The 57,671-nt window shown below is 53.5% G+C and carries 47 protein-coding genes and 1 riboswitch (2 of these 48 running past the window's edge); of the genes, 43 read left to right on the top strand and 4 right to left on the bottom strand.

The genetic code is table 11. The annotated features are described in order from the left end of the window. The 13 genes from cbiQ to NSS83_RS28950 all read left to right on the top strand — a co-directional run. On the top strand, window positions 1-341 hold the 3' portion of the coding sequence (cbiQ, locus tag NSS83_RS28890; RefSeq protein WP_341187783.1) for a cobalt ECF transporter T component CbiQ. It extends 448 nt beyond the left edge of the window; 341 of the gene's 789 nt are visible here — the last part of the coding sequence; the start codon falls outside the window, past its left edge; it ends in the stop codon at window positions 339-341. Window positions 342-353: 12 nt separating this feature from the next. Next, window positions 354-1,205 (top strand): ABC transporter ATP-binding protein, encoded by an 852-nt coding sequence (locus tag NSS83_RS28895; protein ID WP_341187784.1) that lies wholly within the window; start codon window positions 354-356, stop codon window positions 1,203-1,205. Between the two features lie 38 nt (window positions 1,206-1,243). Continuing rightward, entirely contained in the window at window positions 1,244-4,048 is a 2,805-nt protein-coding gene (cobJ, locus tag NSS83_RS28900; protein WP_341187785.1) for a precorrin-3B C(17)-methyltransferase, read from the top strand. Next, window positions 4,045-4,839, top strand: a complete 795-nt coding sequence (gene cobK / locus NSS83_RS28905) for a precorrin-6A reductase (RefSeq protein ID WP_341187786.1) — start codon at window positions 4,045-4,047, stop codon at window positions 4,837-4,839. Before cobJ ends, cobK begins: the two co-directional genes overlap by 4 nt. A 2-nt stretch (window positions 4,840-4,841) precedes the next feature. Next, window positions 4,842-5,507: a precorrin-8X methylmutase gene (locus tag NSS83_RS28910; protein WP_341346991.1), complete on the top strand. Its 666-nt coding sequence runs from the start codon at window positions 4,842-4,844 to the stop codon at window positions 5,505-5,507. Window positions 5,508-6,443: 936 nt separating this feature from the next. Then, a complete protein-coding gene (locus tag NSS83_RS28915) occupies window positions 6,444-7,517 on the top strand; it encodes a cobalt-precorrin-5B (C(1))-methyltransferase (RefSeq protein ID WP_341188118.1) in 1,074 nt (357 codons plus the stop codon). Beyond that, window positions 7,510-8,736, top strand: coding sequence for a precorrin-6y C5,15-methyltransferase (decarboxylating) subunit CbiE (cbiE, locus tag NSS83_RS28920; protein ID WP_341187787.1), 1,227 nt, complete (start codon window positions 7,510-7,512; stop codon window positions 8,734-8,736). The genes NSS83_RS28915 and cbiE overlap by 8 nt, the downstream gene beginning before the upstream one ends. A 30-nt stretch (window positions 8,737-8,766) precedes the next feature. Further along, a complete protein-coding gene (cobI, locus tag NSS83_RS28925) occupies window positions 8,767-9,642 on the top strand; it encodes a precorrin-2 C(20)-methyltransferase (RefSeq protein WP_341346992.1) in 876 nt (291 codons plus the stop codon). Further along, window positions 9,639-10,442: a precorrin-4 C(11)-methyltransferase gene (gene cobM, locus NSS83_RS28930; protein WP_341346993.1), complete on the top strand. Its 804-nt coding sequence runs from the start codon at window positions 9,639-9,641 to the stop codon at window positions 10,440-10,442. The genes cobI and cobM overlap by 4 nt, the downstream gene beginning before the upstream one ends. Beyond that, a complete protein-coding gene (locus NSS83_RS28935; protein ID WP_341346994.1) occupies window positions 10,435-11,574 on the top strand; it encodes a cobalamin biosynthesis protein in 1,140 nt (379 codons plus the stop codon). Before cobM ends, NSS83_RS28935 begins: the two co-directional genes overlap by 8 nt. A gap of 70 nt (window positions 11,575-11,644) precedes the next feature. Beyond that, the gene (locus tag NSS83_RS28940; RefSeq protein ID WP_341188119.1) at window positions 11,645-13,177 is read left to right on the top strand and encodes a cobyrinate a,c-diamide synthase; all 1,533 of its coding nucleotides are present in this window, start codon (window positions 11,645-11,647) and stop codon (window positions 13,175-13,177) included. 460 nt (window positions 13,178-13,637) lie between these two features. Further along, window positions 13,638-14,519: an ROK family protein gene (locus NSS83_RS28945; RefSeq protein WP_341187791.1), complete on the top strand. Its 882-nt coding sequence runs from the start codon at window positions 13,638-13,640 to the stop codon at window positions 14,517-14,519. A gap of 167 nt (window positions 14,520-14,686) precedes the next feature. Continuing rightward, window positions 14,687-15,709, top strand: coding sequence for an HRDC domain-containing protein (locus NSS83_RS28950; protein WP_341346995.1), 1,023 nt, complete (start codon window positions 14,687-14,689; stop codon window positions 15,707-15,709). 165 nt (window positions 15,710-15,874) lie between these two features. On the opposite strand, the gene corA is transcribed toward NSS83_RS28950, so the two are convergent. After that, the gene (gene corA / locus NSS83_RS28955; RefSeq protein ID WP_076158913.1) at window positions 15,875-16,810 is read right to left on the bottom strand and encodes a magnesium/cobalt transporter CorA; all 936 of its coding nucleotides are present in this window, start codon (window positions 16,808-16,810) and stop codon (window positions 15,875-15,877) included. 427 nt (window positions 16,811-17,237) lie between these two features. After that, a riboswitch (SAM riboswitch) is annotated at window positions 17,238-17,369 on the top strand. Between the two features lie 116 nt (window positions 17,370-17,485). On the opposite strand from corA, the gene metA reads away from it, so the two are divergent. From metA to mqnC, 3 genes are all read left to right on the top strand, one after another. Next, window positions 17,486-18,403 (top strand): homoserine O-succinyltransferase, encoded by a 918-nt coding sequence (metA, locus tag NSS83_RS28960; protein WP_341187793.1) that lies wholly within the window; start codon window positions 17,486-17,488, stop codon window positions 18,401-18,403. A gap of 48 nt (window positions 18,404-18,451) precedes the next feature. Further along, window positions 18,452-19,618 carry an aminotransferase class I/II-fold pyridoxal phosphate-dependent enzyme gene (locus tag NSS83_RS28965; RefSeq protein WP_341187794.1) on the top strand — a complete coding sequence of 389 codons (1,167 nt, stop codon included), beginning with the start codon at window positions 18,452-18,454 and terminating at the stop codon, window positions 19,616-19,618. A 230-nt stretch (window positions 19,619-19,848) separates the two neighbouring features. After that, window positions 19,849-20,985, top strand: a complete 1,137-nt coding sequence (mqnC, locus tag NSS83_RS28970; RefSeq protein ID WP_341187795.1) for a cyclic dehypoxanthinyl futalosine synthase — start codon at window positions 19,849-19,851, stop codon at window positions 20,983-20,985. A 96-nt stretch (window positions 20,986-21,081) separates the two neighbouring features. Here mqnC and NSS83_RS28975 read toward each other — a convergent pair whose 3' ends face one another. Next, window positions 21,082-21,783, bottom strand: coding sequence for an HAD-IA family hydrolase (locus NSS83_RS28975; protein WP_341187796.1), 702 nt, complete (start codon window positions 21,781-21,783; stop codon window positions 21,082-21,084). Window positions 21,784-22,102: 319 nt separating this feature from the next. On the opposite strand from NSS83_RS28975, the gene NSS83_RS28980 reads away from it, so the two are divergent. The 22 genes from NSS83_RS28980 to NSS83_RS29085 all read left to right on the top strand — a co-directional run bounded on the left by NSS83_RS28980 (window position 22,103) and on the right by NSS83_RS29085 (window position 51,440). Beyond that, window positions 22,103-26,509, top strand: a complete 4,407-nt coding sequence (locus tag NSS83_RS28980; protein WP_341346996.1) for a bifunctional 2',3'-cyclic-nucleotide 2'-phosphodiesterase/3'-nucleotidase — start codon at window positions 22,103-22,105, stop codon at window positions 26,507-26,509. 537 nt (window positions 26,510-27,046) lie between these two features. Then, entirely contained in the window at window positions 27,047-28,984 is a 1,938-nt protein-coding gene (gene thrS, locus NSS83_RS28985) for a threonine--tRNA ligase (RefSeq protein ID WP_341187798.1), read from the top strand. 114 nt (window positions 28,985-29,098) lie between these two features. Continuing rightward, a complete protein-coding gene (locus NSS83_RS28990) occupies window positions 29,099-29,857 on the top strand; it encodes a 3D domain-containing protein (RefSeq protein ID WP_339254982.1) in 759 nt (252 codons plus the stop codon). A 134-nt stretch (window positions 29,858-29,991) separates the two neighbouring features. Continuing rightward, the gene (locus tag NSS83_RS28995) at window positions 29,992-30,138 is read left to right on the top strand and encodes a hypothetical protein (RefSeq protein WP_156949683.1); all 147 of its coding nucleotides are present in this window, start codon (window positions 29,992-29,994) and stop codon (window positions 30,136-30,138) included. A gap of 318 nt (window positions 30,139-30,456) precedes the next feature. Next, on the top strand, window positions 30,457-31,536 hold the full coding sequence (gene liaF / locus NSS83_RS29000; protein WP_341187799.1) for a cell wall-active antibiotics response protein LiaF: 1,080 nt from the start codon (window positions 30,457-30,459) through the stop codon (window positions 31,534-31,536). Next, on the top strand, window positions 31,537-32,601 hold the full coding sequence (locus NSS83_RS29005; protein ID WP_341187800.1) for a sensor histidine kinase: 1,065 nt from the start codon (window positions 31,537-31,539) through the stop codon (window positions 32,599-32,601). It begins immediately after the preceding gene. A gap of 64 nt (window positions 32,602-32,665) precedes the next feature. Continuing rightward, a complete protein-coding gene (locus tag NSS83_RS29010) occupies window positions 32,666-33,319 on the top strand; it encodes a response regulator transcription factor (RefSeq protein WP_036722382.1) in 654 nt (217 codons plus the stop codon). A gap of 306 nt (window positions 33,320-33,625) precedes the next feature. Further along, complete coding sequence (locus tag NSS83_RS29015; protein ID WP_341348778.1) at window positions 33,626-34,621, top strand: ROK family protein; 996 nt, start codon at window positions 33,626-33,628, stop codon at window positions 34,619-34,621. Window positions 34,622-34,775: 154 nt separating this feature from the next. Then, window positions 34,776-35,987 (top strand): MFS transporter, encoded by a 1,212-nt coding sequence (locus NSS83_RS29020; protein WP_341346997.1) that lies wholly within the window; start codon window positions 34,776-34,778, stop codon window positions 35,985-35,987. 264 nt (window positions 35,988-36,251) lie between these two features. Further along, a complete protein-coding gene (locus NSS83_RS29025; protein ID WP_341346998.1) occupies window positions 36,252-37,916 on the top strand; it encodes a trypsin-like peptidase domain-containing protein in 1,665 nt (554 codons plus the stop codon). A gap of 130 nt (window positions 37,917-38,046) precedes the next feature. After that, window positions 38,047-38,733, top strand: coding sequence for a response regulator transcription factor (locus tag NSS83_RS29030; RefSeq protein ID WP_036697771.1), 687 nt, complete (start codon window positions 38,047-38,049; stop codon window positions 38,731-38,733). Between the two features lies 1 nt (window position 38,734). Next, a complete protein-coding gene (locus NSS83_RS29035) occupies window positions 38,735-40,183 on the top strand; it encodes a HAMP domain-containing sensor histidine kinase (protein WP_341346999.1) in 1,449 nt (482 codons plus the stop codon). A 57-nt stretch (window positions 40,184-40,240) separates the two neighbouring features. After that, complete coding sequence (locus NSS83_RS29040; RefSeq protein WP_341187804.1) at window positions 40,241-41,197, top strand: 4-hydroxy-3-methylbut-2-enyl diphosphate reductase; 957 nt, start codon at window positions 40,241-40,243, stop codon at window positions 41,195-41,197. A 294-nt stretch (window positions 41,198-41,491) separates the two neighbouring features. After that, entirely contained in the window at window positions 41,492-42,538 is a 1,047-nt protein-coding gene (gene aroF, locus NSS83_RS29045) for a 3-deoxy-7-phosphoheptulonate synthase (RefSeq protein WP_036697765.1), read from the top strand. Between the two features lie 14 nt (window positions 42,539-42,552). Beyond that, the gene (locus NSS83_RS29050) at window positions 42,553-42,831 is read left to right on the top strand and encodes a hypothetical protein (RefSeq protein ID WP_341187805.1); all 279 of its coding nucleotides are present in this window, start codon (window positions 42,553-42,555) and stop codon (window positions 42,829-42,831) included. Then, complete coding sequence (glnA, locus tag NSS83_RS29055; protein ID WP_036697759.1) at window positions 42,821-44,245, top strand: type I glutamate--ammonia ligase; 1,425 nt, start codon at window positions 42,821-42,823, stop codon at window positions 44,243-44,245. The genes NSS83_RS29050 and glnA overlap by 11 nt, the downstream gene beginning before the upstream one ends. Before the next feature lie 141 nt (window positions 44,246-44,386). Then, complete coding sequence (locus NSS83_RS29060) at window positions 44,387-44,581, top strand: hypothetical protein (RefSeq protein WP_341187806.1); 195 nt, start codon at window positions 44,387-44,389, stop codon at window positions 44,579-44,581. 757 nt (window positions 44,582-45,338) lie between these two features. Beyond that, entirely contained in the window at window positions 45,339-48,086 is a 2,748-nt protein-coding gene (locus NSS83_RS29065; protein WP_341347000.1) for a cellobiose phosphorylase, read from the top strand. A gap of 144 nt (window positions 48,087-48,230) precedes the next feature. Continuing rightward, a complete protein-coding gene (locus NSS83_RS29070; RefSeq protein ID WP_341187808.1) occupies window positions 48,231-49,115 on the top strand; it encodes a hypothetical protein in 885 nt (294 codons plus the stop codon). 106 nt (window positions 49,116-49,221) lie between these two features. After that, window positions 49,222-50,313, top strand: a complete 1,092-nt coding sequence (gene serC, locus NSS83_RS29075; protein WP_341188121.1) for a 3-phosphoserine/phosphohydroxythreonine transaminase — start codon at window positions 49,222-49,224, stop codon at window positions 50,311-50,313. Between the two features lie 249 nt (window positions 50,314-50,562). Continuing rightward, complete coding sequence (trmL, locus tag NSS83_RS29080) at window positions 50,563-51,027, top strand: tRNA (uridine(34)/cytosine(34)/5-carboxymethylaminomethyluridine(34)-2'-O)-methyltransferase TrmL (RefSeq protein ID WP_036697752.1); 465 nt, start codon at window positions 50,563-50,565, stop codon at window positions 51,025-51,027. 158 nt (window positions 51,028-51,185) lie between these two features. Then, window positions 51,186-51,440 (top strand): AbrB/MazE/SpoVT family DNA-binding domain-containing protein, encoded by a 255-nt coding sequence (locus tag NSS83_RS29085; protein WP_036697751.1) that lies wholly within the window; start codon window positions 51,186-51,188, stop codon window positions 51,438-51,440. 385 nt (window positions 51,441-51,825) lie between these two features. Here the strand turns inward: NSS83_RS29085 and NSS83_RS29090 are convergent, their stop codons facing one another. Both NSS83_RS29090 and NSS83_RS29095 read right to left on the bottom strand, forming a co-directional pair. Beyond that, window positions 51,826-52,893, bottom strand: a complete 1,068-nt coding sequence (locus NSS83_RS29090) for a phosphodiester glycosidase family protein (protein ID WP_341347001.1) — start codon at window positions 52,891-52,893, stop codon at window positions 51,826-51,828. Then, window positions 52,890-53,297, bottom strand: a complete 408-nt coding sequence (locus NSS83_RS29095) for a hypothetical protein (RefSeq protein WP_341019923.1) — start codon at window positions 53,295-53,297, stop codon at window positions 52,890-52,892. Before NSS83_RS29095 ends, NSS83_RS29090 begins: the two co-directional genes overlap by 4 nt. Before the next feature lie 370 nt (window positions 53,298-53,667). Between NSS83_RS29095 and NSS83_RS29100 the strand changes: the two genes are divergently transcribed. The 5 genes from NSS83_RS29100 to NSS83_RS29120 all read left to right on the top strand — a co-directional run. Next, window positions 53,668-54,324: a response regulator transcription factor gene (locus NSS83_RS29100; protein WP_341187810.1), complete on the top strand. Its 657-nt coding sequence runs from the start codon at window positions 53,668-53,670 to the stop codon at window positions 54,322-54,324. A gap of 67 nt (window positions 54,325-54,391) precedes the next feature. Continuing rightward, a complete protein-coding gene (locus NSS83_RS29105) occupies window positions 54,392-55,609 on the top strand; it encodes a PLP-dependent aminotransferase family protein (RefSeq protein WP_340942530.1) in 1,218 nt (405 codons plus the stop codon). A 202-nt stretch (window positions 55,610-55,811) separates the two neighbouring features. After that, entirely contained in the window at window positions 55,812-56,513 is a 702-nt protein-coding gene (locus tag NSS83_RS29110) for an ABC transporter ATP-binding protein (RefSeq protein ID WP_341347002.1), read from the top strand. Between the two features lie 31 nt (window positions 56,514-56,544). After that, the gene (locus tag NSS83_RS29115; protein ID WP_341347003.1) at window positions 56,545-57,318 is read left to right on the top strand and encodes a hypothetical protein; all 774 of its coding nucleotides are present in this window, start codon (window positions 56,545-56,547) and stop codon (window positions 57,316-57,318) included. Window positions 57,319-57,543: 225 nt separating this feature from the next. Further along, a protein-coding gene (locus NSS83_RS29120; protein ID WP_341347004.1) for a 6-phospho-beta-glucosidase crosses the window boundary here: on the top strand, window positions 57,544-57,671 show its beginning. Its footprint extends 1,330 nt past the window's final position; only the first 128 of its 1,458 coding nucleotides appear in the window; its start codon is at window positions 57,544-57,546; the stop codon falls past the right edge of the window.

A 57,671-nucleotide genomic window follows, 5' to 3' on the forward strand; every position in this document is an offset into this window, starting at 1 on the left:
TGCCGCAGATTGTCCTGGAGCTGATGCTGATTATGTACCGCTTCCTGTTCCTGCTGAGTGATGCAGCGCATGGTCTGCTGCTGGCCCGCAGACTGCGCGGAGGCCGCCGTGGCTACAAGGCTAGACTGCGGGAGACTGCGGCCATGGCAGGAGCGTTGTTCGGCAACACGATGCACCGTTATTACGGATTATCGCAGGGGCTGCTGGCGCGCGGATTCACAGACGAGATTATTCTCCCGCCATATACAGCGCGTCCTGTGCCGCGGCGCTATTCAATCCAGGCTTATGCCGGTATTGCGCTGCTGCTGCTGGCTGAAGCGTACTTTATCTCTAATACATGAAAGGAGCCGGCCATGGATCAGGAATCTAGCTTGGCTTGTGACGGAGTGGCGTTCCATTACCCGGATACGAAGGAGCCTGCGCTGCATGAACTGACGTTCTCCATTCCAGCAGGCAGCAAGACGGCGGTGCTTGGGCATAACGGTTCAGGCAAATCGACGCTCTTCCTGCATGCCGTCGGCATTCTGCGCCCGCAGCAGGGTACGGTTGTGCAAGGAGGGAAGGCATTATCCTACTCCAAAAAAGAGCTGGCCGCTCTGCGGCGGAGAGTGGGCCTGGTCTTCCAGGACCCCGAGCAGCAGCTGATCCTCAGCACACCGCTGGAGGATGTGTCATTCGGGCTGCGCGGCAGCGGCATGGCTGAACCGGCTATTGCTGCGCGCTGCCGGGAAGTCATGGAACTGCTGAATCTGACCGATCTGGGCGATAAACCGATTCACCAGCTTAGCCTGGGCCAGAAGAAACGCACGGCACTCGCCGGTGTGCTGGCTATGGAGCCGGAGCTGATTCTGCTGGATGAGCCGACCTCGTATCTGGACCCGTTATCGGAAACACAGATGCTGAAGGGACTTGAAGCCATACATGATAAAGGGACAACCATAGTTATGGCTACGCATGATATGGACCTGGCCTACCGCTGGGCGGACTGGATTATTGTACTGGAGCATGGAAGATGCCGGGCGTCGGGGACGCCGGAGGAGATTTTTGCGGGACGGGAGGAGCTATTGTCCATCGGGCTGGGATTGCCGCTGCTGGCTGATTTATGGTTCAGCCTGCCAGCCAGCCTGACCGCAGGGCAGAGCGCTCCCCGCACCGCCGGCGAATTCAAAGTGAAGCTGCATAAGCTGCTTGCGCTTAAAATATAAAAATCTATAGGTTTCACATGATGAACGGGGGAAGAGGAATGAATAAACAAGGGAAACTGCTGATTATCGGCTTCGGCCCCGGAGCGCTGGAGCATATTACCGGCCGTGCACTGGCTGCGCTGGATGAGAGCGAGGCAGTCATCGGCTATACCACTTATGTAGATCTGATCCGGCCGCTGCTGCGGCACCAGGAGATTGTTGGTACGGGAATGACCGAGGAGGTCAGCCGGGCCCAGGAGGCCGTCCGCAGAGCAGAGGCGGGTCAGACCATTGCAGTAATCTCCAGCGGGGATGCCGGTGTCTATGGAATGGCAGGGCTGGTCTACGAGGTGTTGATCGAACGCGGCTGGAGCCGCTCCGAGGGAGTGCAGGTTGAGGTGGTTCCGGGAATATCGGCGATCCAGTCCTGCTCCTCACTGCTGGGGGCGCCGGTTATGCATGATTCCTGCACGATCAGCCTAAGTGACCATCTTACGCCCTGGGAGAGCATTGCTGCGCGTGTGGAGGCGGCGGGGGCAGCGGATTTCGTCATTGCGTTCTATAATCCGCGCAGCGGCAGACGGACGCGCCAGATTGAAGAAGCACGCAATATTCTGCTGCGTTACCGTGATCCGGCTACGCCGGTAGGCATTGTCAAGAGCGCCTACCGTGACCGCCAGCAGACAATCGTAACCACACTGCAGGATATGCTGGAGCATGAGATTGGCATGCTCTCAACCGTGGTGGTCGGCAACTCTGCTACCGTTGTCTATGAGGACCTGATGATTACGCCGCGCGGATATGAACGCAAGTACAGTCTTGGGGCACAGACGCAGACGCTGAAGCCGCACGAGCGGCTGCGTACAGCCGCAGAGCCGTGGTCGCTGGCTGCGGCGGAGTCCGGGCGGGCGGAAGAGGCGGCTGCGCAGAGCCTGGCTGCTGCTCCGCAGGTGGAGCGGCTGCGGAGCTTGTCCGATCGTCTGCCGGCATCCACCGGTTCTTCCTTCGAGCTGGAGATTGCTCCCGCAGCCGGCAGCCGCAGCTTCAGCGGTGAGCAGATGAAGCTGCTGGCTGAGCTTGCAGGCAGCGATGGGCAATTGATCTATACGAAGGACGGGTATTTCCTGCTGCGCGGCAGCCGGAGTGAAGAAGCAGAGGCAGGAGCAAGGCTGCTGGAGGCCGGACTGAATGTAAGTACGCCTGGAGATTACGTGAAGGTGAAGACCTGCGGATTCTGCGAGCTGCGCAGAAGCGGAGCGTTAAGTGCTGCTGTCCGGCTACACACCCTGCTGCATGGAATGGCTGTGCCCAGAGAGCTGCACATCAGCGTAGCCGGTTGCGGGATGGCTTGCAGCTCCGCTGTGCTGGATGACATCGGGCTGGTAATGTCGCGCGGCAGCTATGAGCTGTATCTCGGCGGCAAGAAGTCCGGGCGGGGCGCCCATGCAGGGATTTTGGTGCGTGAAGGGATGGACGAGGAGCAAGCGGTAGCCGCTGTAGCTGCGGCAGTTGAGGAATATAGGATAAATGGCCGGGAGCAGGAGCGGTATCATGCGTTCCGGGAACGGATGGACAGCGCAATCGGGAGTGTAGCCCATACATCCGGCAACAATAACAACATCGAAGGAGTGCAGACGATGAGAACGGTATTGCTGGTGGGACACGGGAGCCGGGTTCAAGCGGGAAATGAGGAGCTGCTGGAATTTACCCGCCTGCTCGCGGCCCGTAAGCCGGAGCTGAAGGTCGAGACTTGTTTCATCGAGCTGGCCTCACCTTCCATCGCTGGCGGCATTGCGAGATGTATCGAGGGCGGTGCGGCGGAGATATACGTTGTACCGATTATTTTGTTCGCGGCGGGGCATTCCAAGCTTGATATTCCAATGGCCATTGATGAGGCCAAGCAGAGATATCCCGGGGTGAAGTTCATCTACGGACGCCCGCTGGGGGTGCAGGACCGTGCCGTGGATATTCTGCTGGAGCGGATTCAGGAAGCAGAACGACTTCCATTGTCGCAGGAGAAGGCGGCTGGCGGAATGGACCTGGAGCTGCGCGGGAACGGTGTATCCAAGATAGAGGATAAGGACACCATCGTGCTGTTGATGGGGCGCGGGGGCAGTGACCCGGATGCTAACAGCGATTTGTATAAAATAAGCCGGATGCTCTGGGAGAAAACAGGCTACCGCAGCGTGGAAAGCTGCTTCATTGCCATCGCCAAGCCGTCGCTTCCGGATGGGCTTGAACGCTGCCTGGCGCTGGGTGCGCGGAGAATTATCGTTCTCCCGTACCTGCTGTTTACCGGAGTGCTAATGCAGCAGTTCGCTGAGAGAGTGGCGCAGTTTGCAGCTGAGCACCCCGGGCTTGAAGTGGAGATCGGCGGCACACTGGGCGCACATCCGCTGCTGGTGGATATGCTGACAGAGCGGATCGGGGAGACGCTGGAAGGCCGTGCCTTCAGCAACTGCGATAACTGCAAATACCGCGATGCAGCCTCTTTGCATCACCACCATCACCATCATGGTGAGGAGGGGCATGGGGAGCATGGACATGCGCATGGGCACCATGAGCATCACGAGCATGGGCATCATGGGCATGAACATCAAGTGTATGCAAATCACAGGCATGAGGAGCACGCGCATGTCCATCACTGTCACGGGGAACATGGGCATTGCGGGCATGGTAATCATGAGCATGCACATCACGAGCATGATGAACATGGGCACACGCATGAGCATAACTGTCATGAGCAGCATGAGCATGCACATTACGAGCGTGCGCATCATGGTCAGCATGGGCGGCATGGGCAGCATGATGTAACGGAGGCGGCAGCTCCGGCAGACGACCTGGCGCTTCGCCAGCCGCGATGATCTTCATGTTATGCGGCACCAGCGACGCACGGGAGCTGGCACAGAGCCTTACGCGCCAAGGCCTGCCGCTGCAGGCCAGCGTAGTGACGCCCAGCGGGGCAGAACGCCTTGCGGCCGCAGGCATCCGCACCCGTGTCGGCAGACTGGACCGTGCGGCGATGATCTCGTTGCTGCAAGCGGGCGGATACCGGGCCGTGGTGGACGGCAGCCATCCTTTTGCGCTGGAGGCTCATGCCAATGCGATGGAAGCTGCTGCTGCGCTGGGATTGCCTTACTTCCGCTATGAGCGGCAGAGTCTTATCTATAACAGCCATCCCCGGCTGTTGCTTGTGCATTCGTATGAGGAGGCTGCGCGCAAGGCTAAGGAGCTGAAGGGCTCAGTGATGCTGACTACCGGCGGCAAAACGTTGGAGATTTTCGCGGAGGAGCTGCTGGGAGATCCAGAGATCCGGCTGACCGTAAGGCTGCTGCCTTGTCTGGAGAATCTGGAGAAGTGCCAAGCCCTTGGGATTGAGCAGCGGAATATTATTGCGCTTCAGGGCCCTTTTAGCAGAGAGATGAATGAGGCCTTGTACCGGCAGTATGGCACCCGGGTGATGATTACCAAGGAGAGCGGAGCTGAGGGCTCGGTGGATGAAAAGCTGCATGCTGCGCTGGATATGGGGTTATATGTGATTCTGATTATGCGGCCGGGGCTGTCGTTTGGGGATGGCGGAACGGTGTTTGTTTCTTTTGATGAGATTACGGCTGCTGTGAAGCAGGCGCTGCTAATGACCAGGAAAGAGGGATGAATGTGGATTTCGGGACAGAATTCAAGCCGGTGACCGTACAGCCGCAGGAGATAGAGGGTCTAAGCTTTCAGATGATTACGGAGGAGCTGGGGGAGCATTCCTTCAGTAGCCTGGAGTATCCGATTGTGCAGCGGATTATTCATGCTTCGGCTGATTTTGAGCTGGGACGCAGTCTGGTGTTCCATCCCGGGGCGATTGAGGCGGGAATTAACGCCATTCTGGGGGGCAAGCCGATTGTGGCGGATGTGCGGATGGTGGAGGCGGGCATTGCCAAGGAACGGATTCAGCGGTACGGCGGCGAGGTCCGGGTACATATTTCAGATCCTGATGTGGTGGACGAGGCGAAGGCGCTGGGAAACACAAGGGCGATCATCGCAACGCGCAAGGCCTGCGCCCAGGCACCTGGGGGAATCTATGTCATTGGTAACGCGCCGACTGCCCTGCTTGAGCTAATCCGTCTGATAAAAGCAGGCGAAGCTCAGCCCGGTCTTGTTATCGGCATGCCCGTTGGCTTTGTCTCGGCGGCGGAATCCAAGGATGAGCTGCGCAAGCTGGATATTCCCTACATCACCAATATCGGCCGCAAAGGCGGCAGTACGATCGTGGTCGCCGCAGTGAATGCATTAAGTCTGCTGGCTGTCCGCCGGGCGGCGGGCGAGCCGGGTTAGCGAATCAGATAGCTCAAGCGTAGGACTGGTGCGTTGTCATACTCTGATAAGGTGTAAGTGTTCTATCTCAAATTATTTACTTCCTTAGTTCTAACAGTATGTTAGTTGAAATTTGTGGCTGGCGTTCTCGCCGATGACCGGGATAATGTGCTTAATTTAGGGATGGCGGTAGCGTGTGGACTCACTAATTGTATTCTGTGCAACAGAATTCGTGATTTTATAGTAGAAATCCGGTTCTGTTGTAGTTCATACACTTGATTTCTGAAAAAACGCTCCATAACACCTCCCTCATCAAATTCTAATGTACAAAATGCAGCAGACTCGCTTTTTTAGCGGATCTGGGGTTTAACTAATGTACAAAGTGCAATGAAGCCAGAGGAAATAGAAATATTTGTATAAAAATCTCCTGATTTGCTTAAAAGCAGCAGTATAATTAGGTTATATAGAGAGTAAGACAGGTTACCTGCCCAGGGCGAACGCTCAGAGGATAGGCTTCAGCAATGTGCAGATTGTTCAGATTGTGAGGATGTATTCTTAGACCATCAGCAAAGAGGGATTGCCATGACCAAGGAAATACCCGAACACACCGTCAGGCAGAACCGGAGCCAAGAAAGCGGGGAGGCAGGGGCGGGGCAGGAAGAGCAGGTAGAGCAAGCGCATGTACTCAGATTCGATCAGGCTGCTGAGCGGTTGGAGCCAGCAGGCGACCCCAAATCCGCAGCGGCAGCCGAGCGGCTGGAGCAAGTGGACGCTCCCGAATCCACAGAGGCAGCTGAGCGGCCGGAGCCAGCAAGCGGCCCCGGGATCGGGCAGATGGCTGTGCAGATGCAGCAGGCTACTGAACCCGGATTCGCTCAGGCACCTGAAGCGTTTGCACAAGCGCCCGGCCCCGGATCGCCCGATCCCGAATCCGCACAGGCAGCGCCTGTTCCCCCACTGCGCAGGGGCTACACGACAGGGGCCTGTGCCGCAGCGGCAGCCGCAGGTGCGGCAACCCTGCTCATTACAGGGGAGAGTCTGCCTGCGGTAGAGATCGATCTGCCGGCCGGGTTCCGTCATACCTTTGAGCTGACCGGCTGGCAGCGTACAGGATCACACTCGGCAAGCTGTGCCACGGTTAAGGATGCCGGAGACGACCCGGATGCGACACATCAGGCGCGGATCGAGGCGGCGGTGAGCTGGCGGGATCAGCCGGGTGTGGAGATTGACGGGGGCCGCGGTGTCGGCCGGGTAACAAAGCCGGGGCTGCCGGTTGGCGTGGGAGAGGCGGCGATTAATCCGGTGCCCCGGAGGATGATTCAGGAGGCGGTAACCGCCGTGCTGGACGAGCATGGTGCAGCGCGGGGGGTGAGGGTAGTCATCAGCGTGCCGGAAGGCGAGAACATTGCCAAGAAGACGCTGAATCCCCGGCTGGGTATTCTGGGCGGCATTTCGATCCTGGGCACGCGGGGCGTGGTGACTCCATTCTCCACTGAGGCCTATAAGGCGAGTGTGGTTCAGGCCATCTCGGTGGCGGCTGCGGCGGGGAACCGGCAGATTGTGCTCACCACAGGCGGCAGCAGCGAGAAATACGCCATCGCGATGTTCGCGGAGCTTCCGGAGGAAGCTTTTATCCAGATGGGGGAATATGTAGGCTTCTCGCTGGAGCATGCCAAGGCTTACGGGATTCGGAAGGTTACCTTCGTCGGAATGGCCGGCAAATTCTCCAAGGTGGCTCAAGGGGCCATGCTGATTCACTCCAAGAACGCGCCCGTCGATTTCGGGTTTCTGGCCTCCGTAGCAGGCCGTGCAGGAGCGTCCCCGGAGCAGGTGCAGGAGATTGCTGCCGCCAACACAGCCTCGCAGGTCGTGGATATGATGACTGAGGCGGGGAATCACATTTTTTTCGAGCAGCTGTGCAGGCATGCCTGTGAACAGAGTCTGGCGCATATGAACGGAGGCATGATTGTAGAAATGGTGCTTATTACAATGAAGGGCCGGGTGCTGGGAAGGGCGGAGATTCATGGATAACCTGATTTACGTGATCGGGATCGGTGAGGATGGCGCCGGCGGCCTGACACCGGATAGCTTAAGTATTGTGAACAACAGCGAGGTGCTGCTGGGCGGCGAGCGGCAATTGAATTTTTTCGGCAGGTATAGAGGGGATAAAATCGTGCTGCAAGGCGGGCTCAAGCCTTTTACAGACAAGCTGGAGGAGGTGTGGCGTAAGCGGCGGACGGTGGTGCTGGCCTCGGGGGACCCGTTCTTTTTTGGGATTGCCGGGTATCTCGTCCGCAGGTTCGGGCCGGAGCATGTGGAGGTGATCCCCCATTATAGCAGCGTGCAGCTTGCGTTTGCGCGGCTCGGGGACAGCTGGCAGGATGCGGAGCTGATCAGTCTGCACGGGCGTCCCATTCAGGGACTGGCCCAGCGGATCGACGGCAAGCACAAAATCGCCCTGCTGACAGACGAGAACAACACTCCTGCGGTTATTGCCTCTTATTTGCAGGAGTTCAGGATGACGGAATATGAGGCGTTTATCTGTGAGCGGCTTGGCGGAGCAGAGGAGGTCTGCCGGTTCTGGACGCTGGAGGAGATGGTGAGCAGGGAGTTCGCGCCGCTTAACGTCGTGATTCTGCGCCATAAGCAAGAGATTTCTGCTCCTGTGAGGCGCGGATTCGCTTATCCGGACGAGGCGTTCCGGCAGCGTAAGCCGGAGAAGGGCCTGATTACGAAGCGTGAGGTTCGCGCTCTGGTGCTGTCGGAGCTGAACCTGTCCGAGGATGCAGTCGTGTGGGATATCGGCTCCGGCTCGGGTGCGGTGGCTGCGGAATGCGCGCGGATCGCCAGGCTCGGGAAGGTCTACGCGCTGGAAAAAAGTGCCGAGAACCTGCCGAACATGGCAGCGAACCGTCTGAAGTTCCGGGCGGATTTCGAAATCATTCAAGAGAAGGCCCCGCAGGGCCTAGCTGCTCTGCCTGACCCGGATGCCGTCTTCATCGGCGGCAGCGGCGGGGAATTAGCGAACATTATTGCGCACAGCGCCGCCAGACTTCGCCCGGAGGGCCGGATTGTGGTTGGGGCAATTACGGTGGAGACACTGCATGGCAGCATGGAGGCGCTTAAGGCCGCAGGGCTGGCCTGCGAGGTCACGATGCTTCAGGCGTCCCGCGGCAAGCCGATTCTCGGCATGACCCGGTTCGACGGAATGAATCCCGTCTATGTGGTCAGCGGCCGGAGGCTTCATTAATCATCAGACAAAACGAAGGAGGAACCCGCAATGAAGACCGATGTAACTTCGCCGCGTGAGCAGGCTGCGGATGGATACGAAATATCGTCAGGAGAAGCGGCCGGGACGCTGTGGACAGAAGCAGCGATGCAGGCGGCCAGTGCATTGTTTGACCCGCTGGATAGTGAAGAGCTGGCGCTGGAGGAAAGACTGACTCCCCGGGCGATCGGGACGTTATACGGCGTAGGTGTCGGCCCCGGTGACCCTGAGCTGATCACGCTTAAGGCTTGCCGCCTGCTGCGGGAATGTCCGGTGATTGCCTACCCGGCTACCAAGAAAGGGGGCAAATCCTATGCCTATGAAATCATAGAGCTGCATGTAGACCCGCAGGACAAAATCATGCTCGGACTGGTCTTTCCGATGACGAAGGACCCGGAGCTGCTGGCTGGCGGCTGGACCCGCACGGTAGAGCTGTGCTGGGCAGAGCTGAGACAGGGGCGGGATGTGGCTTTTGTGACCGAAGGCGATCCTAATCTCTTCAGTACTTTCATACATCTGTCCCGGCTGATGCAGGAGCTGCATCCCGGTGTGCCGGTCGTCTCAGTTCCGGGAATTTCCTCCGTGCTGGGCGCAGCGGCGGCGCTGGAGCAGCCTCTGGCAGACGGCAATCAGCGGGTGGGGATCATCCCGGCAACGGACGACAGGGAGGCGCTTCGGGAAGCGCTGCTGCATCATGATACGGTGGTGTTCCTGAAGGTGGCTAAGGTGCTGGATCTGGTGCTGGATGTGCTGGAGGAGCTGGGCTTGTCCGGCCGTGCCTCGGTGGTGACCAAGGTAACCTCCCCCTATGAGACCGTCTGGCGCGATGCGCGGGACCTGCGGGGCAAGGAAGTGGAGTACCTCAGTCTGATGGTGGTGAGCAAATGACGGAGCAGAGGTTAGAGTCGAAGGTATATATCGTCGGAGCCGGACCGGGCGACCCGGAGCTGATTACGGTAAAAGGCAGCCGGATTCTGCGCTCGGCAGATCTGGTGCTGTATGCAGATTCGCTGGTCAGCGAGGAGCTGATCCGCAGCGCCAAGCCCGGTGCGCAGGTGCTTCAGAGCTCGGGCATGGATCTGGAGCAGCAGGTGGAGCTGATGACGCTTGCCGTGCAGTCCGGTAAAAGCGTAGCCCGCGTCCACACCGGCGACCCCGCCATGTACGGCGCAATTCTGGAGCAGATGTCGCTGCTGAAGCTCTGCGGCGTCACTTGCGAGATTGTGCCGGGCGTCAGCTCGGTTTTTGCCGCTGCGGCGGCGGTTGGCGCAGAGCTGACCGTGCCGGAGCTGACGCAGACGGTCATCCTGACCCGTGCGGAAGGGCGCACGCCTGTCCCGGAACGCGAGCAGCTGCGCAAGCTGGCGGAGCATCACTGCACGGTGGCGCTGTTTCTAAGTGCATCACTGGCCGGCCATGTGAGCAGTGAATTCCTGGCCGCAGGCTGGAGCCCAGAGACCCCGGTGGCGGTCGTGAAGCGGGCTACTTGGCCGGATCAGCAGATTCTGCGGACAACGGTTGAGAAGCTGGAGGCGGACCTGCAGGCTGCCGGCATTACGATGCATGCCATGATCCTGGCCGGCTGGGCGCTGGACCCCGGGCTGACGGACCGCGATCAGCACCGCTCCAAGCTGTACGACAAGACTTTTACCCACGGCTGCCGGGAAGGAATTGGCTCCGGTGAGTAAGCGGTACGCGGCTGTTGCCATTACGCGCAGCGGGATAGAGTTGGCAGTGAAGCTTGGTGCGCAGCTTGGCGGGACTGAGGTCTTTGTCTATGCCAAGTATAACGGCGGGCTGGAGACGCGGAGCGGAGAGATCACTGTTTTTGACGGACCAGTCAGAGGGTTGCTTCCTAAGCTCTTCGGGAGCTATGAGGCGGTCATTCTGTTCTTCTCGCTGGGGGCGGCTGTCCGGCTGAGCGCTCCGCTGCTGCGGGATAAAAGAACCGATCCTGCCGTCATCGTCATCGATGAGCGCGGGGAGCATGTCATCAGCATGCTCTCCGGCCATCTCGGCGGAGCGAACAGGCTGACACTGGAGATTGCAGGGCTGCTGGGCAGTCATCCGGTGATCACCACAGCTTCGGATGTACAGGGCACCTTCGCTGTTGACCTGCTGGGCCGGGAATACGGCTGGCACGCTGACAGCTTCACCCCCATGAAGGGGGTTAGTGCTGCGCTCGTTAACGGGGAGCCGGTGGCTTTCGTACAGGAGAGCGGGGAACATGACTGGCTGCCGCCGGGTGCTGAGGTGCCGGAGCATGTCTCTATGTTCGCAAGCAGGGCTGAGCTTCGGCATAGCGGACGCAGCTTCAGTGCCGCGATTGTGGTAAGTGACCGGTTGGCAGAGGAACCGGGGGAGGACGCACCGGCAGATACTGCTCTGGCCGAATACACTGTAGTGTATCGTCCGCGCAGTTTGGTGCTCGGACTCGGCTGCAACCGCGGGACGTCTGCGGAAGAGCTGGAGGCCGTGGTCCTGCACACTCTGAATGAGCTTCATTTGTCGCTCCAAAGTGTGCGGAATGTGGCGACGGCCGGGATCAAGGGGGATGAAGCCGGGCTGCTGGCCTTGTGCGCCAAATACAGCTGGGAGCTGGTTCTGTACACCCCGGAGCAGCTAAATACAGTTGAACTGGAGCATCCGTCTGAGGTAGTATTCAGGGCAACGGGGGCTTACGGTGTCTGTGAACCTGCTGCGCTGCTGTCTTCAGGTGCGCATTCGCTCCTGCTGCCTAAGCACAAGAGCGGCAATGTGACCATCGCCGTAGCCCGAATCGTCTATCCCGGAGAGAAGGAGGGAAGCAGCAGTGAATGAGCCGAGGAAAGCAGCAGGATATGAGCAAGAGCCTGGATCAGCCCCCTGGGAGCCGCAGGCGCGACCCCGCCTGGTCATCGCAGGCACAGGCAGCGGCTCGGGCAAAACAACGGTCACGCTGGGGCTGATGCGCGCTTTTGCCCGGCGGGGCCTCAACGTCCAGGGCTTCAAATGCGGCCCTGACTACATCGATCCCGCCTATCACACTGCGGTCACAGGCCGTCCCTCACGAAATCTGGACTCCTGGATGACTTCAAGCGATTATCTGCGGGAGTATTTTCTGCATGCTTCGGCAGAGGCCGACTTGTCCGTCATTGAGGGTGTCATGGGGCTGTATGACGGCAAGGAGGATACGGCACTGACCGGATCAACGGCGGAAATCGCCATCCTGACCGCCAGCCCTGTACTCCTGGTGGTCGATGTCCGCAGCATGGGCCGCAGTGCGGCGGCGATTGTGCTGGGCTTCCGGCAACTGGAGCCGCAGGTGCGGATTGCCGCCGTTCTGGTGAACCGCTGCGGCAGCGAGGGTCACTACCGGTTAGTTAAGGCGGCCATTGAAGCAGCCTGCGGGATTCCCGTGATCGGCTGGCTCCCCCGCGACAGCGGGCTGGACATCCCGGAGCGGCATCTGGGCCTGCTGCCCGCTGTGGAACGCGGGGAGCTTGCGCCCTTGTTCGACCGTGCCGCCGACATGCTGGAGCAAGGCACGGATCTGGAGCGGCTGCTGGAGCTTGCTGCGGCTGCTCCTGCTGCTCCGGCTCTGAGGGCGCACCCTGTGGCGGCGGAGCAAGAAGCTTTGCCTGCCTGCGTGCAGACGCCGGACCAGCAAGTCCGCCCACTTACATATGAGGCTGACCAGTGTAAATCTGCTGTGCAGATCATACATAAGACACAGGCAGGCCCGGCGGAGCCAAGTCCGGTCATTGCCGTAGCCCGGGACGCGGCGTTCAACTTCTACTACGCCGATAATTTGGAGCTGCTCGCACGTGAAGGTGCTAAGCTGGTGTACTTCAGCCCGCTTAGCGGTGAAGGTATTCCGCCGGAAGCCGACGGCATCTATATCGGCGGCGGCTTCCCGGAAGAATTCGCGGCGGGGATTGCCGCGAACCAGCTGTTCCTCGGCGGACTGAGGTCTGCCGCAGCCGCCGGAATGCCGCTGTATGCGGAGTGCGGCGGCTACATGGTGCTAGCCCGTAGTCTGACTGACCGCAACGGCACGGTGCATGAGATGGCCGGAATCGTTCCGGCCCACACCGTGATGCAGGAACGCCGGGCAGCGCTCGGCTATCGTGAAGTTACGGCACTTCACGATTGTCTGCTGTTGAAGCAGGGCGAACGCCTGCGCGGCCATGAATTCCATTACTCCGTCATGAGCTATCCTGACAGGGAAGCCCGGACCTATGCCTATGAGAGTAAGGGCAGAGGGGGGAGCCAGCCGGAAGGCTACATCAGCGGCAGCATTATGGCTGCTTATGCGCATATTCACTTGGCCTCCCATCTCCCGGCAGCAGCCAGGCTTGTGGCAGCATGCCGGACCTATCGTGGCCGCAAACAAGCTGTGCAGCAGTATGATTCCGATTCCTGCAACCAACAGGTGGAATAACGTATCTTAATTTATGGATTTACATGGGATGTCCGGCAACAAGCGGAGAAACAGCATCTGTTCATATCACCTTTGGCTATTGTAGCTAAAATGGACGAAATGAAGTGTTGTTTTTCCAACTACTGTTCCAGCATAGGCCATTCGTTCATTAGCAAGTGTAGAAAATCCAACTATACCCCGTTCCCGTTCAATCCACCCAAAGACTCATCAGCAAATCACTTCTGGCTACTATATGTCAACCGCTTGTCATACGTTTAAGAGCCACGTATAATAGGACAAGAGAACGCTTTAATCACCGCGCCGGGCCGGTTAACCAGGCATTTTTGTATTAGAAGAGTCTATCGCATTCAGATGAAACTATCATATTGGCTGAAGCCGGCTTTAAGAGAATCTATCGTGGTAAACAAAGTTTATAGAAGCAACAGCATATGGATGCATCAGGAGAAGGGGGAACGCTGCAGTGAAATTGTTGGGAGCGATTGAAGCAGGGGGAACGAAGTTTGTATGCGGTATCGGGAATGAGGACGGGACGATTATCGACCGGGTGAGCTTTCCGACTGCCACTCCTCAGGAGACTATGAGCCAGGTAATGGATTATTTCAGCGGAAAAGCTGTGGAGGCTATCGGCATCGGTTCATTCGGACCGATTGATCCCGTTATCGGCAGCCCCACCTATGGATATATTACAACCACACCGAAGCCGCACTGGGGCGGCTATAATCTGGTGGGAGCCGTGGAGGAGCAATTCCAGGTTCCGATCGGCTTCGATACAGATGTGAACGGCGCAGCGCTGGGCGAATACACCTGGGGGGCAGCGCAAGGTCTGGATAGCTGCCTCTATATCACGGTGGGCACCGGAATCGGTGCCGGTGCCGTGGTAGGCGGGAAGCTCGTTCACGGGCTGTCCCATCCTGAGATGGGCCATATTCTGGTCCGTCGTCATCCTGAGGACCACTACGAAGGCTTCTGCCCTTATCACGGCGATTGCCTAGAGGGTCTGGCAGCAGGTCCGGCCATCGGCAACCGCTGGGGGAAGCCGGCGGGCGAATTGCCTGCGGATCATCCGGCCTGGGCGATGGAGGCCCACTATCTGGCTCATGCTCTTATGAACTATGTGCTGATTCTCTCGCCGCAGAAGATCGTAATGGGCGGCGGTGTGATGAAGCAGAGCCAGCTCTTCCCGCTGATTCATGCCAAGCTGCAGGAGCTGCTCGGCGGATATGTGCAGCATCCGGCGCTCAATGAAGAGATCGGCAGCTATATTGTGCCTCCGCAGCTTGGAGATAACGCCGGTCTGTCGGGCGCACTGGGTCTGGCCAAGCTGGCTTTGGACCGCAAATAGGATCTCCTGACAAAAAGGCATTGACTGTTACGTAATATATGGTATTCTAGGTTTTAACAGTATAGCATTTAAGAGGAAGCACCTCTTTCACGAATTTCGTGGGAGAGGTGCTTTTTTGCGTTCAAATATGTCATGCGTACTGTAAGACGACGAAAGTAGGGATTCATATGCAGATCGTATTTATGAACCGTTTGTGCAGAAGATCAGGAGTGGACGGGGAGGTTTTTGCCCAGCTGTGGATTGGAGAGGAAGAGGGGCAGTGGCGTCTGGGCTGGCGTGACTTCTCCGGCGAGCAGGAGACGGGCGATAGCCTGTGGTATGAAGGCGGATCATGGAATGAGATGCTGTGCGTATACCGGCACGAGCTTGCCGTGAAGATGGGGGAGGGCTACCGCCCGCTGATTGACGGGGTATTCCATGAGGAGGATAATCTCAGCAGCCGCAGCCAGGAGCAGCTTAGGCTACAGTATTACAGTGAGCAGTACGGGAATGAAGACATCTTCGAGGAGCTCTGCACCTGGCGTAGGGGCAAGGCCTCCAGCGAACGGAAGGCGCCTTATATCCTGGCCAGCAACCGTCTGCTGCGCATGATCAGCGCATTTCTTCCCCACACGGAGGAAGAGCTGCGGCAGCTTCCAGGTGTAGGTGAAGGCAAAGCCTCACAGCATGGCGCAGACTGGCTCAGTATCACTGCGGCGGCCGAGCGTGAGCATGATTTTCCGCTAAGCTGGGTGAATCATGCCATAGACGAAGAGAGCTTCGTATCCTGGCATTATAAGCAGAAGGAGCTTAAGTACAAGAAGGAGCTGGAGCGGCTGAGATTGCGGCGTGTTCTGTTGCAGGGGATCGAAGAGGGGCAAGGGATGGAGCAGCTCAGAGTGCTTAGCGGAGTGTCCCGCCGTGAAGTGCTTGAAGTGGTAGAGGAACTGGAGAAGGACGGATACTCGGCCGAGAAGCTTATTGCCCTGGAGCTGAGCGGAGTGAGCCCCGAAGAACAGAACAATATTTGGACAGCCTATGAACTGATCGGCGACAACTTCCTGAAGCCTGTCCTTTACAAAGCTTACGGCGAACCTTTCGTTCCTGCCGACGGACTCGATCTGTATTACGAACGCCTGCGGCTGATCCGCATCCGTTTCCGGCGGGAGCATCCGGCCGCGTTAGGGGTATCACTCCTCAATAATGATTGAGACTGACGGCCTGCATCGGCCCCAATCTGCAGTCCTGATGACCCGCATTCCTGGGCAGCGCAGACGCATTACATACGGGGGACATACCAAAAAGACGAAGGCTCGCCGGGTCCCGGAATAACCGGGTATACGGTGCCTTCGTCCTTCGTATTCGTCCGCTCTGCTTCATAGCCACTCCTTCTTACGGAAGATAATGAGCATTCCGCAGCCTAGCGTCACCATGACGGCAATAACGCCATAGTAGCCGTACTCGGTGTGGATCTCCGGGATATTGTCAAAGTTCATGCCGTAGATCCCGGTAATCACGGTCAGCGGCATGAATATGGTGGTAATTGCCGTAAACACACGCATGATTTCATTGGCGCGGTTCGCAATACTGGACTGATAAGCTTCGCGTAAGTTGCCCATGAGATCGCGGTACGTTTCGAAGGTTTCAGAGATCTTGACTGCATTCTCATAGATATCACTGAAATACTTCTGCAGCTGATCGTCGATCAGGCGAAGATCCTTTTTGTTGAGCGTGTTGATAACTTCCTTCTGCGGGCCGAGCATCTTCTTCAGCCAGAGAATCTCACTGCGCAGACCAATGATTTCGCTCAGATGCGATTTCTTGGTATGCATGAGGATGTCTTCCTCCAGCTTCTCGATCCGCGCTTCAATCCGGTCACCGACCGAGAAGAAGTTGTCGACAACGAGGTCGATCAGCAGATACAGGAAGCGGTCAGGCGTACTGACCTCCTGCTCCCACAGTACGGGCTTCAGGACACGCAGCTCATGGATCTTCTGCTTCGTAACGGTAATAATATAATGTCTGCCAAGGAATACGTTGAGCGCACGGAGGAAAATTTCCTCATCATCGAACCGGATGCTGTTCACCACGATGAAATAATGACTCTCATAAATCTCCAGCTTCGGACGCTGATCCTCTTCGCTTAGACAGTCTTCCACAGCCAGATCATGCAGGCCGTATATAGGCTGAAGCTCTACAAGGTCCTCCACATCGGCATCAATCCAGTAGAACCCCTCAGCAGGGGCGGTTAAAGTTTCTTCAATGTTGTCAACAGGCGTAAAAACCCCTGCATTTACCAGCCGGATTTTCATCTGATTCACTCCTTATGTCCCTGGTCTTCTCCAGGGGTATGCTAATTTCAGCACACGGAAAAAATCAGCTTGGCCGGTGGTACAATCATGGATGAAGGCCAAAAGACGGTCCGAGAGCATGAAGAAAAAGGGCTCCCGCCGCCGGCAAGCTGATGTTAATCCTGTGTGGTTGTTCATTCTGCACGCATATTCGCGAGCCCGGGTCGCCTTCCATTGTTCTCTCACCTCTTCTTTTCGCCGTTTATTTTGGTTGAAACACTTGTCTAGTATAACGCCGGGATATGGGTCTTACAAGAGAAATTGTTTTCTGTCATAAGGCCCCTTCAGCATTGTATGGACTTGACGAAAAGGAGGTTCATGATTTAAAGTGAAATTTAAGAAAAAGCATCTTTCGGATGCTTAAGGTTATTCAACTGAATACAGCTAAATCTTATCAAGAGCAGGTGGAGGGACTAGCCCGATGAAACCCGGCAACCGGCGTGTGAGCGCACGGTGCTAATTCTTGCGGAAGCTTTGCAGGGCGTTATTCGTCCGGCGGAAGTTCTCTGGCAGATGAGAGGGGCGCATATGACTGCATGATATGACCTTTCTCGCCCGGGAAAGGTCTTTTTTCGCTACCCTGCCTCAGGTTGAACCACCAAGTGGAACCCCATTTCAGTTAAGGAGTGAACAGCAATGCCTATCAAAATTCCCGACAGCCTGCCGGCCAAAGAAGTGTTATCCGGTGAGAATATTTTTGTAATGGATGAAAGCCAGGCCTTCCATCAGGATATCCGTCCCCTGCGGATCGCCATCCTGAATCTGATGCCTACCAAAGAAACTACTGAGACCCAGCTGCTGCGCCTTATCGGGAATTCCCCGCTTCAGGTGGATGTTGTTCTGCTGCATCCCAGCTCCCATACATCGAAGAATACTTCGGCTGAGCATTTGAAGAGCTTTTACGTAACCTTTGATGAGATCAGTCACCGCCGGTTCGACGGCTTGATCGTAACGGGCGCTCCCGTAGAACAACTGGAATTCGAGGATGTCAACTACTGGGAAGAGCTGAAAGTGATTTTTGAGTGGAGCAAGCAAAATGTTACCTCGACCATGCACATCTGTTGGGCGGCGCAGGCAGGGCTGTATCATCACTTCGGCGTGCGCAAGGTGAGTCTGCCGGACAAATGCTTCGGAGTGTTTCCGCATACGATGAGCCATAATAATGTCAAGCTGCTGCGCGGCTTCGATGAAGTGTTCCATGTTCCGCATTCCCGCCATACCGATGTCTCCCGTGAAGATATTGAGCGGAACCCGGAGCTGCAGATTCTGGCAGAATCCGAGGAAGCCGGGGTGTACCTGGTGGCTACGCATGACGGGAAGCAGATTTTTGTTACCGGACATTCGGAGTACGATCCCTTCTCGCTGAAATGGGAGTATGACCGGGATATCGCAAAAGGGCTGGAGGTTGCCTTGCCGAAGCACTATTATCCCAAGGATGATCCGACGCGTACTCCGCCGGCAGTCTGGCGCGCCCATGCGAACTTATTATTCGCTAATTGGCTCAATTACTATGTATACCAGGAGACTCCTTACGATATCGGGGCATTTATCTAAGAGGTTAACTTATTCTTAATAGAAGTAATTAATCAGGAGGCAATGGAGATGGATGAGAAACTGAGAATTGAGAGCAGACTGGCACAGATTGGTTCGATGGAGGACCCCGCCACCGGGGCCATTAATTACCCGATTTATCATGCGACGGCTTTCCGTCACCCTAGACTTGGGCAGAGCACAGGCTTTGACTACATCCGCACCAAAAATCCTACCCGCTCTGTACTCGAAGAAGCGGCAGCAGCCCTGGAATCCGGGGATGCCGGCTTCGCCTGCGCTTCCGGTATGGCTGCACTGACTACGGTGTTCACCTTGTTTGGACAAGGGGACCATCTCATCGTGTCGCTCGACCTGTACGGCGGAACCTATCGGCTGCTGGAACGGATTCTCTCCAAATACGGCATCAGTGCCTCCTATGTAGATACGAACGATCTGGATGGACTGGAAGCGGCCCGCCAGCCGGGGACAAAAGCCGTATTCATTGAGACGCCGACCAATCCGCTGATGATGATTACGGATGTCGAAGCCGTATGTACCTGGGCCCGCCGTCACGGGCTGCTCACGATTGTAGATAATACGCTGCTGACTCCGTTCTTCCAGCGCCCGCTGGAGCTTGGAGCAGATATCGTGGTTCACAGTGCGACTAAGTATCTGGGCGGGCATAACGATGTGCTGGCTGGGCTGATTGTGACCAAGGGCGCAGAATTGTCGGCTGAAATGGCCGTCCTGCATAACTCGCTGGGAGCGGTTCTGGCACCGAATGACAGCTACCAGCTGATGAAGGGCATGAAGACCCTCGCCCTGCGCATGGAGCGGCATGAGAGCAACGCATTGTCCATCGCCCGTTATCTGCAGGAGCATCCGGCGATTGCCGAGGTCTTCCACCCGGGCCTGCCGGACCATCCGGGCTATGCTATTCAGAACCGCCAGTCCTCCGGCAACACCGGGATCTTCTCCTTCAAGGTAAAAGAGGCCGGCTATGTGGAGCCGCTGCTCCGCCATATCAAGCTAATCGCCTTCGCCGAGAGTCTGGGCGGCGTTGAATCGCTGATGACCTATCCGGCGATACAGACTCATGCCGATATTCCGGCTGAAATCCGCGATGCTGTAGGCGTGGATGACCGGCTGCTGCGCTTCTCAGTCGGCATAGAGCATGTAGATGATCTGATTGCTGATCTGGGGCAGGCTCTGGAGGCTGCCCGGAGCGAGCTGGAATAAGACGATGCGCCCCGGACCTGGCCCGGCCTGCGGGATTCGCAGAACGTACAAGCAGCAGTGCCTTCGGGTGCTGCTGTTTAATTTTGCCTGGGACAAGGTCAATTACCGGTCCTGCGCAGCGAAACATTTTTCAAGAACAGCCGATTGTGATACGATGGGAGAACGGACTATTTTTATTTCAAATTGTATTTATCTCATAGACTTCATAGATGAAGAGGAGGCCGTCAACAGTGAGTGCAGTCGATCTTATACTGGATAAGGCACTGAAGGGTGAACGTCTTCAGTTGGAAGATACGGTCACATTGTTCGAGAGCAATGAAATTGAGAAAATGGGTGCTGCCGCAGATGTTATTATGAAGCGCTGGCACCCGGAGCCAGTGACAACATTTGTCATCGGCCGCAACATTAACTACACCAATGTATGTGATGTATACTGCCGCTTCTGCGCCTTTTACCGCAGACCCGGTTCGGAGGAAGGCTATGTGCTTCCTGATGAGACAATCTATCAGAAGATTGCGGAGACCATGAGCGTCAACGGAACCGAAATTCTGATGCAGGGCGGCACGAATCCGAATCTGCCGTTCAGCTACTATACGGATATTCTGCGCGGCATCAAGCAGCGCTTCCCGGAGATTACAATGCATTCCTTCTCACCTGCGGAAATTATGAAAATGGTTGAGGTCTCTGGCCTGCCGCTGGAACAGGTCATGCGTGAGATTCATGCCGCAGGCCTTGATTCCCTGCCCGGCGGCGGTGCTGAGATTCTCGATGACCGTACCCGCCGCAAGATCAGCCGCCTCAAGGGCTCCTGGCGCGAGTGGATGGACGTCATGCAGACCGCACACCGGATCGGCATGAATACAACAGCCACGATGGTGATCGGTCTGGGCGAGAGTATGGAAGAACGGGCGCTGCATCTGCTGCGTGTCCGTGAAGCCCAGGACGAATGCATTGCGAACAAATATGATTCCGAAGGCTTCCTGGCGTTCATCTCCTGGACCTTCCAGCCGGATAATACGAATCTGAAGCTGGACCGCCAGACCCCGGAGGAGTACCTCAAGACCGTAGCCATCAGCCGCCTGGTACTGGACAATATCAAGAACTTCCAGTCCTCCTGGGTTACGATGGGTCCTGAAGTAGGCAAGCTCTCCCTGCAATACGGCTGCAATGACTTTGGCAGCACGATGATCGAGGAGAACGTAGTCTCCTCGGCAGGCGCGACCTACAAGGTCAACATCGAATCGATCACGCAGCTCATCCGCGAAGCTGGCAAGATCCCAGCGCAGCGCAACACGCGTTATGATATTCTGCGCACGTTCGAGGATGCGAATGCGAAGATTGACAATGATTTTATAATGCAGAATTAGAATGAAATAAAGAAAACAAAAATAACGGAGTTAAACTACAAATTGTAGTTTTTACTCCGTTATTTTTGTTGCTCAACTGCAATGCTTGTTCCATTTTTATAAATAGGATAATAAATCGGCTAGCTTTTTGATGTTTAGATATTTTGTGCTTGCTTGAGAATTCGGTCTTGATAGGACTAATACTGCTTGGATACCCAGTGCTGCTGCACCCTCTAAGTTCTGTTCATAATCATCGATAAATACTGTTTCAGTTGCCGGCAAATGCATCGCATCAAGTGCATGGCTGAACATGCCGGGATTAGGTTTGCTTTCTCCAAGTTCAAAACTAAGTGTCATATTATCAAAATAATTATACATACCGGCATTTTTAAGAACTCTTTTGACCGACGGGTCGGTATCTGAAATAACTCCAATCCTATACTTTGCGCTCAGGACTTCAATGGTTTGATTTGTATGATCTAAAAAAACATAATTAGCATCATTGTACACTCTATCATATGCAATGATTTCAGCGTGTTCGTTAGTAAGGTGAATTTCAGGTAACCATTCAGCCAGTGTTTTATAATAATTTGTATACCTTTCAAGCTCCTCATCTTCAGTTTTGTAAACTTCATTTTTGAGGTGCTCATTTGCTTTTGAAATTGCCGTATTCAATTGTTCTTGTGGTATTGACCCTAGAATTTGTGGATTTATGTATTCCAACGCTTTTAATGTTATCCTCCAATCACCTGATGCAGGGCGGAAAATCGTCCAGCCAAGGTCGAGAAATATACCACGTACAGGTTTTTGTATAGTCATTTCAACTCCCCCTATAAATCCTATGATATTGTAAAAATCTATTTATAAAAGAGTAAGTAATCTGTTTTTATTTCCTATTTAACTTGTTCAACAGGCGGAGACCAATTGAATAGGCTTTTTTACGCTTTGTTCACTTAATTCTTCACTTAATTGTAAAATGATATCGTTATTTTTTACAAAAAACGATGAATTAATGTGAGATTTTACACAACAATTTATAAGAGTTAATGCATTTTGATAGATTCATAGGTAGGGCTATGATACAATTTTTCGGACAGTGGTAGAATAATATAGCAATCACAGGGAGGAAATTAGATTTATGGGAGAGAGAAGATGGAACAAGCCGATAGCTTCTTTATTGGCTACCACAGTTCTGGCAGCACAGATGCTGGGCGGAGTATTCAATGTTCCTGTGCTGGAGGCAGGAAAGGCTGAGGCTTCTCCGGTGATAACAAATCCGGGAACCATTAATTTACGCTTGATGAGCACCACTGATGTTCATACGAACGTATATGGATGGGACTATTTCAAGGGTGCCGCCTCCGCGACTGTAGGTCTGGACCGTACTTCAACCTTAGTAAAGACTGCGCGCAGTGAAGCAGAGGGGAAATACAACCTTTTGCTGGATAACGGCGATTTAATTCAAGGAACACCGCTGGGAACGTATATGGCCCAAGTGTCTGATTTCAGGGAAAGCGAAGACCAGATTCATCCGATAATCGCAGCTATGAACCTCATGGGTTATGATGCAGCAACCTTCGGCAATCATGAATTCAATTATGGATTGGATTATCTGGACCGGACCGTTAAAGGCAATGTGAGCAGTGTAACTTATAAAGAGTCTACGGGTGCGAAATTCCCTTATATCAATGCAAATATTTATAATGTATCCGATGGTGAAAATACATTCACTCCTTATAAAATCATCGATAAAGAAGTGAAGGACAGCAAGAACAACACCGTTACAATTAAAGTCGGCCTCCTGGGTCTGGTTACTCCGCAGATTATGGAGTGGGACAAGGTAAACCTGGAGGGCAGGGTAACTGCTAAGGATATTGTGGAAACGGCGAAGAAGTTTGTTCCAGAAATGAAGGGTAAAGGTGTCGATGTTATCGTCGCCATGACGCATTCGGGGTTCGATGCGGCTGCCTCTGGTGAAAATGCAGAGAATGTCATTAACCTGCTGAGCAAGGTTGAGGGCATTGATGCCATTACCTTCTCGCATACCCACAAGGTATTCCCGACGAACGGGGATGACAGCAAGCTGGATGCTTCCTTCAAAGATCCGTCCACCAATAAACCTTATGATAATGATGTAGCCAAGGTAGATAATGCCAACGGACACATTAATGGAACTCCGGCAGTTCAAGCTGGCTATGGCGGGGGTTACCTGGGTCTTATTGATCTGAAAATCGCCCAGAATAGCAGCGGCAAGTGGACAGTAGACAAAACAGCCTCCAAGGCTTCTACGCGCTCTATTGCTGGCGCAGCCGTTGACACCGCTATTGAAGATCTTGCAGGAACGGCACATCAAGCTACGATTGATTACGTGAATCAGCCGCTTGGTGTAACATCTGCGCCGATGAACAGCTATTTTGCTATGGTGCAGGATGATCCGACAGTCCAGATCGTAACCTATGCCCAGCAGCAGTATGTATCTAATTTGATTCATACGAACGAAAATCTGGCCGGTTATAGAAACCTGCCGATCCTGAGCGTCGGTGCACCGTTCAAGGCTGGACGCAACGGCCCTGATGAGTATACAGATATTAAGAAAGGCGACCTTACGATTGCCAGTGCAAGCGATCTATATCTGTACGACAACACGCTGAAGGCGATTGTAGTTAAAGGTTCGACCGTCAAAGAATGGGTAGAGATGAGTGCAGGAGCGTTTAACCGCATCAAGCCATCCATCTCCACGCCTCAACCGCTTTTGAATTCAGCATTTGCTGTGTACAATTTCGATGTGATTGACGGTATTCAATATACCCTTGATGTCACCCGCAATGCGAAGTACAAACCGGATGGCAGCATAAACGATGAGTCCTCCAGCCGGGTCACTTCCATCACTTATGGCGACAAGCCACTAGATCCGGAACAGAAATTCGTGGTTGTTACCAACAACTACCGTGCAAGCGGCGGGGGGAACTTCCCGGGCGTCAAAGGCGCTAACATGATTATTGATTCTCAGATGGAGAACCGCCAGGTATTGATGGATTACATCAAGGAAGCGGGAACAGTCGATCCTACCGCAGACAACAACTGGTCGATTGCACCTATTGAAGGCAATGTTACTGTAACATTCCCGTCTTCACCTAGAGCAGCAGAAGTCGCTCCTGCCAACATTACTGCTACGGGAATTCAAGATGTCAATAAATTTGAAATCTACAACCTTGACCTGAAAAAATCCGCTCCAACCCCAACGGGAGATGTTGAAGTCCATCTGCTGGGCATTAATGACTTCCACGGCCAACTGGACACTACCTCGGTGGTGAACGGGGAAGCAGTAGGCACAGCGGCAACACTTGCTGCATATTTGAAGGAAGCCCGTGCCAAATATGAGAATTCACTGCTGTTCCACAACGGCGACTCTGTGGGTGCATCCGCTCCGGTATCTTCACTGGAACGCGACAAGCCTACGATGGAATGGATGAATCTCATGAAGTTCGACGTCGGCACCCTGGGGAACCATGAGTTTGACCAAGGTGTTGAGGCTATGAAGGCTCAAATCTATGGCGGTAAGGACCCTAAGAACGAGAAAGTTGTTCATAGTGGCGCAGATTTCGATTATATCAATGCTAATGCAGTAGACAGCACTACTGGTAAACCTATTATCACCCCTTATGTAGTAAAAGAAGTTGGCGGCGTGAAGATCGGCTTCATCGGAGTTGTGACCAAAGCAACGCCAAGCAAAGTATCGCCAGCCGGTACAGCCGGTGTGAAATTCCTGAGTGCCGAGGAAGAGGTCGCGGCGATTGAGAAATATGCGGCCGAGCTGAAGAGCAAGGGCGTCAATACGATCATCGTGCTGGCCCATGATCCGGCTACTACCAAGGTTGATCCAGTCACCAAAAAGAATGTATCCACCGGTGAAGCTGTGGATCTGGCCAATGCGCTGCCGGCGGATTCCCCGGTTGATGTTATCGTAGCCGGAGACAATCATGGCTATGCCAATGATACGGTTAACGGTAAGCTGATCGTTCAGGCTTACTCTTACGGAACGGCTTTTGAAGACATCAAGCTGGTGATTGACGGAGTTACGGGTACAGTGAAGAGTAAAACGGCTACTGTAACGAACACAGTTCAGAGTAAAATCGCACCGGATGCTGAAACTAAGGCATTGGTAGACCACTATTTGAATCTTCACCCTGAGCTGACTCAGCCTGTAGGAACTACTGACGGTACAGTAACCCGTACAGATGCTTACACTAAGGAATCAGCGCTGGGTAACCTGATTGCAGATGCGATGCGCAGCGCTGATTTCAAAGACGGTTCTACTCTTCCTGCTGACTTCGCCTTCATGAACCCGGGCGGTATCCGTGCGGATCTTCCGAAGGGCAATGTAGCATTCGGGGATCTGGCGAAGATTCAGCCATTCGGCAACACGCTGGTGAAGCTGACGCTGACCGGACAGCAGATCAAGACTCTGCTGCAGCAGCAATGGGCAGTTAAAGCTGACGGCACCGCAGACACGAAGACCCTGCAAATCTCAGGTCTGAAATATACAGCGAACATGTACCTGCCGGTTGCAGAACGTGTGGCTAACCTGACGAAGACAGACGGAACACCTATTGAAATGTCGAAGAGCTACACGGCTGTAGTCAATAACTTCATGGCTGCGGGCGGCGACAATTATAAGGTATTGACTGAGGCAAGCTCCTCGCTGGCCGGACCGATCGACCTGGATGTATTCTATGATTATATCGTCAACACTTTCAAAGGCGGTGCCATCACCGCTGCCATTGAAGGCCGGATCACCAATGTGGAGAAAGACCCTGGAACGGTTACTCCGAGCCCTAGTCCTAGCTCTAATCCGAACCCGAACCCAGGTAACCCTGGACCGGTTACAACTGCAACACCTAAGCCAACGGCTTCGCCTTCGGCCACTCCAAGTCCGGCTCCTTCGGCAACACCAGCCGCAACGGCAGCTCCAACGCCAAGCCCGGCTGTACCTGTTGTAGCCTTCAAGGATCTGGGTAAGGTATCCTGGGCCGCAGATGCCATTAATGCATTGGCAGCCAAAGGCATTATCAAAGGGATGGACGGCACGAACTTTGCGCCAATGAAGAGTGTAACCCGCGCAGAATTCGTAACCATGCTGGTTCGTTCACTCGAACTGAGCAATTCAGCTTCACCTGCGAAATTCAGCGACGTGAAGCAGGGAGTCTGGTACTCCGATACGATTGCTGCGGCGGTGAATGCAGGTCTTGTAAAAGGCTCCGGCAATGGTAAATTCGAGCCGGGCCGTGAGATTACCCGTGAGGAAATGGCGATTATGATCGCGAATGCCCTTAAGGGTCAGCTGCAGCCGGTTGACGCTGCAACGTTGAACAAATTCACGGATAAGGCCAAGATTGCCCCTTACGCCCAGCAGGCAGTGGCACAGCTGACTCAGATTGGTATCGTTAACGGTGTGGATGCCAAGCAGTTCGCACCGAAGAGTATGGCTAACCGTGCCCAGGCTGCGGTGATCATCTTCCGTATGCTGGAGAACAAAGCTTCATAAAGTCAGAGAGAAGGCCCGAGCTGAAATAGCTCGGGCCTTTTTCTGCCCTGAGGCCGGGCAGCCGTTTTGCGCTTGACGGAAGATAAGCTGAGATTTATAATTGCCTTAATTCATGTTATCAGCGTTGACGAAGATATGAACCGCTTGCTTTGGACCGTTTCAGAGAGAGGAAGCCTCAGGCTGCAACTTCCTCCGGTACCGGCTGTTGGTTTACCCCTTTGTAGCTGCGGTTATGAACTCCTGACGGCTTCCGTACTCCGGAACCTCAACGGATAGTAAGAACCGCCGGTTCATGGCCGTTATCCCTATGCTAACGAAGGATTATATTCTGCAGTGAAGCTGAAGTGTATGCGGCAGCTGCCAGGATGGATCGAATTTGGGTGGAATCACGGGTGCAATCACTCGTCCCTTTGCGGGACGGGTGTTTTTTGTGTGCAGAAGCTATGGGGGATAGCCACTTGTAAGCTTAGGCTTGCGAAGTGAGTGTGTGAAGAGTTCAAGGAAGTATAGTCCAACAAACCTTAGGAGGAAGTAATCATGTCAGTAAATATTAAGCTTCCGGACGGATCGGTCCGGGAATACGCAGACGGCAGCAGCATTGATGATGTAGCCGCCTCTATCAGCAGCGGACTGCGCAAGAATGCCGCAGCAGGCAAGCTCAACGGGATTGTCGTAGACCTGTCAACACCGCTGCAGGAAGGCGATCTGGTAGAGATCGTAACGCTTGATTCGCCGGAAGGTCTTGAAGTGATGCGTCACAGTACAGCTCACCTGATGGCGCAGGCGGTAAGACGCCTGTTCGGCACCAAAGAAGTGAAGCTTGGAGTCGGTCCTGTGATTGAAGACGGCTTCTATTATGATATGGATCTGGAGCATCCGCTCAATCCCGAGGATCTGCTGAAGATCGAGAAGGAAATGGACCGCATCGTCTCGGAGAATCTGCCGATTGTCCGCCATGAGGTCAGCCGGGGAGAAGCGCTGGAGCGCTTCGGCGAGCTGGGTGATCCTTACAAGCTGGAGCTGATTGAAGCTCTGCCGGAAGACAGTGTCATCACGATCTATGAGCAGGGCGAATTCTTCGATCTTTGCCGTGGCCCGCATTTGCCGTCTACTGCCAAGATTAAGGTATTCAAGCTGATGAATGTGGCCGGGGCTTACTGGCGCGGAGACAGCAAGAATAAGATGCTGCAGCGTGTGTACGGCACAGCCTGGATCAAGAAGGCACAGCTGGATGAGCATCTGCGTCTGCTGGAGGAAGCGAAGAAGCGCGACCACCGGAAGCTGGGCAAGGAGCTGGAGATTTTCACCTTCAACCAGTTAGTTGGACAAGGCCTGCCGATCTGGCTGCCTAAGGGCGCGAAGCTGCGCAGTATTCTGGAGCGTTACATTGTCGATCTGGAAGCAAGCCTCGGATACCAGCATGTCTACACTCCGGTACTGGGGAATGTAGAGTTGTACAAGACTTCCGGACACTGGGAGCACTATCAGGAAGATATGTTCCCTAAGATGACTATCGATAATGAAGAGTTCGTGCTGCGCCCGATGAACTGCCCTCACCACATGATGATCTACAAGAGCTCGATGCACAGCTACCGCGATCTGCCGATCCGTATTGCCGAGCTTGGGATTCAGCACCGTTATGAAATGTCGGGAGCCTTGACTGGTCTGCACCGCGTGCGTTCCATGACACTGAATGACTCACATATCTTCTGCCGACTGGACCAGATCAAGAGCGAGTTCATCCGCGTACTGGAATTGATTAAGCAGGTATACAGCGACTTCGGGATTGAAGATTACCGGTTCCGCCTGTCCTACCGTGATCCTAAGGATACTGAGAAATATTATGCCAACGACGAGATGTGGGAGACTGCACAGCGTATGCTGCGTGAGGTAGTCGAAGAAGCCGGTCTGCCGTTCTACGAAGCCGAAGGCGAAGCGGCCTTCTATGGTCCGAAGCTCGATGTGCAGATTAAGACTGTACTAGGCAAAGAAGAGACACTCTCGACCGTACAGATTGACTTCCTGCTGCCGGAACGCTTTGAGCTGGAATATGTTGGCGACGACGGCCAGAAGCACCGTCCGGTTGTCCTGCACCGCGGGATTCTGGGAACTATGGAACGGTTCGTAGCCTTCCTGCTTGAGAACTTTGCCGGTTCACTGCCGCTCTGGCTGTCCCCGCAGCAGGTGAAGATTATCCCGGTATCGTCAGCCTTCGACGAATATGCGAAGGAAGTGGAAGCGAAGCTGCTGAAGAGCGGCATCCGTGCGGAAGTGGATTTACGCAATGAGAAGATGGGCTACAAGATCCGTGAAGCTCAGCTCGAGAAGCTGCCGTACATGTTCGTGGTCGGTGAGAACGAGATGAATGCGGGCAGCGTGTCGATCCGCAAACGCGGTGAAGGGGATATTGGTGCCCGGGCGCTGGAGGAAGCTATTGATTCGCTTGCACAGGAAATTGCCGGACGTGTAATTTAATTCAGTCTGATTACTGAACCTCTGTTATAAGCCTCGTGAGACCGCTATGGTGCGGTGTCATGTATAAAGTTTTGTGAATCGGGAAACCCTCGTACTATGGGGAGGGTTTAACTAATGAACAAAATGGGCTTATACCAGAGGTTTTGGTGTCTTTTCGTCACGATCGTCCTTATGCTGACCGCTGCCGGGATCTTCCCGGATTACGCGCGCAAGTCGGTTCAGGCGAGAGGGATGGAAGACACTGCAGGGCAGCATGGAAGCAGCATACAGAAGCAGTCACCCGTTGATCGTCAGCAGGCCGGCTCAGCATCCCGTCTTGGAGGCTCCTCTAGAGCCGTACAGCCGGATGCCGCAGACAAGGCTGCTAAGCCAGAGGTACAGGCAGCTAAGCCTAAGAATGCTGTCAAAGCACCCGGCTCGGTTCCAGTAGCCGCTCCGGCTCCAGAGCAGATTATCACCTCGCTGAAAGTAATGGCGACCGGCTATACAGCCGGATACGAATCCACCGGCAAGACCGCGAAGCATCCGGAATACGGGATTACGTATTCAGGAGTTAAGGTACGGCGGGACAAGAATGCGGTATCCACGATTGCAGCGGACCCGAAGGTGCTGCCGCTGGGAAGTATTTTATATATACCGGGTTACGGATATGGAATTGTGGCCGATACCGGATCGGCAATCAAAGGGCGCAAGATCGATCTCTACTTCAGCACCACCAAGCAGGTCTACAAGGAATGGGGCAAGAAGTCGGTCGTGGTTCAAGTGATCAAGCGCGGCGACGGTAAATGCACGGAAAGTATGCTGAAGAGCCTTGGCCATGCTATCCAGACTTATAATGCGGTTCCGCAATATTTGCTGGAAGAAGCGATTTAGCGGATGCTTAGGCTGGACAATCCGGGAGTTTGAATTTATTTTCACGTGAGCATGCATAATACAGCGGACTGCTTCCCATAATATCGACTGGGGCAAATACTTGCTTCTTCCGATACAATAGGGAGGTGATTCTCGTGGCTAATTCCAAGAAACCAAAGGTACAGGAAAATTTCAAAACACCAAATGAAAAATACAATGCAGAGTTCGCTGTTGAAAATGACGGTGCGACTAAGCAAAGCAGCAACTCCATGACCAAACCGGCTCAGAAACCGCAGCAGTAATGCTGGGTTCCCGGTAAGCTCCTGAAGCAACAAGCTGTCCTGCCATGTCCGGATTACGGGCTGGAGGACAGCTTTTTTTAATAGATTTTTATGTTTTGGGGTCCCCGTGAAGTATCTGAGTCATCACCTACGCTAAAGCCCCACTTTATGGGGTTATTTTATATGGTAATAATTTAACTTAATATTCCAGCTGCCTCGGTCTGGAGACTGAGATACAGTTCCTTCTTACGCCGCTGTTCTCTGCCGCATTCTTCCTGTAGACTAAGGCTATAAGTGTTCAAGAGGAAGAGTTGTATTTACGACAAGGAGGATGACATTATGAAACGAAGGTTCACCAGCCAGGTACTCGGAGGCCTGCTCCTCATCGGTCTGGGAGGAATGTTCCTGCTCCGGCAGATGGGCTACACGGATTTCAGTCTGGGTTCACTGATTTCCACCTATTGGCCGGTTATTCTGATCGTGATGGGCGTACAGCGGTTTTTGGCCCCGGATGAGCAGCATTCAAGATTCTCGGCAACACTCGGCGGATTCATCTATCTGGCCATCGGGGTGTTTTTCCTGGGACGGAATTTAGACTGGTTCTACTACTCGGCAAGCGATTTCTTCAAAATGCTGATTCCGGTCATGCTGATCGGCGGCGGATTATCTGTCATCTTCAGACCGCGGCGTAACACTCCGCCTGTACCTCCGGCACCGCCTTCACCGCCCGGCTACTACCCGCCTGGACCCGGTAAGAGTCCGCTGGATACAGCGCCGCCCGCTCCGCTGGAGTCTACGCTCGATCAGCAGTTCGAGCAGAAATTCGGCAAACCGGCTGGCAGCGTGGACCGGAACTGGAATGATTATCTGCATAAGAATGAGGAAGACGCAGACGGTAACCCGCTGCATGCCTCGGCAGATACCCGCTGGGAGGAGAAGCAGGAGCGCCAGGAGCGCAGACGCCAGGAGCGTCAGGAACGGCATGCCCGCCGTCATGGCGAATGGCATGAGGAGTTCCAGGATTCCGGTCATGATAAGGATGCGACGAACCGCTCGGCTTTTATCGGCGATGTGCATATGGGCAAGGAGCATTTTCAGCTGAAGCGGACCAATATTTCACAGTTCATCGGGGATACGGTGCTGGACCTGACCAATGCGCAGATTCCTTACGGCGAGACGAAGATTAATATCTCTGCTTTTGTCGGCGACATTAAGGTATACATTCCAGATGATATGGATCTGGGTGTGTCTGTGAATGGCAGCTCGTTCATCGGTGATATGCAGGTGCTTGAGCAGTCGCGCAGCGGGTTCATGAGCAATGTGCAATGCAAGACGCCGTATTACAAGGAATCAGGCAAAAAGGTCCGCATCAACGTTAGCTGCTTCATCGGTGACGTTAAAGTTAAAACGGTGGGTTAAATGGGGATCTTCAGTAATACCAAGTGGATGCTGCTGGTGTATTTCCTGCTTAGCGGCGGGGTGACGGCAGGGCTGATGTATGCCGGGACATGCCTGGGCTATATTCAGGTGGTGGATACCCGGATGTGGATCTACCTGTGTCTGGGCATTGTACTGTTCACAGTCATCATCGGCTACATCGCCGGTCAGCGGATTCAGCGGCGGATCGATCATCTGGATCTGAATATGCTGCAGGTGGCCAAGGGGAATATGTCGGTTCGGATGCCGGAGAGCGAGGACCAGTCTTTTGCACGTGTCTACCACGAATTCAACATCATGATGGATACGGTCGAGAAGAAGATGAAGCGGCTCCAGCAGCTCGGAGAACAGGAAGTTATTGAGAAGGAAAAGGCAGCGGAGAGCGCGGTACTGGAAGAGCGCAGGCGTATGGCCCGGGATCTGCATGATACGGTGAGCCAGCAGCTGTTCGCTATTCACATGTCCGCCTCTTCGCTGCCTAAAGTGCTTGAACGCAGCGCCGAGCACGGCAGGACGGTGATGGATCAGCTGATCAGCATGTCCCAGATGGCGCAGAAGCAGATGAGGGCGCTGATCGCACAGCTGCGTCCTGTAGAGCTGGAGGGGCGCAATTTGTTCGAGGCACTAGAGAAGTGGTTCCCGGATTACTGCCGTCAGAACGGGCTCAAAGGGGTGAAGGAGCTGGAGCTTCAGGGTGAGCTGTCCGAAGCGATTGAGCATCAGCTGTTCTTGATTATTCAAGAGTCGATGGCGAATATCGTGAAGCATGCCGGTGCACGGGTGGTCAGTCTGTCCCTGCGGGAGGTGCCGCGCCAGGTGGTACTGAGCATCAGCGATGACGGCCAGGGCTTCGAGCATGTGCAGCACAAGCAAGGCTCTTACGGGCTCACGACCATGCGTGAGCGTGCCGAGAAGCTCGGCGGCCAGGTAGAGATTATCAGCCGCAGGGGAGCGGGAACGACGATCCGCGTACATATACCAAAGTTTGTCCAAGGCCGCGCGGAGACGGCTGCTGAAGGGACAGAGGCCGATTCTGAAGAGGCTTGATATGCTCTTGCTGTGATGAAGCTGGGGCTGTATCGTGCTTGTATAATGTTAGGGGGAGTGCAGAATGAGTCTCGTAAAAGTACTGCTTGTAGATGATCACGATATGGTGAGGATGGGCCTCAAAACTTATCTGATGCTGGACCCGATGTTTGAAGTGATCGGAGAAGCAGCCAACGGTCATGAAGCGCTGGCGATGCTGCGTGAGCTGGGACAGGAGTCGCTGCCGGATCTGGTGCTGATGGACCTGATGATGCCGGTAATGAACGGGGCTGAGACCACCCGCGCGGTCCTGGCTGAATTCCCCGGGCTCAAGATTGTCATCCTTACCAGCTTCCTGGAGGATGATCTGGTGGTTGATGCGATTGAAGCCGGAGCTGTCAGCTACGTGCTTAAGACCGTCTCCGCAGAAGAGCTGATCTATGCGCTGCAAGGCGCCTATCGCGGCATGCCGGTGATGACCGGCGATGTGTCGCAGGCACTGACCCGCGGCATCCGCCAGCGCACGGTCCAGGGAGACACCTCCGGCTTGACCGAGCGGGAGAAGGAAGTGTTGCTCCTGATCGCTGAAGGCAAGACGAATAAGGATATCGGCGAGGAGCTGCATATCAGCATCAAGACCGTGAAGACCCATGTCAGCAACCTGCTGATGAAATGCGAGCTGGATGACCGCACTCAGCTGGCGATCTACGCCCACCGCAAGGGCTGGGCGCAAGGGTAGCAGATGCAGGGATTTTTACTAAATCTAATGATCTATATAGATTGAACTAAAAATTTAAGTTAAAGGAAAAGTGGCGGAGGGGAATTTTGGAACTGGAGGAGCGGAAGCGACCGCCTGAAAGCTTTCCGCAGGAAAGCTCGCATCGTAAGCATCAGCAGTCTACGGATTTCAACCGTTAAAAACGGTATAAAATCATGAAATCTGTAGAAGGGCAGCGGCCGGAAGTCCAAAACTTCTCTGGAGTCACGGCTATTCCAAAACATAAAAATATTAGTTCAATTTATATAGTGAACCGATAAGGAGGCTATCCGAATAGCAAACGCCAATCTGATGAAGGAAATTAACCTGAATAATGTGCGCCAGGTGATGAAACGTATGGAGACGGCTACAAAACCCCAGCTAGCCGCAATGACCAAGCTGAGCGTAGTAACTGTGAACTCATTAGTTAAGGAACTGTCCGGGTTAGGGGAGTTGTTTGAAGACTTGGTGGTGCCTTCCAACGGGGGGAGACCTGCACAGACCTATCGTTTTAATTACAATTTCAGCCTCGCATTAGTGATGTACGTGACAGAAAAAGCGGGAAAGGTCCTGGTCTCCGTCACAGTTATCAATCTGAAGGACGATATTCTGATGAAGGATGAACATATCATCCCGGTTTTCGAAAGAGATTTTTTCTATACAATCATTGAACATGCACTGAGTCAGTATCCTGCCATCAAGGTGATTGGCATAGGTATTCCGGGACAGGCGGTAAACGGTGAAATTAAGGTCAGCAGTCTCCGGGAACTGACGGGTTCACGGTTAATAGAAGAGATTGAGACCCGGTTTGGGCTGCCTATTCTGGTGGAGAATGATGTGAATGCAGCGATCAGCGGATATTGTATGAAGCATAGCGAAGGCGAAGAGCAATATTTACTGGGTCTCTACTTTCCGAACGGTTACCCGCCGGGTATGGGGATCTACCTGAACGGCAGCATCCTGAAAGGAAATCAGGGGATGTCAGGAGAGGTAAAGTTCCTTCCCGATATGCCTGAGTGGAGCCTGGAGATGACCCGGGACGCATTCATAGCGGCAACCTGCAGGATCTTGCAGACGGTGAATGCTGTGCTGGCCCCGGATAGAATTGTCATCTATCAGGACAGAGTGGAAGAAGAAGTCTGGACAACGGCCTGGACGGCCTATCAGCTTCAGCATCCCATGCCTGTCTATCCGGAGGTCGTCTTACAGCACACCTTCCAGGATGATTTCGAGCACGGTCTGCGGAGGCTGACTCTGAAGGAGTTAGAGCCGGAGCCCGCCTAGACCGGGCTTACTAATAACCCTTGTTAACTACAGGGGTTTTTTGTTGTTTTTTGGATGAGTAAAACCGCTCCTTGACAATAAATAAGAGAGAGAGCATACTTATTATATATACTTTATAAAGTTTATTTATTAAGTGGTTTTAGGAGGAGAATCTTTGTCTACGTATTTTTTGATTATTATTTATCTGGCTTTTATCAGTCTGGGACTTCCCGATTCCTTACTTGGCTCTGCGTGGCCCGTGATCTGGCCGGAGATGGGTTCATCGCTGGGATCAGCGGGAATCATCTCCATGATTATTGCCGGAGGGACCATCGTGTCCAGTCTGTTCAGCAATACAATCGTGAAGCGCCTGGGGACAGGACGAATTACCTTTGTCAGTTGCCTCTTAACCGCCGCCTCATTGTTCGGATTCTCCGTGTCGCCGTCTGTACTGTGGTTCATTGTCATGGCCGTTCCGCTAGGTCTTGGGGCAGGTGCCGTGGACGCGGCGCTTAATCACTATGTGGCTGAACATTACAAGGCCCATCATATGAGCTGGCTGCACTGCTTTTGGGGCATAGGCGCGACCCTGGGACCCATGATTATGTCAGTTAATCTCGTACATTCCCAGTCCTGGAGAGGGGGATATGCGGTAGTGGCCAGCATTCAGTTCGGATTCGCGATGATTCTGTTAGTGACGCTTCCACTATGGAAAAAGGTTGCGGCCACGCGTGAGCCTCAGCTTCCCGCAGCGCTTAGCGGCAATCTTCAAGATGAAGCGGCAGTGAACCTTAAGCAGCAGGTGGACACTATCCGCTTGCGGGGGGTCAAGCCTACTCTGTTGACGTTCTTGTTGTACTGCGGAATAGAAGCAATGGTTGGACTATGGGGCGCCAGTTATCTGGTGGGCGCAAGGGGAGTTGCGCCAGATACGGCAGCGGCTTGGATCTCCGTATACTACGCGGGCATTACAGTTGGCAGGCTGATTACCGGCTTCATCACGTTAAAAGTCCATAACCGCCTGCTTATCCGTTACGGTCAATTGGTGACCCTTATAGGCGGAGTTATTCTTGTAATCCCGCTCCATCCGGCCCTCTCACTTGCAGGCCTGATATTAATTGGTCTGGGCCTCGCACCGATTTATCCGGGTCTCCTGCATGAGACGCCAGCCCGGTTCGGCAAGGAGAATTCAGCCCGCTTAATCGGGTATCAGATGGCGGTAGCCTATACGGGAACAACGTTAATTCCGCCGTTATTCGGACTTTTATCCGTGGGCACCAGCATTTCCGTATTCCCCTTTGCTGTACTTGTGCTCCTGATCTTCATGTTCTGCAGTGCAGAGCGGGTGAACCGGCTGCTGGGCCAATCCACTTTGGGGAGGGAATAAACCGGGTGACTTATATTCTTATATGCGCAATTATCTGGCTGGCAGCCTACTTTCATATGGCGGCTTTTAAAGAACCTATGGAAGTGAAGCCTATCCGTACAGTAGAAGATCTGTTTGATTAATCAACTATTTATTATCGTCTGGGTATCTTTTATCTCCGCTTATATTGTTTTTAATGTGACCTTAAGGTTTACAGTACAAAATAAGGATATCAAAACAAATAACACTTTGCCTGACACGGCAAGGCGCGGGAGGAAAGTAACCATGGACGATAACAAAAACAACTTCAATCGTGAGAACAACTACAATCGTGATCATGAACCGGGACCGGATCGTGAATGGGACAATAATCATAATGATACTGATAACAGCACTAATTCATCCGCAGAAGGCGGCTCCTACTACTATTCTTACGGACCTTTCAAATCGATGAACAATGATGAGATGAACGGCAATGACCCGCAGCATTATAACCGCCGCGAACCGGAGCGGGTAGAGGTTACTCCGCCGCAGCCGGTGAAGTCCTTACCGTATAACACATCGCTCCGTACCACAGGGTATGACGGAAATGGCGGACGAGGCGGCAATCCTCCGGAGGGAGGCAACGGCTGGCAGTACAACCGTAAGCCGAAGAAGCCGGTGAAGGCGGTACTGGTATCTTTTCTCGCGGGAATGGTGGTCTTATCCGGCTCCATGTTCATGGCAGACCGGGGCAACTGGTTCACAGGAGGCCAGGAGGCAACCGCGGTTGCAACGAATCCGGCAGGGAAGACGGCTAGCGGCAACGCCAATATTACACCTTCCACTTCCGCAGCGGCACTGGTCACCGGCTCAGGAGATGTATCCGGCGTAGTTGAAGGGGTAGGGCCGGCAGTCGTCAAGATTGAGACGCTGGTGAAATCCAATAACTCGCGGAACAGAAGCAGCAACCCGAATATGAGTGATCCATTCTCACAGTTCTTCTTCGGGGATCAATTCGGCGGAGGAGGTTCCGGCTCGAATAATTCGGAATCCCAGAATCCATCGAACAACTCGGATCCCTCGCAGCTTGTTCCTTACGGAATCGGTACAGGCTTCATCTATGATTCTGCCGGATACATTTTGACTAACCAGCACGTTGTTGATAATGCCGATGTGATTCAGGTTACGGTGGATGGCAATACTAAAACTTATGGAGCGAAGCTGCTGGGCTCCAGCAAGGATCTCGATCTCGCCGTACTGAAGATTGAAGGCTCGGACTTCCCGTCTGTGGCGCTTGGCGATTCCGACAGCATTAAGGTAGGCTCTGAGGTCGTGGCGATCGGTAACCCGCAGGGCTTCGACCATACAGTGACAACCGGGGTGCTCAGTGCCAGAGGCCGCAGCATTGATATCAGCGAAGAAGACGGCAGCGGTACAAAAACCTACAAAAATCTTCTGCAAACTGATGCTTCGATCAATCCGGGAAACTCCGGCGGACCGCTGCTCAACATGAATGGCCAGGTCATCGGTATGAATGTTGCAGTAAGCAGAGACGCTCAGGGTATCGGGTTTGCGATTCCGGTAAATACCATTAAAGGCGTGGTAGATAAGCTTGAAGCCAATCAGGAAATTCCTAAAGAACCGGTACCTTTCATTGGGGCCACGCTTATGACAATTACCGATGATGTTGCCAAGCAAATGGGGACAACGATTAAAGAAGGCTCTGTAGTGGCTGAAATTGTCTTCAAATCTCCTGCTTATACAGCGGATCTGCGTCCTTACGATATCATTACTGGAATAGACGGCAAGAACTATGCGACCAACCAGGATCTGATTACCTATATTCAGACGCTTAAGGTGGGCGATAAGGTTACCCTGAATGTAGTCCGCGACGGCAAGAAGCTGGATCTGCCGATAACGATCGGCAACAAGAATGATTTCGAGACTGCACAGACTCAGAAGCAATAAGGACACTAGGCGGTGAGCTGCGGAGCGGAAGGGGCAACCCTTCCGCTCTGTGCTGTTCGTGTACGGATGCGGAGAGACGGGTGCATCTGATACAATAGAGATATATGAATGAGACAATGGGGGCTGCCGGATGCGACCGAATATACTGATAATTGATGATGATGAGAAAATAACCTCAATGCTCCGCCGAGGGCTGGCCTTTGAGGGCTATGATGTCAAGACCGCGTCCAACGGGGCAGACGGGCTGCGTGCCGTTCTGAATAGTGATCCCGATGTTGTCATTCTGGACGTTATGATGCCCCAGGTGGACGGATTCGAGGTCTGCCGCCGTCTGCGGGAGGGCGGAAGCAGTGTTCCTGTGCTGATGCTGACCGCCAAGGATGAAATCGAGCACCGGGTGAAGGGGCTGGACCTCGGCGCAGATGACTATCTGGTGAAGCCGTTTGCCCTGGAGGAACTGCTGGCCAGAGTCCGGGCGCTGCTCCGGCGCAAAAGCGAGCAGGGCGGAAGCACGGATCAGGCGGTCACTTATGAGGATATTACGCTGGACGTGGATTCCCGCGAAGTGACCCGTGCCGGACGGCGTCTGGAGCTGACGGCGAAGGAATTCGAGCTGCTGCATCTGTTCATGCAGAATCCGAAGCGGGTGCTCTCCCGCGATCTCATTATGGATAAGATCTGGGGCTATGATTACAGCGGGGAATCGAATGTCCTGGAGGTATATATTGCAATGCTGCGCCAGAAGACAGAGGAGCATGGCGGCAAGCGACTGATTCAGACGATCCGGGGAGCCGGTTACATCCTAAGAGGTGACTAATATGTCCATACGACTGCGGCTCACTGCCTGGTATTCAGGGATTCTTGCCGTTATGCTGCTGGTCTTGTCGGCCGTAATCTACGGCTTTGTCTATATTAATACGTATGGCGATCTGAAAAGCCGGCTCCTGAGCCAGTCCCATCAGGTTGAACTGAAGCAGGGGCTGACCTCTGACGGCTCGCTGCAGCCGGTGCTAGGCGGACCTGCGGGCCAAAGTCTGTTCGCCCAGATGTACATCTATGATCTGGACAGACTGATCCCCAGTCCGAACATGACTGAGATCAGCTTGAAGTTCAAGGTTCCTGCCAAGGAGGATCTCCCCGGAGAAGAGGGGTTCCTGCAAGCCAGCTACGGCGGCAATCCTTTTCTGATCTATCAGAAGGGCTTCAACATTAATCTTAATAACAGCAGTTTCCCTGCTGTCCTTCAGGTTGCCGTATATACAGGGGAGCAGGTCACACTGCTGAACCGGCTGAAGAATATTTTGCTGGCCGGTTCCTTCGCTACCCTGCTTGCAGCCTTCACCTTCGGCCTCTTCCTGGCCCGCAAGGCGATGAGCCCGATTGGCAAGGTCATTGAAGCAGCGAACGGGATACAGACGGGTACTGACCTCAGCTCGCGGATCGTCTATGACGGTCCGCAGGATGAAATCGGGCGGCTGATTGAGACGGTGAACAGTATGCTCGGGCGGATGGAAGGCTTCTATACGGGACTGGAGGAGGCCTATGCCACGCAGCGCCGCTTCGTCTCGGATGCTTCGCATGAGCTGCGGACACCGCTTACAACCATCCGCGGGAATATTGATCTGCTGCAAAAGGTCTGGGAGATGAAGCCGGATGACAGCCGGATGTCCGAGGCGGATGTCCGCCAGCTCTCGATTGAATCGGTGAAGGATATTGCTGATGAAGCGGCACGAATGAGCCGTCTTGTAGCAGATATGCTCTCACTGGCCCGGGCGGATACCGGCCGGACCTTCGAGATCGAGCCGGTAGCACTGGAGCCGATGATGACGGAAGTGGCCCGCCGGGCGTCCTTCCTGACGCGCGAAGCGGAGTGGTCTGTCGGTGAGATGGGCCATCTGAACGGGAAGTATATCCTGGGCAATAAGGATTATCTGCAGCAGATGATGTTTATTTTCATTGACAATGCGTTCAAATATACCCCGGCCGGTGAGGTTTCACTGGATGCATTGCTGTATCAGAATCAGGTGGGAATCCGCATTGCCGATACGGGAATCGGGATGGACAAAGATGAGGTGCCGCATATCTTCGACCGCTTCTACCGCGCAGATGAATCCAGAGGAATCACGGAAGGTATCGGGCTCGGACTGTCCATTGCCAAATGGATTATTGAGGAGCATGGAGGCTCTGTTGAGGTGGTTACCCGTCAAGGGGAAGGGACTACCTTTGTGATCTGGCTGCCGCTGCTCTTTGCCCCGCCGCTGGAATAGGGTATAATTGAGTGGCTCCTATTACAGCAGTCATTGACAGCAGAAAGCGGTGAATTCATGGAAGTCATCAAAATCTCTCCCCGGGGTTATTGCTATGGCGTCGTCGATGCTATGGTGATGGCACGGCAGGCTGCGCAGAATCTTGATTTGCCCCGGCCGATTTATATACTGGGCATGATTGTGCACAACAGCCATGTCACGAACTCCTTCGAGGATGACGGAATCATTACGCTGGACGGGCATAACCGTCTGGATATTCTAGATAAAGTAGATAAGGGAACAGTCATCTTCACAGCGCACGGCGTATCGCCAGAGGTCCGTAAGATGGCACGCGCCAAAGGACTGACCACGGTGGATGCCACCTGCCCGGATGTTACGAAGACGCATGACCTCATCAAGGAGAAGGTTGATGAAGGCTGCGAGATTATCTATATCGGCAAGAAAGGCCACCCGGAGCCCGAAGGTGCGGTGGGAATTGCGCCGGAGCATGTCCATCTGATCGAGAAGGAAGAGGACATTGCCGGCCTCTCTATTCCTTCCTCACGGATTGTTATTACGAACCAGACCACAATGAGCCAATGGGATATCAAGCATATTATGCGCAAGCTGCTGGAGACTTTCCCCGGCGCTGAGGTCCATAATGAGATCTGCATGGCTACGCAGGTGCGGCAGGAAGCTGTCGCTGAGCAGGCGGGCCAGTGTGAGCTGGTTATTGTGGTGGGTGATCCGCGCAGCAATAACTCTAACCGCTTGGCGCAGGTATCCGAGGAGATTGCCGGAGTCCCGGCTCACCGGATCGCTGACGTCTCCGAGCTGAATACGGAGTGGCTGAAGGGAATTACCAAGGTAGGTGTGACCTCCGGCGCATCTACGCCGACACCGATCACGAAGGAAGTTATTAATTATCTGGAGCAGTATGACGAAGCAAAGCCGGAGACCTGGGAGATCAAGCGCACGGTCAATATGGCGAAGCTTCTGCCGCCGGTGAAGAATAAGACAGCAAGCACCAGCTGACAGCTCTGAACAGCAATAACATCCTAAACATGTACTCATAGCGATTAACCGGCAGTGCGGCCTGAGAGGGTTGTGCTGCTTTTTTTTGTGAAAAAAGAAGGTCACTCGCCGTTCTGCCACATAGAATTCACGTGTAGCCAGGGGAATAATGGTTGACTGAAAGGGGAATATGCGCTAAGATTACTTTAGTGCTTAAAAGCGTACACGCGTCGTAGCGAGATAGTAAATTTGAGGATCGGCAGTCGGCCGCTCTATTCAACAACACTAATACGGGTTCAAAAGGGGAGCTATCATATGATCGTTATTACATCCAACCAAACACCTCAGGAACAGGTGAATGAGATTATTGCCGTGATTGAGAAGGAAGGCTTGCAGGTCCACCTCTCTGTAGGGGCTGACCATACGGTAATCGGACTGGTCGGGGGTGTCACTCCGAAGCTTGCCGAGCATCTGCGCCAGATGAAGGGTGTAGAGAATGTAGTTAAAATTACCAAATCCTATAAGCTGGCAAGCCGCGACTTCCATCCGGAGGATACGGTTATCGATATCCGCGGAGTGAAGATCGGCGGGGAGAACATGGTTATTATGGGCGGTCCGTGTGCCGTGGAATCACCGGAGCAGATTGATGAGATTGCCCGGCTGGTCAAGGCTTCCGGCGGCCAGGTGCTGCGCGGAGGCGCCTTTAAGCCGCGTACCGGACCTTACAGCTTCCAGGGGGTTGGCGTGGAAGGGCTGACGATGATGGCGGAAGCCGGCAAACGTCACGGCTTGCTGACTATTACTGAGGTTATGACACCGGAATATGTGGATATCTGTGCCGAGCATGCAGATATTCTGCAGGTAGGTACACGCAACATGCAGAACTTTGACCTGCTGCGCAAGCTGGGCACCTGCGGCCGTCCTGTGCTGCTGAAGCGCGGGTTCAGTGCGACCTATGATGAGCTGCTGAATGCGGCGGAATACATTCTTGCCGGAGGCAACCGGGATGTCATGCTGTGCGAGCGCGGCATCCGTACCTTCGAGACCTACACACGCAATACGCTGGATCTGTCGGCCATTCCTGTGCTGCAGAACCTCAGCCACCTGCCGGTAATCTCTGACCCGAGCCACGGCACCGGACGCCGTGAGCTGGTAGCTCCTATGGCCAAGGCCTCGGTTGCTGCCGGCGCCAACGGTCTGATTATCGAGATGCATACCGACCCTGATAATTCCATGACCGGTGACGGCGTGCAGTCCCTGTTCCCTGAGCAGTTCGACAGCCTGCTGCGGGATTTGGAGAAGCTGGCACCGCTGGTGGGCCGCAAGTTCTCTCCGTCTTTGGAGGCTTCGCCTGTAGTATGATTTTCAACGTATAAATGACTATTGAACAGCTCTCTTCTCCCGCTTCAGGCTGGAGGATGAGGGCTGTTTTTGCTGCATATGGGACAAAGGTGACATGGAATCCGGATGAAATTGGCATTTTCACCAAAGCGTCAGAATATCTTACATTGTCGCAAGAAATACCTGACATAAGCATTGACGATGTTAGGTATGCGATTTATAATGACGACAGCAAAAAAATAAAAACAAGAACATTTGATACGATGAGCGGCCTAATGTTCGGAATCTGGGGAGGAATTAAGCATGTCGGTTGAAAAAGTATTGCAGACGATCAAGGAAAACAATATCGAGTGGGTGGATTTCCGGTTTGTAGATTTGGGTGGACGTGCTCACCACATCTCTTTGCCAGCATCCGCAGTTGAAGAAGAAACCTTTGTAAATGGGGTAGCATTCGATGGTTCTTCCATTACCGGCTTCCGGGGGATTGAAGAGTCGGATATGGTAATGATGCCTGATCCAAGCACCACTTACATTGACCCGTTCACTGCTCACCCTACGCTGAACATTATGTGCGACATCTTCACACCTGATGGCGAACGTTATGAGCGCGACCCGCGCGGTATCGCAGTGAAGGCTGAAGAATTCCTGCAGTCCAGTGGAGTAGGTACAGCAGCATTCTTCGCACCTGAATCCGAATTCTTCATCTTCGACGATGTACGTTACGAGAGCGGAATGAATACTTCCTCCTTCTACGTAGATTCCGAGGAAGCAGCTTGGAACACTGGCCGCAAGGAAGAAGGCGGCAACATGGCCTTCAAGGTTGGCGTGAAGGGCGGATACGTGCCTGTAGCTCCAGTGGATTCCCAGCAGGATATCCGCAGTGAAATGTGCCGTTTGCTGGGTGAAGCCGGCCTCGAAATCGAGCGTCATCACCATGAAGTAGCAACAGCAGGCCAGGCGGAAATCAACTTCCGTTTCGACACCCTGAAGAAAACAGCCGATAATCTCCTCACTTACAAATACATTGTGCAGAACACTGCACGTCAATACGGCAAGGTAGCCACCTTCATGCCAAAACCGCTGTTCGGTGATAACGGTAGCGGAATGCACGTTCACCAATCGATTTTCAACGGCGATGCTCCATTGTTCTACGAAAAAGGCGCATATGCCAACCTGAGTGAAATGGCGCTGCACTACATCGGCGGTATCCTGTATCATGCTCCTGCATTGATCGCGCTGACGAACCCAAGCACCAACTCGTTCAAACGTCTGGTTCCTGGCTATGAAGCACCGGTCAACCTGGTCTATTCCAAGGGTAACCGTTCCGCTGCTGTCCGTATCCCGGTTGCTGCTGTGACACCTAAGGGCTGTCGCATCGAATTCCGTACACCGGACTCCACTGCTAATCCTTACCTGGCCTTCTCCGCTATGCTGATGGCTGGCCTGGACGGAATCAAGAAGAAGATCAACCCTGAAGAAATGGGCTACGGTCCGCTGGACAAGAACATCTACGAATTGTCTGATGCAGACAAAGAGAAGATCCGCAGCGTTCCTGGTTCCCTGGACGAAGCGCTGGATGCACTGGAGGCTGACTTCGAATTCCTGACTGAGGGCGGCGTATTCACTAAGGACTTCATCGATAACTATATCGCCCTGAAGCGTTCCGAAGCTCAAGCTGTTGCCATCCGCGTTCATCCGCATGAATACTCCCTGTACTTCGACGTATAAGATAAGCTAGTCTATTGTAATATAGTACGATAGAAAGGCCCCTGGAATCATTGATTCCGGGGGCTTTTTGCGTGCGGCAATTCGTGCTGGAGGGTGGGGTGGAAGGGTGGATAGTATAGGGAAAAGGTGAAAAGGTAAAAGGTGAAGGGGATAAATCCCTCTGATTTAAGTGGGAGTTGGCTAGAAGGTCAGAAGAAAGGGAAAAATCCCTTTGATTTAGCTGGAAGTTGGCAAATGGATGAAATGAAAGGGATAAATCCCTCAGATTCAGCGAAAAGTTGGCTCGGAAGTAAAATGAGAGGGATAATTCCCTCTGTTGGTGCTGCTGCTCATTAAACTGATTGGGAGTAATGATGAAGAGCATTAGTGCACCTGAATCCGGCAAAAGCGGGCAAATGAGCTAAATGAGGAGCACAAGTGCACCAGAATTCGGCAAAATTGGACAAACGAGCTAAATGAGGAGCACAAGTACACCTGAATTCGGCAAAAGTGGGCAAACGAGCTAAATGAAGAGCACGAGTGCACTAGAATTCGGCAAAAGTGGGTAAACGAGCTAAATGAGGAGCACAAGTGCACCTGAATTCGGCCAAAGTGGGCAAACGAGCTAAATGAAGAGCACTAGTGCACCTGAATTCGGCAAAAGTGGGTAAACGAGCTAAATGAGGAGCACAAGTGCACCTGAATTCAGCAATATTGGGCAAATGAGCTAAATGTGGGGCATTAGTGCACCTTATTTTGGTGAATATTTGCTAGTTGAGTAAAGGTGGAAGCTCATTTGCACTTGTTACAAATAGCTTTATATTGTGTTTTCGTAAAGTTTCGTTACAAAAATAGTATTATTGTAATGAAATTGCAATTACATATGATGCTTTGAGCTTTAAAGTATAAAATTTGCACATTTATCTCTGCTCATAAGTTACAAATAACGCTTTACAAAGGGAAATAACGGTGTGATAATGAAACCGAAACCGATTTCGGAAAGCGGTATCGGGAATTTCGGTTATGTGTTATTGCAATTATGTGGTTGAGCAATTATGTGGTCATACGCAAACAAGAAGAGATCTGCTGTCATGGAACAGGGAGGATGAATGTATTGAAGGATCAATCAAAGGTGACAAGAACAGGCTGGAGCTTCACCGGAAATAACGGGGACTTTCGGCTGGAGCAGCCGGACCGGAGCAGCTTTTTATATTTTCCGCTAGTGAATGAAGGGGGCATGATGTCCTCGGTCAGTCCTAAGCTGCATGGTCAGGCCACTTCGGGCCATAATACTTTTCTGACACCACCCATCTCGGTGGAGGATCTGCATAATTCCCGCGCCTCGCGTAATTTCTGGGTATACATTGAAGGCAAGGGCGCCTGGTCGGCTGCGGGTAATTCTGCACGGCAGAATGCGGCATTCTATGGAGAAGCAGCAGATGAATCCTTGCTGGAGGCAGGACTCTTGTGGCATCGAGTGACCCGGGAGAGTAAGGAGCTGGGTCTGAGAGCGGAGATCACAAGCTTCGTACCCTGCGGGAGCGACAAGGTTGAGCTGATGAAGGTGGTACTTACGAACAGCGGTACAGAGGCGATTAAGCTGACTCCTACTGCGGCTATTCCGCTATATGCGCGTTCAGCAGACGATTTGCGCGATCACCGGCATGTCACCTCGCTGCTGAACCGGATCTATACTTCGGCTTGTGGTGTAGAGGTGCAGCCTGCCCTGTCCTTCGACGAACGCGGCCACCGGGTGAATCATACTTCTTACGGGGTATTCGGGACTGACGGGAGCGGAGCGCAGCCAACCGGATTATTCCCGGTGCAGGAGGAATTCATCGGCGAGGGCGGAAGTCTGGACTGGCCGGAAGCAGTCGTGAACAATCTGGCGCCGCCGATTGGGGAAGACGGCGGAGTGCCTTGGGAAGGATATGAGGCGCTGGGGGGACTGCGGTTCGCCGCGATTACTCTGGAGCCGGGTCAGAGCCATTCTTATGTCGTAGTCATGGCGATTGACAATGATAGAATCGATGTGCAGGCGCTGATGGCCAAATATGGCTCGGCTGCGGCTTTTGACGCGTTGCTTGAAGAGAATAAGCGCTTCTGGGCGGATAAAGTCAATACGGTAGAATTCCATACCGGAGATCATGCTGCTGACGAATGGATGAAATGGGTGACACTGCAGCCGGTGCTGCGCAGACTGTACGGCAACTCGTTCCTGCCTTACCACGATTATGGCAGAGGGGGACGCGGCTGGCGCGATCTCTGGCAGGATTGCCTGGCTCTATTAATCATGGAACCTGCGGATGTGCGCAGCCTGCTGCTGAACAACTATGCCGGAGTTCGAATTGACGGCAGCAATGCGACGATCATCGGGCAGCAGCCGGGCGAATTCATTGCCGACCGGAACAATATTCCACGGGTTTGGATGGACCATGGGGCGTGGCCGTTCCTGACTACTATGCTATACCTGGATCAGAGCGGGGATCTGGACTTCCTGCTGCAGGAGCAGACCTACTTCCGTGATACCTTCATGAACCGCTGTAAGGACCGCGATGCCTCCTGGGAGCCGGGAGCAGGAAGCAGTCTGCGGACAACTGCGGGCGAAGAATATACAGGTACTATTCTGGAGCATATCCTGCTGCAGAATCTGGTTCCTTTCTTCAATGTGGGTGAGCATAACAATATCCTGCTGGAAGGAGCGGACTGGAACGATGGTCTCGATATGGCTGCACAGCGGGGCGAAAGTGTTACTTTCACAGCCTTCTATGCCAGCAACCTGCTCGATCTGTCCAAGCTGCTGATTACTCTGAAGGAACGGACGGGCGGAGATACGCTGGAGCTGGCCGAAGAGATGGTACTGCTGCTTGACTCGCTCGGCCAAGCTGTCGATTATGAATCGGTGACGGCAAAGCATGAGCTGCTCAGCCGCTTCTATGCTGCTGCGCCGAATAAGGTGAGCGGAGTAAGAGCTGTGTTGAAGCTTGAAGAGGTTGCAGCAGATCTCGCCCGTAAGGCGGAATGGATCTTCGATCACCTGCGCCGCAATGAATGGGTAGAGAGCGGACACGGCGACGGCTGGTTCAACGGCTATTATAATAATAACGGTGAACGTGTAGAAGGGGAATGGACTGAGAGCACACGGATGACGCTTACCGGACAGGTCTTCCCGCTCCTCGGCCACGCGGCTGCTCCAGAGCAGATTCCAGCGATCATCTCGGCGGTAGAGCGCAATCTGTACGATGAAAAAATCGGCTACCGTCTGAACAGCAACTTCGGCGGCATTCAGCAGAATCTGGGCCGGGCGTTCGGCTTCGCCTTCGGACACAAGGAGAACGGAGCGATGTTCAGCCACATGACTGTTATGTACGGCAATGCGCTGTATAAACGCGGATACGTCAAAGAGGGCCGCAAGGTGCTGGATTCACTGTATAACCTGAGTGCGAACTTCGAGGTCAGCCGGATGTATCCCGGAATTCCGGAATATATCAATGAGCAGGGCAGAGGAATGTACACCTATCTGACTGGCTCAGCAAGCTGGCTGCTCCTGACAATGGTGACTGAAGTGTTTGGCGTCAAAGGCAAGCTCGGCGACCTGCTGCTGCAGCCGAAGCTTGTGAATGAACAGTTTGACGGCGATAAAAGCGCCTCTATCAAGACTATTTTTGCCGGACGTGAGCTGAAAGTCGTCTATACGGCTTCTGGAAGCACGGAGTACGGAGAGTACCAAATACACGCAGTTCGCCTGAACGGGTCTGAGGTAACGCTTCATCGCGTCTCAGAGGGTGCTGTGATCCCGCGCAGCCTGCTGACAGACCTGTCTGAAGGAGAAGTCCATCTGTTGGAGGTAGAACTGGCCTAAGCCGGAGCTGCTGAACTCTATCGCCTGCACTGCCGGTCCGCGCAGAGCAGGCTTTTCAATATCCAAATACACCGTATAGAACGGCCCTGGAAATGCTATGATAGGATGTGCTGCGTCCAACCAGGACAGAAAGGAAAGAGATCAATGACACGTATACTATCCAATGGAGTACTGACCGTAGAGATTGCTGATGTGGGAGCCTATGGAGGCACCCGTTTTGACTGGACAGGATTTATTACAGGAGTGAAGCTGGAGCAGGGCGGGCATACCTTTTGCGTTCCGGAAAGTCTGGTTCCCGGACAGGGTACGGGAGGGAGTGGCCTCTGCAATGAGTTTGGCATTTCCCGGGCAATTGGCTATGAGGATGCTGCTCCTGGGGAATGGTTCCCCAAATTCGGTATCGGGCTGCTGCAGAAGCAGAGTGATGAGCCTTATTCATTCGTAGGGGAGTATCCGCTACAACCATTCCCGGTCACTGAAGCGTGGAGCGGAGACTCGGTTACATACACTGTGCAGCCGCTGGAATGCCGGGGCTACAGCATGCGGCTGGTCAAGACGCTGAAGCTGGAAGGAAACCGGCTGGACATTTCTTACAATGTAGAGAATACAGGGTCTGAAGCGCTGCGGATTGAAGAGTATATTCATAATTTTGTCGGCATCGATGGGGCACCCGTAGGAACGGATTATGAGCTTAGGCTGCCGGGAACGCCGAAGATCGTGGCCCCGGAATCGGCGTATACGGAGAATTTACTCAGCATAGACGGAAATAGCCTGACATGGGCCGGGGAAACGGACCGCCAATTCTATTGCAAACTCGAAGGCTGGGAGCAGGCGGAGGCGGATTACTACTGGGAGCTGATCCATAAACCTACTGGAGCCTGCATCAGAGAGAGCGGAGATTTCGCTGCTGAGCGGATTGCGCTATGGGGAGACAAGCATGTAATTTCACCCGAGGTTTTTGCTGACATCACTATTTTACCGCGTCACAGCAAGGAATGGAGCCGCAGCTACCAGTTTTCGGCCTCCTGAATGCGGTCTAGCTTACCTCTTATGTGAATAATTATACTTGCTGGTGTTTATCGTTATCTGCTATCATAGCGATATCCATATTCATAGGAGAGAAAGGGTGGGAGTTATTTTGAGCAAGAGAGCATACAATTTTAATGCCGGTCCGGCAGCGTTGCCGCTGGCAGTATTGGAACGTGCACAGGCGGAGTTCGTTGAATTCCGGGAGAGCGGAATGTCCATTATGGAAATGTCGCACCGTGGGGCGATATACGAATCCGTGCATAATGAAGCTCAGGAACGCCTGCTTTCGCTCCTCGGCAATCCGCAGGGCTACAAGGTATTGTTCATCCAGGGCGGAGCAAGCACACAGTTCGCCATGGTTCCGATGAACCTTATCGGTGAAGGCCAGGTCGGCAGCTATGTCATGACAGGAAGCTGGGCGGACAAAGCCCTGAAGGAAGCCAAGCTGACAGGCGGCGGCCATGTAGCCGCATCCTCGGCAGACAAGAAATTCCTGGCTATTCCAGAGCTTAGCAGCATCAAGGCTGCGGACAATGCGGCTTACCTGCATATCACCTCGAATGAGACGATTGAAGGCACGCAGTATGCACAGTATCCTGATGCCGGTAATATTCCGCTGGTTGCCGATATGTCCAGTGATATTCTGAGCCGCGACTTCGATGTGAACCAATTCGGCCTGATCTATGCCGGTGCACAGAAGAATCTCGGACCGTCGGGCGTCACCGTAGTGATTGCCAAGGAAGAGCTGATCGCAAGTTCTCCGGCGAATATTCCGACGATTCTGCGGTATGATACTCATTACAAGAACAACTCTCTATACAATACGCCGCCATCCTTCTCTGTATATATGGTTAACGAAGTGTTAAAATGGATTGAGGAACAGGGCGGGCTTGCCGGCACTGAAGCCAAGAACCGTGACAAAGCAGGTCTCCTGTATGATTATATCGACGGCAGCGGCGGCTTCTACCGCGGAGTTGCGGAAGAAGGCAGCCGTTCCATCATGAATGTAACGTTCCGGATGCAATCGGAGGAGCTGGAGAAGCAGTTCATCAAAGCTTCCGAAGCGGAAGGCTTTGTCGGTCTCAAGGGACACCGCAGCGTAGGCGGCTTACGGGCTTCGATCTACAACGCCGTCCCGCATGAGAGCGTGAAGGCGCTGGCTGATTTCATGAAGCATTTCCAGCAAACCCAAGGGTAATCTAAGAACGTTCCTGACCTTCCGCCTGGCAGCGGAAGGTTTATATGTTTTGGGGTCCCCGCAAAGTACCTGAGTCATCACCCTACGCTAAAGCCCCACTTTGTGGGGTTATTTTGCCCATAACCAGGATCACCTGAGCCCGGCCTGTACCTGCAAGCAGCAAGAATACATCACAGGGACAAGGAAGGCACTGCGGATACTTACTCCGCCCCACTCCTTAAGACCCTACAGAGAGGAAGCATCCGACTTATGGCATTACACATTGTGCTGGTGGAACCGGAAATTCCGGCGAATACCGGCAATATCGCCCGTACTTGTGCGGCGACAGGTACTCATCTTCACCTCGTGCACCCGCTGGGCTTCCGCACAGATGATGCTACGCTGAAGCGTGCCGGACTCGATTATTGGCATGCGGTGAATATTGAATATCATAATTCCTTCAGTGAAGTATTGGAGAAGTATCAGGAAGGGCGGTTCTTCTACGCGACCACCAAGGCCAAGAAACGCTATAGTGATTTCGCCTTCCGGGATGGAGACTTCTTCGTGTTCGGGAAAGAAACCAAGGGCTTGCCGGCAGAGATCCTGGAGGCTGGTCAGGAAACGGCAATGCGGATGCCGATGAGTGAGGCGGTCAGATCGCTTAATTTGTCCAATTCAGCAGCGATTGTGGTCTATGAAGCGCTCCGGCAACTGGATTTCCCACAACTTTTCTAAAAGTTGACATCATTTTTTATTTTTTTCAGCAGGATTCGACATTTTAGTAACGAAATAGTTGATTAGTGCCGAAGAAAGTAATAGGGTACGTGAACTTCGAAGTCAGAAATGGAATGGCACTACTAATCATAAGTTGAACAGGAGAGTGTAAGTTAGATATGAAACCTGCTGGCGTTGTACGTAAAGTAGATCAGCTGGGTAGAATTGTTCTGCCTAAGTCTCTGCGTAAAAGGTATCAAATGAATGAAGGTGATCCTGTAGAAATTCTCGTTCAGGGCGACCATATTATTCTGGAACGTTACCGTCCGAAGTGTGTCTTCTGCGGATCTATGGAAGGCGTAAGCGAATATAAAGACCGTTACATTTGTTCTAGCTGCCTTACCGAGATGACCCAACTGCCAAAACACGCGTAAGCGTAGAGCGCATCAATTATCTACATAGGGTAAAACGCGTACGCGGCGTCTTATAACATGGATGCTGGTTGGACTCGGCTTCAGTGAATAGTGAAGAACACAAAAAGAGCGCCGCACATCAGTGCGGTGCTCCTTTTTGTGGTATACGTCCGGCAGATTGTTAGCGGAGGGCGGGTTACAGCCCCTTAGTCTTGTCGTCGTTGTAGGAAGAAGTAAGAATACCGGCCAGAAACAGTACGAATACCAGGGTCACGATCCAAAAAGTCAGGGAGAACGACATACAGGCACCTCCATTATTGACGATCTTCGTTACCCTGAGTATACCCTTTTAATTTGTAAAAATAAATAAAAATGTGATATTTAGCATTGACGGTTATACTTAGGGTTACTTGAAGAACAGGAAGTTGGTCGGGACGCGGCGCAGATTGCCGTCGGAAGGCTTGTTAATGACCTTGCCGCGGAAAATCATGGACGATGAGCCGCCGCCGTCCAGGTTATAAGCATCGATGACGCCGAGATTGTACAGCTTATCCTGCAGCTCAGCCAGTGTAGCTCCTGAGTTGCCGTTCTCGTTATATCCGTCAGCGACCAGAATCAGCAGCTGATTGTCCTTATAGTTGCCGATGACAGTGCGCGGTGCCCGCTTCGGGGCCAGCTGCCACTTCAGCGGAATGGCGGTCTTGCTCTGATTCTTCAGCAGCACGGGGACAAAGGTTGCCCCGAATACCGGCTCCAGCTGATCAAGCTGGTCACGGCTGGTGAACTTGCCGCCGATCAGCTGGCCGGATTTGTTCAGACCGACGAAGCTGAGATCCTTGTAGCTGGGCTCGAAGCCGTACAGATATTGTCCGCCGACGATGGTGGTCGAGAGCGGATAACGCTTGCCGTCCTGATCAGCGAACCCGCCGGCATTAATACCGGCCGAGGCGCCGTAGCGGTTCACGGCCTGCATGGTGGTCTCCGAAGCTCCCGTGCCGTCACCGGCGAGGCTCATCTTCATGGCTGAGGAATCCTTGAGCTTAATCTTCATTGCGTATGCTGTATAGTTGCCGGGGTTCAGCCGGTATAATTCGATGGTAATCCGGTCGCTGCTGATCACATCGGCGGGAATGCCGAGCCGGGAACTAATCCGGCTGTTATAGATCCGCTCGGGACGGGAGGTCTGGGCTGCTGCTGTGCTGACCAATGCGTTCATGGCATTCGTAGTCTGCTTGTAGAGCTGTGCACTGGTGCCGATAGAGTCTATGGTGTACGCGGCATAGCTCTTAGCCACAGCCAGGTCCTGCTTCAATTGGGCGGTTTCATTCACGGGTCCGGGGTCAGCTGCGAAGGGGGCAGTATTCAGCTTAAGCTCAAGCGGGGGCTGGTACAGCCACAGACAGAGCAGCAGTCCGAACAATGGAGCGGTCAGGAGCATGAAGAACCGGTTCACTCTTTTGACAGGAGTCATCATTTCAGCAAATCCATCTCTTTCTTGAGCGTGTCAAGCTGTTTCTTGACCTCGCTTAATTGCGTGTACAGCTTGTTGCTGTTGTCCGTCTTGTTGCTAGCATTATCCTTGGTGAAGGTCAGCAGCTCGTTGAATGTCTGCACGGTGCTCTGAAGCTCCTTCACTTGTTCTGACAGAACGGCAATCTTCGACTCGTAGTCGGTCTTCAAAACGGTAAGCTGCTGCTGGCTTTGAGATCCAAGCTGGCTCAGCACCTGATCCTTCAGATGATTGGTGTAGCTGTACACGGCATATGCGCCGGCTGCGATCATCAGAATCCAGAACAGTAGAAACCATTTTACGGACGAGCCGCTTCTCTCTGCACTCCGGCGAGAGTGTACCCGGGTCGATTCCGCTAGCGGTTGCATTTCATCACCTCAAGCCATATTTTTTCAAGATAAAGAATTTACATGTTTCGGGGTCCCCGCAAAGTATCTGAATAAACATCGAAGCCAAAGCCTCACTTTGTGGGGGGATTTTTCAAGTCCTCATTCTATCAGACTTTCAGGTTTTTCGCAAAAGTGAAAGAGCCGCGCAGAAACGACAAAAAGTAATTGCATCCTGTTAAACTACTGCGATACAATTTCTATAGATTGGAATATCTGATGGACGTATTCAAGGTAAAAGAAGGAAGAATAGACTTAGACAGCATAGATCCTTGCTTGCGTGTTGACAGGAAACGCTTACAGCGCTTTCCATTCTGGAAAATTATATAGATAGCAGGAGGTCTGGGCATTAATGACGAAGGTCTGGCAGGTGGTCATCGTGGGATGTCATCCCACAAGTATGCTGGGAACAAAATTGATACTGGAAGATGAGGAGGGACTGACGGTATATGGCATGTACGCTACCTGGGAGGAATGTCTCGCAGGCATGGAGGAATCCCGGCCTGATCTGGTGCTGAGTGATTATCAGATGCAAGGTGGAACCATAGAGCAGGTGCTGCCGGATATGAAAAAAAGCTCACCGTGCTCTCACATTATTATCATGACAGAGGAGAACGATAAGGAAATATTCCTGCCCCTGATTGAACTCGGAGCGAGCGGGGTATTGTCGAAGGGAGCCACTCCGGGTCAGCTTCTGCAGATGATCCGCGGTATCCGCGAAGGGTTCCTCTCCATTCCGCTGGAATGGATCGAAAAGGGCTTCCGTCCGGTAGCCTCCTCCAGAGGGCTGGAAGGTGTTTTGCAGCTAACGCAGACTGAGATGTTCATCATGGAACGCATTGTGCAAGGAATTACATACGACAAAATCGCACTTGAAATTGAAGTCAGCCGCCGTTCAATCGATAACTACCTGCGCAAGATTTATGTGAAGCTGGAAGTATCGACAAGAGCGCAGGCGATTGAGAAGTTCGCGCTTTTCTCAAGACAGAACAAGCAAATCTACGCATAATCCCTGTATTACGACATAATGGCGTCAGGACTGGAATATTCTTAAACCAGATAAAGGGGGGAAGCGTATGAAGTATGAGTTTTCTTCGCGCGCACATACATTGTTATCTTCACCGCTGCTGAGTATCCGTAAGGAGACGCGCCGGGGTACGCTGATCTCGCTGGCGGAGGAGCTCCCGGCAGAAGAATTATTTCCGCTGTCACTGCTGTCTGAGGCGGCATCTACCGTGATCTCCACAGATGCAAGTGCGCTGCAATACGGGGAGCCTGAGGGGTATGGCCCGCTCCGCGAATGGCTGACCGGAGATTGGCTCCGCAGTAAAGGAGTGGCGGTAGCCGAAGGAGGAGTGCTGCTGACAACGGGCAGTCAGCAGGCCATCGATCTGCTGTCCAGGGTGTATATCGATCCCGGGGATCATGTGCTGGTTGAGAATCCGACATCTCCCGGTATTCTGCAGGCGCTGCGGATGCAGGGAGCCGTCATTATTCCGGTCCAGGGGGATGGGGACGGCCTGCTGCCGGATCATCTGCGCCGAACGATCCGCAGCTATAGGCCCAAGATGCTGTTCGCTGCGCCAAGCTTCACCAATCCCAGCGGAGTGCTCTGGAGCCTTGCCCGGCGGCAAGAGATTCTGGAGCTGTGCATCTCACATAATGTGCTGATCGTGGAAGATGATTCCTATGGCGATCTGCATTTCCAGCGGAGTGAAGGCCATCCCTCCAAGAGATACCCAACGCTATACGCACTGGAGAATGTCAGCGAAGGCGGGCATGTGCTGTACATTGGCTCCTTCAGCAAGACGGTCGCACCGGCGCTGCGGACGGGCTGGGCGGCGGGAAGCCGCGAGCTGATCGGCATGATGGCTGCCGCCAAGCAGATGGCAGACTGGCAGTCCAGCTCGCTGAACCAGCGGCTGCTGCATCATCTGCTCAGTGTGTCGGCCTTTGATCTGCGGGAGCATATCGCTCTGCTGAACCGCGAATACAATACCCGCCTGAAGCTGATGGCGGAGCTGCTGAAGCGTCCGGCCTGGAAGAACAGTGTGTATGATATGCCGGCCGGCGGCATGTTCCTCTGGGTATCGCTGCCCGAAGGACTGGACGCTATGGCTCTGCTGCGTGCTTCGCTATCCAAGGGGGTAGCCTTCCTTCCAGGCCCGCTCTGCAGTGTAAGCGGAGGCTCAGACCGAATCCGGCTCAACTTCAGCCATCCCGGCCGTGATGAGCTGCTGCTCGGGATGAACCTGATGAGTGAAGCGGTGACTGAGTTCACGGCCCGCAGCTAGAAAACCATCAAGAGCATGATTGATAGGACTTCTTGTAAGAAGAGTGACCGCTTGGCCTTGACGGCCGGCGGTTTTTTGGGTTTCGGGGCCCCGCTATGTGGGGTTATTTGACCGTGCAGGGATCTAGGAAGAACATGCGTCTAATCAATTGTGAAAAGAAACACAATAGAGACCAATGCCTATCAAAGGGGATGCATGTGGAATGCAAGCGATGGAGAATGTACTGGAGTGCAGGAATGTAACGAAACGCTATGGGAAGAAGACCGCGCTAGACCAACTCAGTCTGACGATTCCCACAGGTAGAATCGTAGGGCTGCTCGGGCCTAACGGGGCGGGAAAGACGACGCTGATGAAGCTGATAGTCTCTCTGCTGCGGGATTATAAAGGCAGCCTTACGGTCAGCGGCATACGCCCCGGCCTGGAAACCAAAAAAATGGTGTCTTATCTGCCGGACCGTGAATTCCTGTATCCATGGATGTCGATTGAAGAGAGCATTGCTTTTTTTGACCACTCGTTTGCCGATTTTCAGCGGGAGAAGGCGTATAGCATGATTGCAGAGCTGGGACTGAATTTGCAGGATAAAGTGAAGTCTCTGTCCAAAGGGATGCAGGAGCGGGTGAGTATCTCGCTGGTATTCGCGCGCAAGGCCCGGCTGTTCGTCCTGGACGAGCCGCTGGCGGCGGTGGACCCTTCCACACGGGATAAGATTATAAGGATTATTCTGGATAACTTCGACCCGGACAGCTCGATTCTGATTAGTACGCATCTGATCCACGATGTCGAGAGCCTGTTCACGGATGTGGTGTTCGTTAATGACGGCAAGGTGCTGCTGCAGGGGAGCGTGGAGGAGCTGCGGCGGGAACATGGTGTGCCGATTGAGGAGTTATTCAAACGTCTGATTTAATCTGTTAAAGACAAGAAAAGGGGAGAACATCATGGTTCAATGGCATCAATTCAAGCTGGAATGCCGGAAGCATTTCGCTGTATTTGCTATCTTCACCGCCTTGAGCGGTCTGGCTAATTTGTATTTTCTGTTTGACCGGGGACAGGATATGGCCTTCGTCTTTCTGCTGGTAAATATGGTGATAGGCATTCTGCTGCCGGTCTATATCTACATGGACTATTACAAGGAGTTCTTCACGGGTGCGATGCCGGTTAACCATCTGCTGCCGCTGCGAACCTCTGCGCTCTTCGGTGTGAAGTCTGCTGTCTTCATGCTGGGTCTTACCGCAGTCTGGTCTACCACCTTGCTGGATGTCTTCTTGAATCCCGAAGGACTGTATCAGCTGCGGATGGCACGCTCCACAAGTCCCGCGCTGGGCGTCACCTACTTCATACTCTCCAAGCTGTGCAGCCTTCCGGCGGGCCTGGCGCTGATTGGTCTGGCCCTGGCAGCTGCCAAAAGATTCCGTAAGCCTGCGCTGAGCCACCTCTGCATTGCTGCCCTCATTGTCCTTGTTACCGGCATCCAGTTCGCTCTGGTGATCCGGGGGAGCCAGCATTTCAGTATCGGTTCCTCAGCCGTGGACAGCTTCAAGCAATATGCGAATCTGCTCACGGTTAGCCCGGCGGGGCGGGAGCAGCCGTCCAACATTAACGAGACCATTAACTGGCTGTCGGTCGGCATGAACCTGCTGGTAGCGCTGCTGGCCGGAGCTGCAGGCAGTGCGCTCTTGAACGGGCGCAAATATGAGCTTCACGGAAAATGAGCGGATTTTCATTTGAATTTTACCGGATGCTATGTTAGGCTGGAGTCAATTAAATCTTCCATAAACACATCGTTTACTGGATTGTTACTGGCCGTGCCAGGCAAAACCTAAACTGATGGTGACTGATTTGAACCCGTTCGCCGGGCTCGATGATCTTGCCAGAGGTTTAGGTTTTTCTGTTATATAGGCCATGCAGGAACATCATAATGAAAAGGGGTATGGACTATGGCTACAGTACTTAACGGATTTCCTGAGCATTTCTTATGGGGCGGCGCAACCGCTGCCAATCAGCTGGAGGGTGCTTTTGATCAGGGGGGGAAGGGGCTGTCTACGGCAGATATGATCGCTTTCGT

The sequence above is a fragment of the Paenibacillus sp. FSL H3-0469 genome (genome assembly GCF_038051945.1).
GTDB lineage: Bacteria > Bacillota > Bacilli > Paenibacillales > Paenibacillaceae > Paenibacillus_AQ.

Coding starts and splice junctions, on each gene's coding strand:
- NSS83_RS28895 (WP_341187784.1), top strand. CDS start 354: ATGGATCAGGAATCTAGCTTGGCTTGTGACGGAGTGGCGTTCCATTAC.
- cobJ (WP_341187785.1), top strand. CDS start 1,244: ATGAATAAACAAGGGAAACTGCTGATTATCGGCTTCGGCCCCGGAGCG.
- cobK (WP_341187786.1), top strand. CDS start 4,045: ATGATCTTCATGTTATGCGGCACCAGCGACGCACGGGAGCTGGCACAG.
- cbiE (WP_341187787.1), top strand. CDS start 7,510: ATGGATAACCTGATTTACGTGATCGGGATCGGTGAGGATGGCGCCGGC.
- cobI (WP_341346992.1), top strand. CDS start 8,767: ATGAAGACCGATGTAACTTCGCCGCGTGAGCAGGCTGCGGATGGATAC.
- cobM (WP_341346993.1), top strand. CDS start 9,639: ATGACGGAGCAGAGGTTAGAGTCGAAGGTATATATCGTCGGAGCCGGA.
- NSS83_RS28950 (WP_341346995.1), top strand. CDS start 14,687: ATGCAGATCGTATTTATGAACCGTTTGTGCAGAAGATCAGGAGTGGAC.
- corA (WP_076158913.1), bottom strand. CDS start 16,810: ATGAAAATCCGGCTGGTAAATGCAGGGGTTTTTACGCCTGTTGACAAC.
- metA (WP_341187793.1), top strand. CDS start 17,486: ATGCCTATCAAAATTCCCGACAGCCTGCCGGCCAAAGAAGTGTTATCC.
- NSS83_RS28965 (WP_341187794.1), top strand. CDS start 18,452: ATGGATGAGAAACTGAGAATTGAGAGCAGACTGGCACAGATTGGTTCG.
- NSS83_RS28975 (WP_341187796.1), bottom strand. CDS start 21,783: ATGACTATACAAAAACCTGTACGTGGTATATTTCTCGACCTTGGCTGG.
- NSS83_RS28980 (WP_341346996.1), top strand. CDS start 22,103: ATGGGAGAGAGAAGATGGAACAAGCCGATAGCTTCTTTATTGGCTACC.
- thrS (WP_341187798.1), top strand. CDS start 27,047: ATGTCAGTAAATATTAAGCTTCCGGACGGATCGGTCCGGGAATACGCA.
- NSS83_RS28990 (WP_339254982.1), top strand. CDS start 29,099: ATGAACAAAATGGGCTTATACCAGAGGTTTTGGTGTCTTTTCGTCACG.
- liaF (WP_341187799.1), top strand. CDS start 30,457: ATGAAACGAAGGTTCACCAGCCAGGTACTCGGAGGCCTGCTCCTCATC.
- NSS83_RS29005 (WP_341187800.1), top strand. CDS start 31,537: ATGGGGATCTTCAGTAATACCAAGTGGATGCTGCTGGTGTATTTCCTG.
- NSS83_RS29010 (WP_036722382.1), top strand. CDS start 32,666: ATGAGTCTCGTAAAAGTACTGCTTGTAGATGATCACGATATGGTGAGG.
- NSS83_RS29025 (WP_341346998.1), top strand. CDS start 36,252: ATGGACGATAACAAAAACAACTTCAATCGTGAGAACAACTACAATCGT.
- NSS83_RS29030 (WP_036697771.1), top strand. CDS start 38,047: ATGCGACCGAATATACTGATAATTGATGATGATGAGAAAATAACCTCA.
- NSS83_RS29035 (WP_341346999.1), top strand. CDS start 38,735: ATGTCCATACGACTGCGGCTCACTGCCTGGTATTCAGGGATTCTTGCC.
- NSS83_RS29040 (WP_341187804.1), top strand. CDS start 40,241: ATGGAAGTCATCAAAATCTCTCCCCGGGGTTATTGCTATGGCGTCGTC.
- aroF (WP_036697765.1), top strand. CDS start 41,492: ATGATCGTTATTACATCCAACCAAACACCTCAGGAACAGGTGAATGAG.
- NSS83_RS29050 (WP_341187805.1), top strand. CDS start 42,553: ATGACTATTGAACAGCTCTCTTCTCCCGCTTCAGGCTGGAGGATGAGG.
- glnA (WP_036697759.1), top strand. CDS start 42,821: ATGTCGGTTGAAAAAGTATTGCAGACGATCAAGGAAAACAATATCGAG.
- NSS83_RS29070 (WP_341187808.1), top strand. CDS start 48,231: ATGACACGTATACTATCCAATGGAGTACTGACCGTAGAGATTGCTGAT.
- trmL (WP_036697752.1), top strand. CDS start 50,563: ATGGCATTACACATTGTGCTGGTGGAACCGGAAATTCCGGCGAATACC.
- NSS83_RS29085 (WP_036697751.1), top strand. CDS start 51,186: ATGAAACCTGCTGGCGTTGTACGTAAAGTAGATCAGCTGGGTAGAATT.
- NSS83_RS29090 (WP_341347001.1), bottom strand. CDS start 52,893: ATGATGACTCCTGTCAAAAGAGTGAACCGGTTCTTCATGCTCCTGACC.
- NSS83_RS29095 (WP_341019923.1), bottom strand. CDS start 53,297: ATGCAACCGCTAGCGGAATCGACCCGGGTACACTCTCGCCGGAGTGCA.
- NSS83_RS29100 (WP_341187810.1), top strand. CDS start 53,668: ATGACGAAGGTCTGGCAGGTGGTCATCGTGGGATGTCATCCCACAAGT.
- NSS83_RS29105 (WP_340942530.1), top strand. CDS start 54,392: ATGAAGTATGAGTTTTCTTCGCGCGCACATACATTGTTATCTTCACCG.
- NSS83_RS29110 (WP_341347002.1), top strand. CDS start 55,812: ATGCAAGCGATGGAGAATGTACTGGAGTGCAGGAATGTAACGAAACGC.
- NSS83_RS29115 (WP_341347003.1), top strand. CDS start 56,545: ATGGTTCAATGGCATCAATTCAAGCTGGAATGCCGGAAGCATTTCGCT.